The following is a 57,671-nucleotide window of genomic DNA, read 5'->3' on the forward strand; positions in this document are numbered from 1 at the left end:
AGAGCCGGGGTGCCGTTGTCAGTCACCCGGATAGTAACCGGGTAAACTCCCGGTCCCTGGTCCTCGGCCGGCGTCCAGGTAAAGACGCCGTCCTCAGTAATGGCGGCACCAGCAGGGGCGCCATCGTCCAGTGAGAAAATCAAAGTATCCGTCGGCACATCGACGTCAGCAGCGGTGGCGGTGAAGGTGATCTCCACCAGTTCATCGCCTGATTTAGCCCCGATCGCGGCCAGCACCGGGGCGTCGTTGGCGTCAGGTTCAGCAAGTGTCTCAGGCAAATACAACCGCCCATGGCCGTGCGTGTCGTCATTCCCCGCAGCCCCCATGTCAACGGCATTAGATTCCAGATAATCCCTGACCTGAGCCGGAGTCCAGTCCGGGTGAACCTGAATTATGAGCGCCGCCGCCCCCGCCGCTACCGGTGTCGCCATCGAGGTGCCCTGCATCACGTAGTATTCAGAATTATCAATCCAATACAAACTGGCCGAGGTATAAATATCACCATCCCGGGCCGAAATTACGACACTCCCCGGAGCCACAATTTCAGGTTTAAGGGGCGCTCCGGTGTCAACCCTGGGCCCCCGGCTGCTGAAGGGGGCGATTTCATCGAGCTCGTAGCCGTAGCTGTGCCCGGCACCTGAATAATCCAGCCAGGAGGCGCGAGTAACATAAGCCCCTATCGCGATGGCGCTATCGGCTTCAGCCGGAGAATTGAGAGTATAGGCCGGATCGGGATCAGCAAAAGTGACGTACCCGTTCCCGACATAGTACAAATGGAACAACTGAGCCGAGGATGAGTTGTTTTTAACCTTCAGATAATACGTCCCCGCCGGTTGCGAGGCTACGTTTGAATACTGGCTCTCAGTGCCTCTGAAGCTTTCATTCTGAAGGAACTGGGTCGAGCCGATCAGGTGCCGGCTGGAATTATAATACTCGAGTTCAAGATCATCGCTTATGCCGGGTCCGTCGAACCAAACCATATTGAAATATAGAGAAGCGGGGGTATTGCCGGCGGTGATGGCGATAAAATCCGTTGAATCGTTGCCGGGGACGGTCCCGGAGTAGTGATCCGCGTCATTTCCGGAATTCCCGGCGGCAATCAAGACGACCGCCCCCTGACTCACCGCATAATCCACCGCCTGACTCATGGCATCGGAGCCATCGTGGTGATCACTCCAGCCGCCGTAGCTCATGGTGATGATGTCCGCGTGATAAACATCGACGGCATCTTGAATGGCATTCACCATGGCTTCACTCGTCGCGGAAGCATTGGAGTCGTTCCCTATCTTAAGAAACACCAGGTCCGCTCCCGGAGCCATTCCGGCGTAAAGTCCGCTGGAAGCTGAACCATCGCCCAGAACGCTGCCCGTAACATGGGTGCCGTGGCCGGTATAATGGTTGGCAACGGTCTCGTCCAACGACGGCCAGTTCGAATAATCCTTAACGATCGTTCCGGATGCCAGCGACGGGATGTCAGGATGACTCAAATCCAAACCGGAATCCAGCACCGCGATGGTAACCCCCGTGCCGTCAAGACCGTAAGAACCGCCTCTCAGCGCAGCCACATTAGTCGCCAGAGCCGCTTCATCATTTTGAGCCTGAAAAACCCGTTCGGCGGTATCCAGGTGTCGGACGTAGCTCTTGGCCGAGATATCGGACAGCCGGTCAACGGGCATATCGGCAATCAAAAATCCGTCAGGGTGCGCCCCGACAGGCGGGATCCAGGAATCAAGATAAACAATTACCCCCAGCGCTTCCAGTTCCGCAACCTGGGCGGCATCTGGCATCCGGCTGGAATACAGGAATATTTTTTGCCGGTCGACGCTCTCTACCTGCAATCCCGCAGACTGCAGAATGCCCGCTACACCATCCGCCGATTGGCTTGCCTGGGCCGCCGCCAATCCGCCCAGGCTTTTGATCTGCTTTTTGGCCTCTATCTGCGCGCTGAGCAGTCCGCTGATCTTCTGGCCGAGGACTTGATCCCGGGCCTGAAGGGAGTGGGTTTCAGAGGAATCCCCAGCGAACATGCCACTGATGAGTACAATCAGCACCAGCAGGGCAAGACAAATCTGTTTCATTGCGTATTTTTTCATCAATCAGGATTGCGGACCGGCTTGCGGCTGGATAATGCCCTCCGCGGTATCGAGTTTCACCACCCAGGCTTTGGCGGCCAGTTCTTCAAGCGCGTCCACGGGGGCATCGGCAATAAGAAAGCCGTATGGGTGAGCGCCCACCGGAGGTATCCATGAATTCATATATAAAGTAATGCCCAGTTCATGGAGATCTGTTATTTGAGACGGATCCAGGGGTCCCGTCAAATAAATATACAGCCTTTGCAGCCGTAAATCGTCCACGTTCATCCCTTGAGCAAGCATCTCATCCAGCCTGGTTTCCGTAGGCTGCTCAAGTTGAGACAACCTCAGATTCATCTGTGAAATCAATTCAAGGCTGGCTTTTTCCGTTAATTGCTGATCCGGGCCGGTTGAAAAACACGAGGCAAGAGCAAGCAGGAAAACACCCGCAATCAACAAGGATAAAGTACGAAAAGTATATCCAGGGAATTTTCGCATCGTCATCTCATTGTAAACAGCGACCAGTACGTGTCCAAACGAAAATGAAAGGAAACCGCAGCTAACACAATCCGGCCTTCAAAGCCAATGTGTTTCCATAATATACTGATAAGCCCATAAACTCAACTAATAACTAAGAAATCTCTGATCAACCCATTGTTGTTCCCTGTGGCAGATACGCCGCCAACAGGTACCGGGCGTTTGCCCGCGTTCAATTACATAATGTTGGATGGTGTGAATGAGGCGCTACGGCGCAGTGGTTACATCAACTTTAAGGTACTGAGGGTCGGAATTACTATTGTGACATCTTTCATTGAGTAATTCCTTCCGTTATTCGCCCGGCGACCGCGATACCCCAGGAATCATAGTCCCGGTACTCCAATCGCGCCAGCGATTCAAGCAGATCCGGCTGCGCTTGCCTGTGCCCGTTATAGCTTATGACGTTGCACATTTTACACTTTCTTTCAACATCCCCTCCCTCATAAGTAGACGTGGATATACTATTCAACGGTAACGCTCTTGGCCAGGTTGCGCGGCATGTCGATAGGACATCCTCGCTCCAGGGCGGTGTAATAGGCAAGAAGTTGCAGCGCAACCGCGTTTAACATTGGCGATACGAGGTTTTCTACTTCCGGTATATGGATCACTCGGTCAACCAGATTGTCGATATCGCTCTCCCTCGCCGGAGTGATGGCTATTACGGGGGCGCCTCGCACCTTGATCTCTCGGATAGTGTTCAACATGGCCTCGTATGTTGCATCACGGCTCAGGATCACGACTACGGGTGTTTCCGCCGACAAGAGAGCCAATGGTCCGTGTTTCAGCTCACCCCCGGCGCAGCCTTCGGCGTGAATATATGAGATTTCCTTGAGCTTGAGTGCGCCCTCGAGAGCGATTGGATAATTGAGACCCCGCCCGATGAAGATGACGTTGTTATATCCGGCCAGGTACTTGCCGCATGATTGTATGTCCTGGTGATTATCGATAATCTGCTGGATATTACTGGGCAGGTGCCGGAAGGCACCCGTTAATCTGTCCCGGTCCCGCCGATCCAACCGAGAGGAAGAGAGCAAAAGACCATAGATCACTTTCAATTGGGCAGTAAAACTCTTTGTTGCGGCAACGCTGATTTCCGGGCCGGCTCTGGTATACCATGTCTCATCCGCAAGGCGGCTTGCTGAACATCCCGGAACGTTGGTGATCACAAGGAGTTTCATACCCTCTTTTCGAAGGGAGCGCATGGCTATGAGAGCGTCTGCGGTCTCGCCGGATTGGGTGATGATAATTCCAAGGTCTTCTGATATGCGATGACGCTGGTAATTGAATTCCGAAGCGATTTCAATGTGGACTGATAAGCCTAACAATTCCTGTATGAGGTACTTGGCGATCAGCCCGGCGTGGTAGGATGTCCCACAGGCTAGCAGAAGGATGGTTGGCGGCGGGTTGGAAGACAGGATTTCTATAAGTCCCGGATCACTTCCGCCGGAGTGGGCTAGGACGCTGTTTGACTCCCGTATTATCCGTGGTTGCTCCCGGATTTCTTTGATCATGAAATGCTCGTGGCCGCCTTTTTGGGCCTGGATGGCGGTCCATTCCACCTCTTTGATCTCGGGAGAAATTTCGCGGCCGTCACGCCACAGTCTTACTCCCTGGCGCGTGATCACCGCGAGTTCATTTTCCTCCATGAAGATGACCTTTTTGGTGTAATCGAGGATGGCCGGCACATCTGAAGCCACCCAGTTTTCACCTTCGCCCAGACCGATTATCAGCGGGCTGCCGCAACGGGCGACGACCAGCTTGTCCTGCTCCTTGTGATGAATCACGGCGATGGCGTAGGAGCCATCGATCTGGTTCAAGGTGGCGCGGACCGCGGAAGCCAGATCGCCCTGATAGTTTTCCTCGATGAGGTGAGAGATAACCTCGGTGTCGGTGTCCGAAGAAAACGTGTGGCCGCCGGCAAGAAGGCGTGCTTTTATTTGCTGGTGATTGTTGATGGTTCCGTTGTGAACGACGGCGATGTTTCGGGTGCAGTCATAATGCGGGTGAGCGTTGGCCTGATTCGGCTCCCCGCAGGTGGCCCACCGGGTGTGGCCGATGCCGGAGGTACCTTCAAGCGGCTCAGAAGTCGCCGCCAGGTCAGCCACCCGGACAACGTCCTTCAGTACCCTGATGCTGCCATCAAGGACGGCAATACCGCAGGAATCATAGCCCCGATACTCCAGTCGCGCCAGCGACTCAAGCAGGTTGGCCTGCGCCTGCCTGTGCCCGATATAACCCACAACGCCACACATTTTATACCATCAGTCTTGATCCGATTTAATTACCCTAAAGTATACACATCGGCTCTTACCAGATACTTACCAAACGCTCAGGATCTCATACCACCTGGCTTCCGTCCTTGATCCACCCCGAGACGGTCTTCCCGGTCTTGACCTGACACCCGTTGCCGATGATAGCGCCGGCGAGAGCGGTAACCTGCCCGCCAATCTGGCAGTTCATGCCCATCATGACACCGGCCGGCACTTCATGAAATTCCCGGTCGATCACAATACCAGCCGTTTCACTGATCGCTGAAAAATGAGGCGCGATGTGATTACCGTCATCGATGACTGAATTTTGCAGGATGCTGCCTGAACCGATGGTCACGTCATTGCCGATGACGCTGTTCTGGATGTGACAGAACGGGCCGATCGAGACGTTATCACCGATGGTGCAGGCCCCGGTGATGACGGTATTGGGGCTGATATCGCAGCCTTTGCCGATAAGAACCGGGCCATCGATATAGCATCCGGAGCAAAGCCTGGTGTCCTGGCCGGAAGACACCGTGTGGAGAATGGACACGCCCGCCTCCACGGTGCCGCTTAGCATTGGTTGCAGATTTTTCAAGGTCAGGTCGTTCAGGTGCAACAGGTCCCAGGGATATACCGCGTCCAACCATGGCCCATGGGTCTTGACAGCTTTAAAGTTGATCCCGCTGTTCGTCATCCGGTTGATCACGGCCGGTATTCCGGTGTCGGTGCCGATGTGGTCGAATATTTCGCGCCTGAGGTGATAAATGCCGGTGCTTATCAAGCCATCACACGGTTGTCTGGGTTTCTCAAGTATCGCCTGGACTTCATCTTCATCATTCACCACGGCCACGCCATACTGGGTCGTACTGCTCACGGGCACACTTTTCAGAAGCACCGTCCATGGCGGGGTTGAGACGAAATCCCGGATGGTCTCCCGGGTGATAAGGTTATCGCCCGGCAGCACAAAGAAGTCATCCCGGGCTACCGATTTGGCCAGGTGAAGGGCGTGAGCCGTGCCCAGTTGAGGCTGTTGCTCGATATACCGGATGTTTACCTTGAAGGATTTGCCGGAACCCAGTGAATCGTAGATCTGTTCCTTCCGGTAACCGGTGACAATTACGATATCACGGATGTTGAAGGCGGCGAGGGATTCGATGACGTGATGGAGGATGGGTTTGCCGGCGATGGAGATCATGACTTTGGGCCGGGTATTGGTGAACGGTCGCAGTCTCTGCCCCTCACCCGCCGCCAGAATTATCGCTTGCTCCATGGCGGCATTATAAACCTAACTGAGCAATCATTCAATCTATATCAGGTATGTTTTAAATGGCTGTTGGAATCCATGAATAATACCTCATAGCCCTTGCGCCGCCAGGGATCCAGCGCCCAGGTAGTTGCCTCCGCGTCATCGCCCGGCGCCGAGGCGATGATGATCAGCGCCGGGGGACTCAGCCTTGAGCTTAGAGACGCCAGGGCGGCGGTGATCGGGTGGGACCCAGAGGCCGTGCCGATGGCGGCATTTTCGAAATCCAGCAGTGCCAGCAAGCCCTGCGACTCCGGCGAGGCAAATCGCTCAAGCAGGTTAATATTGCGCCGGAGCGAAGCCACCTCAGCGGGCTGAAGCCGCCGTTTGACGGCGGGAACGATCCGGATATCTGTGAGGCGGCCTAATAAATGGCGAAGGGTATTTTCCGGGTTCTCCGGCGTGGTTACCAGAAGCAGGCCGTCTCGGTTGTAAAGGGTTAAAGCTAACGGCACTGCTTCCCGGGCCATGGTCAGCGCGGCTGATATCAGGTTAAAGGCGAGGATGTCCGCGCCTTCAGCGTCCGGGGCATCCAGACTGGCCAGGATAACCGCTACATGGTTAGGAAGGATTGGTAATGGATTAACTGTTCCTCGAGGATTTTAGTCGTTTGTGGGGGTGATTGCAAAAGTAATAATCTTCTGAACAGGGACCCAAACCGGATTAAGCTACCTCATCTACGAAACAACCCAGTAGCCCATTCCAAAAAGGCAGCACCATGCCAGTCGAACGACAACCGGTCATCATCGAGCAGTCTTTTTAAAAGGCCACTTTGATGAGTCTTCCGGATCAGATTGTCCAGGTGGCGATCACCATGTTCCAGAATGAAATTCCTGGCCAGCTTCCCCAAGAACATGTCACGACGTAAACGGCGATGCCATGCTTTCTCATAACTTTTAAGATACCCGGCCTGCAACGTGTCCCGGAGGAGGGCTTCATGCAGTGTATTGGCGGCGAGATCGGCACAAAGGAGTCCGTAATATAATCCACCGCCGGTGGTGGTCTTGACCTGGCCGGCCGCGTCGCCCACGACGAGCAAGCGCTCACCGAAGGTTTTTTCCAGCCGCGCCAAGGGTATGGGCCGGCAGACCGGTCTCCCGACGGGGGCGATAGTGCCGGAAACTTTGTTGAGCAGATCGGTGAAAGCCTGCATATGTTCTACGGGGTGGTCACGGACGATCATACCTAATTTAGCCTGCCCTGGTGAGGTCGGGACCTTCCAGGCGAAGAAGCCGGGGGCTACGGACGCACCGAGGAATACCTCCAGTTCGGTGATGCCTGCTCCTTCGACATCAAGCTGGACGCCAACGGCGAAGTCTTTTACTGCGCCGACCCCGAGCTGGGTTGTAAGCTTTTGGGTGAGTCCGGCGGCGATGACCACGGATCTGGCAGTGAATTGACACGGTTCCTGATTCCGAAGAGCGTGAACGACGACGCGGTCGGGCAGTATCTCTATGCAATTCACCGTTGACCCCAGTTCAAGCCGGGCGCCGGCGGCGCAGGCTTTTTCAGTCATCTCCCGGTCAAAAGCCGCCCGGTCGATGATAATCGCCTGAGTTGTGGAACGCTTGATATGAATCGTCTCCCCTGAGGGGGAATGGACGCGGGCGCCGCTGAAGCGCCGCAATATCAATCCGGTATCTATTTTAAATTCTGCAAGACACTCGGGACTGACAATGCCGGTGCAGCATACCGGCTCACCGAGTGTCCGGCGTTTTTCAAGCAGGATGACATCATGGTTCCGGGACCCAAGTTGAAACGCTACCCGGCTGCCGGCGGGGCCAGCACCCACGATGATGACATCGGCCATACTGTTCTGCATCATAATTTCCGAGTATCAAAAACGACACCGTGGGCGATGCCGGCGAGATCGCAAAGCAATCCTTCCAATTAAAGTGACATACTCAAGCTAAGAAATCAGACGCTCGTCTCTGATTCGTCAGTTATATACCTTATGGCCAGAATTATCAATTGACGGTAATCGTTATACGGTCAATAAAAAAAGCAGACGCACCGCGCAGTACTGGCTCGGTTTCCAAGGTGATCAAATTGAATCCCAGATTGGAATTGAAGGAAATTATGCCCTGGGGATAGGTATCTGTGGTGAAGGCGCCTCTTGCTGTCGCGGTGCCAACAAGTGAGCTTGTCGCTGAATCGACATAGGCGTTCAATCTGATTTCCGTTGGTGTTTCAACGTTACCTGGGCCATGAGAATCAACTGTGGCGAAAGAAATCGTAATACTATTGATACGCTGGCTGAATTTAAGCTGTAATGAACTCTTTGATACATCGTTATCGTAAAGATATTTCCCTGAGAATTGTGACAGAATGAAATCAGTGCTTGCCTGGTTTTGAATTGAATAAGCGGCACCGAAGGTTGAACTGAATTCGGTAACGACTCCGCCTACGGTCTGGGAAAAGGGGATGCTTTGGCCAACGCCTAAAACTGGAGAACCTGTATCAAAGTCAAATGTAAAAGTGCCATTGACTACTGGCGGTGTGGTGGTCGTAATTGGGGGCGTTGTTGCTGGCGGTGTGGTCGCTGGGGTTGTGGGCACCTGAGTCGTTCCAGGATTTGTTGTTGGATTTCCGCTTCCGGCACAGGCTGGCATGACCATTAAGACCGTCGTAGCGACGAAGAGTAAAATATTCCGATTGAATGGTGTCTTAACTCGTGTCATGGTGCCGCCCCATTTCTCAACCCGCTGAAACTGGCTTTGCGGGTTTCCAGTTCTTTTAAGGTTCCATTGATCATCTCGAACGCCCGGCTGGCGTAAGGTAACAATTCCAGCGAGTGGGTCACAATTATGAACGTGACACCTTCGGAGTTAATTTTTCGGAGCATTTCCATGATCTGGGCTTCTGTTTCTTCATCGAGATCGCTCGTGGGTTCATCGGCAAGAACAAGTTGGGGACTATTGAAGAGAGCTCGCGCAATTACGGCTCTTTTTTGCTCACCGGCAGATAATTGAAGAGGAAAAACATCAGCTTTTGAAGCAAGGCCGACCTTTTCCAGGAGTTCAATCGCAACCTTGCTATCGCTCTTCGACCCGCCGGACCTGGTGAAAACACCCGGCAAACTGACATTGTCAACGACCCGAAGAGATTGCAGCAGGCTCGGGAATTGAAATATGAAACCCATTCGCTCAGCTCTGACATTAGATAACTCCCTGTCACTCAGCTTCGCGAGATCGTGATCGTCCAGCATGATCTGGCCAGCGCTTGGTCTGACAAGTCCGGCCGCCAGGTTGAGCAAGGTTGATTTGCCGCTGCCTGAGCGCCCAACAATCATGATTAATTCACCCCGGGCGATATCCAGGTTCACCTGATCAACCGGGGTGATCGTCGTGTGTTCATCGAGGGTGAACGTCTTTGTAACCTGTTTCAAACTCAACATCGCTAGGCCCTCATCGCAATCGCAAGTTCTTGCCGGCTAAGCCTGAAAGCGGGAATGAATGCTGCCAATGTTACCGTCACCAAGGCAAGGCCAATTCCGGCGCTGAACATTCCGATGAATGTCGGCACAGACGGGAATAAAAACGGCATGCGCAGAGAACCGGCTATCAAGTCTTTTAGGATATACAGTCCGCCGGCGGCTATGATGATGCCAATAAAAGAACCAGCCAACGCCAGAACGGCCGCTTCCGACACAAGCGTTTTAAATATGAAACCGCGTGTCGCTCCAATGGCCCTTAATACAGCCATCTCACGCTTTCGTTCGTTGGCCGCCATGGAAAACACCAGGCCGATCAAAAACATCGAAAGGGTCCAGATGATGAGTGAAATAACGAAGAACCCCCAGAGCAGGCCGTTCATCTGGGCACGAAAAGTGCCGAACAGATCAGGGCTTTCGATAGGTACCATACCCCGGGTCTGGGCCAGGATGTCCAGGGCGACCTTGTGAACATCAGCCTGGGACTCCGTTCTCACCATAATGGTTGAAATCCGCTTTGGGTCGACGGAAAGTGGTTGAACCGCTGTGGTAATTGAACTGTTCGCCATTTCGATCGCGGTTTCCATGGTCATGAACAAAGTCTGGTCCAAGCCGGTGCCTGTCGGCGTAAGGTTGCCCACCAGGTCCATGCCATAACCGTAGAGAATGATGTTATCAGTTTCCGGTGGTACCGAAATGTAGTGCCCGCCAACTACTTCACCTTTCTTCAAGTCCCTGCCCAGGTTTTCCTTCAGCCAGGGTGAGACGGTAAAATCCGTTGCCGGGTCGTAGACCACCATAAACATCTCCCACACGGCACAGCAGGCGGCACCATATAGTGAAGCGAGGTACACCTGGGGCGAAACAGCATCCACGCCCGGTACCGCCGCAACCGCCTCCACGTTCTCCCTCGGCATCCAGATATCGATAGGTTTACCCATAAGTAGCGCGGTTTCCAGCTTGTGTTCACCGCCGGCTGGTACCACGAGGATGTCAGCACCCATGCGCTCCAAACCTGCGTCAAGACTATATTCGGCGCCCTTAATAATAAGCGTCGTCGACAGTAAAAATCCGGCTACGCCTACGACTCCCAGTAATATAACCAGGCTGCGAAAGCCGTTCCAGCTGATATTTTTAAGCGCCAGTTTCATCGTGTTCATATTAAGCTTGTTACCTTAAAATAGCCCAAATTAAGTCAGCAGGGAGGCAGTCCGCCACCCTCCCCCTCTTCGAATAAAATCAAGATGTAGGGTGCCAACCCCGCGGCGTCCTTTGTCCAGTCTGTCGAGACAAGCACGGTGTTTGTTACCAACTGTCCGTTGCTGTAGGATTTTTCGATGTAACTTACTTTTTCCACATGTTTAAGAATATCGGAACCAATTTCGTTGGCGGTGATCAACTCATTTTCGAAAGAGGAAATGGGAACATTTTTAAGAGTGACTTCATAAAAAACGCCATCATCGGGTGAAGTGTGCGTTATCCTTCGGGTGAAAACCAGAGACGTCATCCACTGTCCGTCCGGGGTTATGGTGCCATGAACCTGATCGGTTACTGTCTGAGTCGGCGTTTTCTCTTCTCTGAAACCCCGGAACGAATCAAGCATCCAGCCGATGGGAACAGTCAGAACCTCCAGAGTTGTCGGGTGGCGAAATACGATGCCGAAGGTCTCGAATTCCATGATACCATAGAGCCTGACCGACATGTTGGTGGTTTTTTTTAACAAATCAGCCTTGGTGGTGTCCGGTTCTGACGCATCCAAGTCAGGCGCGCATCCAAAAGGCAGAACCAGGAGAAGCGCGATTAGCGGCATCAACCATCTACGCGATCGGGTATATAATTTGTTCACTTCATCCCTAACCCATCAGTTATCAATCTCTGGAGAACTGGGCCTTATTCCAGTTTATTCGATCTAGCGGCGAGCACCAATCCAACGAGGCTTGCCGCAATTACCAGAGAGCCGGCTGTGATCAAGCCTGGCCGTTCAAGGGTTACGCAGGTCATAGTAGGATTTTGGCAGACTCCTATCAGAAATGTCGGCAGAGCAATTATCACCGCGCCGAGAACCACGCCGAGTCCGCTCAGTTGCATTAGTGTAGTTTTCCGCCGGTTGAGGGTCATCATGACGCCTACGACAGCCAGCGGGGCAGCGGCGGCTATTTCAGCAATACCGCTCCAATGACATTTCATGGCAATTGTTTTGCCGTTTGCCAGGGTTATCGCCAAACCCTGAGACTGGCAATCGGAAAACATTGGAAAAACCGCTGCAAAAGCAGCCAGAGCTACCAAACCGATGCCTAGAACCTTGTACATCTTCCGTCCTCGCTTTTCATGTGTATTATTTAGGTTAATTACCTATAAGTATACTATGGAACCCGTGGTACTCCAAATGGGATTTAAAGGTCACTACCTTTGGTTAATGAAAGTCGGTTAGGGAACAATTGAATTGACCCCTCCTATTTTATCCCGGTAGCCGCCGTTTCTGACTTGTTGCCTTTAGACCAGAGAATATACCGTTGTCTCCAATACACCACGAGGTTTTCCGATGGGAGTTCCCTCCAAGATCGTACAGAAAAGAACAGAAGAATCGCAGTTTTTATGATTATGATGAACCAAAAACCCATTCCCAACGGGGAAAGTGTGGAGGTAACCGAAGCCGGAAGTCCTGACACGGAGGATACCAAATCAGGAGATGTATATGCTAGGTGTAAACCATAGAACAACGGGTATTCAAGTAGGATTACCAGCCTGAAAGCAACTGGAATCACAATCGGGAACAGTATTAAAAGAAATGGAGCGATCCAGAAAAAGAAATTGGGTGACCACCCGTAAAACACGGCAAAATAGATGCTAAGGCAAAACAGACACCCCCAGATAAACTCTTTTTCAGTCTGTATCTTTTTAAACAGCATAAAAGCGCCGATAGCCGTGGATAAAAACAGCATAAACACCATACTGTACCAATGGTTATAATCAGGAACCGGAGTCGTCATCATCGAATGTACCGGCGTAATCCCCGTCCAACCCCAGTTCCTTTGGACTATTCCTGAGAAATCCTGAAAAAACGGGTCCATTGGTACAGGGTTTCCGGAAAAAGTCATGGCCAAGGCATAGATTGTTTCCCATGGGGGACGTCCGCTTTGCCAGTTGAATGCACTTATAAATATGTCGAAATTTCCGATTATGAAAGGGAGCATTAAGATGCTAAAAGTTGAAACTGATACCGCGGTAAATAATATTTTTTGGTTTTTTGTATAAGTATCGCTCTTGAGAATTACCGGGAGGATGAATAACCCAATCGGTTTCAGACTTGCGCCCAAGCCCAGGAGAAATCCCCCCCTCCGAACTGATCCCTTCAAACCATAATAAATAGCGCCGAGCAATACTGCGATTGGCAATGAATCTATGACCTTGAACCATTCGAAAGTCATGAAAATTATGATATATATCAGACCCAGTATAACTGCTTTTTGTTCACCGGAGATATGCTCAACGATTTTGTAGAAGAAATACACGCTTAAAAACAGTGCACTGATGCTTACGAAATACCATAACAGTGAGAAAAGCCCACCTAAGTACCATGCGTCTCCAACTAGCGCCTGGGATGGCTTCCAAAGCAAATAGTATAGATAATGAGTACCCGGGTTTTGTCCGGACCAAACGTTAAGAAAACCATGTTCGTCCATCAGAGAAAAAACTTCCCCCAACCAGTTGGTAAACCAGTTGGAGGGAAGTTGAGTCAGCAGGTCTCCGCTGAGAAAATACACCCCAGTATACAATACTGCAACAAGAAACAGCAGACCCTTGAAAGTGATCTTGATGTTACCTTGTTCCAAAAATTTCGTCAGGTTCATCGACATATCATGTGTCAGTAACACCCCATTCTCAGTGTGAATACAAATCGTCTTTAGGCAGCGGGTTAAACTTTTCGAGCATTCAGAGCCAGTTGAGGCCAATGCTCATTCCTGTGATTGTTGCTTTGAAATCTGTTTTGTTTCGGTTATTTCAATCAGGTTAGTATTTTTGCACGGTCCAAAGCCAATTTAGACCGAAACAAAGGCTGCGAATATGGCCGTCGTATCCCGTTTCTCGCCATAAATCGGAAATCTGTTCCTTTGTGAAATTGCGGTGGAACGGTTCATTCCCAGCGCACGTCATGCTCAAGTGCTGACGCATTTTCCAAATACTGTTGGTGCTGGGCACTGATCCAACCAGCCACCCCCCGGGTTTGCACGCCCGAATCATTTCGTTCAGAGTTTCAATTGGATTCTCAAGGTGTTCGATAACTTCGGTTGCGATCACTAGGTCGACTGAATCATCCTGGACAGGCAACAATTCTGCATCGGCTTGGGCTTTAACAATATATGGTTTGCCGTTCATACGGTTTAAGGCCCACAGGTTCATATCCAGAGCGACCGCTCTTTGTCGCATAGTAGCTATCTTGTTGGTTATCAAGCCGGTACCGCAACCAATATCTAGGACAACCCCATCTTTCTTGATGAGGTTTTCGATATGATTCCAGGTTTCGATTCTTCTGGTATGGTGATAAATATACTCAAGACCCTTGGGATCCTTTGTCCAGTCATATCGTTCGAATAAATAAAACTCTTTGACTGGCAAATGACCTGCATCCATTTCAGAATTGGTTTCAGGACTTATAAGGGAGGGTATTCCGTTTTTAACAGTATATCGAATTTGGCATTCGGAACACCAGAGATCATCGGATCGCTGTTCTAAACTAGATTTACACGTTGGACAACCTAGCACCTCAAGGTGCCAATCTTCAAATGCATGAGAGCTATTGGATGGCGCTGTTTGAATCATGTTTTTCCATTTTCTACTGAGGACTTCGGCTTTGGGCCGAAGTCCTCAGGTAACAATTTCTATTACGGAGTCACAGTGATGCGACACTGAGTTGGCTGGAACGACCACCCTGCTGGACTCTGGTAGCCGCCGAAGCTGGCTGATACGACACCGGCTGCTCCTGTGAGAGCGACAGCCACATCTCCGCTTGCCGAAGTTAACCCGTTCCCTGACGAGAGCGATCCTGCAGTGGTAAGGAATGAAACGTTCTGACCGACGACAGGATTGCCGTATTGGTCAGCTAAATGGAAGGTAACCAAACCGCCAACGGTTGTTCCCGTAAGCACCGTCTGGATGAAAGGTACAACAGCCACGATGCTCATGTGAGACGACGCTAGTCGGTTTGCATCGCCGAAGTAGACTGCATCTATAACAACGGAAGCCTTTTCATTTGGTGCCACAACGCTGAATGAGGCGATACCTGATGCATTTGTATTAACTATTATTGATCCGCTTTCGTTCGTGCCTGTCTCCAATTTGTAGAACACATAGTTGAAGGTGACAGGCAGGCTGGCGATAGTCACCGTGGCTTGGCTTGGCAGTGTCTGAATCAGCGCTGTCAGATTTATGTTTTGTCCGGGACTAACGGAATCTGCGGCGTCGGTAACGATTCGGGTTACCGCAAGGCCGGAAGGAACCACCTCGGCGGTGATTCGCACCTGTGATGGCTGGTACGACCAGCCACTGCCGTTAACAAAACCTCCGAAACTAGCTGACACGACGCCTGAGTTAACGTCGCTCAACGTTACTGAAGCGTTTCCACTTGCGTCGGTCGTCGCAAGACCAGCCGAAAGTGTCCCTGCAGTTGTGAGGAAGGATAGATCTTGGCTGGCGATAGGGTTGCCGTATGAGTCCGCCAAATGGAAAATTATAGTACCCGCGGTGTTGGATGCAGTCAAAACTGTTTGGATGAATGGTACTACCGCAATGGTGCTCATATTAGATGATGGCTGTAGGTTGGCATCGCCATTGAAGATGGCGTCGATAACCACTGTAGCCTTCTCGTTGGGAGCGGGGATTGCCAATACAGCGTTGCCCGAAGCATCCGTGGTAACGGTTACGGAGCCAGATTCTGTAGTGCTGGACTCAAGTTTGTGGAATACATAGTTAAACAGAACAGGTAGGTCTGCCCTAACAATTGGTGCTAAACCGGGCAATTCTCTAAGAGATGCCGTCACGTTGATTGGTTTGGCAGGGCTGACCGATGTCGGGCCTAAGGTGACTGTCCTTGTCTGTCCTACGCCGGTACTCTGGGCGCCAGCAACCGTTGGCACTGATTCTGCAGTAGCGGTGGGGAATCCGGGTATTGTGCTGCCCACTGTATTCAAGGCTGAAATCCGGTAGTAGTAAGTGATGGCGTTTTCAATTTCTGTATCATCGAAATTGGTCACCATTCCAACGTTCCTAGTCAATAAGTTAGCTGTGAAGCCAGCATCCGTAGCTCTATCGATTTTGAAGCCGGTGGCGTTGACTGCCGGGTTAGTCCATGACAAACTAACGCGTTTTGGATCCTCCAGGATAACTGCGCTCACATTTTCTGGCGCATCCGGCGCGACGGCAAAACACACACCGTGCATCATGTCCATTTCCTCGTGGCCGAGGATGTGACAGTGGATGACATATTCCCAGCCGAAGTTGACCATTTGATTGACGATGGTGATTGGATTACCGTTGGGATCGAAGAAACCTCCGGGAGGACCTATCAATACCTCACCAAGAGGCATCGTCGCATCTATCGGGCGGATGGAGTTCGGTACTTTGAAAGGTAACTGGGGAGCCACAGGGCGCAGGGCGACGATGGTATCTTCCAGCGGGCTGACCCTCAAAGTTTCCTTCCAGCCAAGTTCAGTGGCATGTGGGAATGAGATACTGCCATCCCAGGAAACCCGGTTGATCAATTGTATGTTGAACAGATGGAAATGTATGGGGTGAGTATCCACGCCATTATGTGTGATTTTCCATAGCTGAGTGCCATCACCGGGCGCGGGTTCGCTCAAAGGGATCATGGAGTCACGTAACACTTCGACGGGCGGCGACGCATACGGGTAGAGCATGAAGTTGGCGGCGCCCACCTGGGTGTTGGGCAGTTCCAGCCCCAGCATACCGCTCATGCGACCGTAGATGGGATCAAACGCTTCGCCCATCTCATCCTGGATGGCCTTGGGCTGAAGCGGCATTGTCATTTGTAGGCCGCTTATGGTCCTGAAAGTATGAGAGTTCTGGAAAATGCGGACGTAGGTATCGGACGGAGTCGGGAATGAGGTTAGTCCGCCCCTTGGTGAAAAGGTTCCGTCTCCATTGTCCACGCGATATGCGCTGTTATAACGGCTGTTGGGTACGATGGTCTTGGGCTGGGTTCTCTCGAACACGCCCTGATGCGCCGCGTTAGATTCCCATGCCTCATTAAGGGCAGTCAGACTGAAGGTCGGAGCGGGGGCAATATCACGCACTCTGATTTGCATCACAGTGCGGGTGTTCGGGCCGTGGCCCTGCAGGGTGGTGTTGCCATTGGCAGGGTAGGTGTATCCACCCGCGTCACGCATATCCGGTGAGCCTGTGTAATAATCCAGGCGTGGGTCTGGGGCGGGGAAGGGAGCGGGGGCATCGTTATAGACGATAAGCGTCTTGCCGGCGAAAGCGGAGAAATCGACGATCACATCAGAGCGCTCGGCGGGGCCAAGGAGGAGGGAGAAGGAGTTGACAAGGCCTGCGTTGAATGTAGTGACGTCAACGTTCCAGTCAATGGGGCGTTGGCGCACGACGGCGGGCGCCGGCAGGAAGCCGCCTTCAGAGCCGATCACAATCCAATCAGGACCGGCTGTATTCCAGTCCGGCACACCGCCCTCCCTGCCGTCCACCGGCCAGGTTCCGTTGCCTTCCTCAAAATCCTGAGGCCAGGTCAGGTCGGCTGGATACGGTGAGGCTACAACCGTCTTGACCTCGGTGCCGAATCCGGTACCCGGAGTTACGGGATCACCGTTGGCGTCGATGGCATAACCGGCAGGATCAGCCTCATACATTTGGAGGTTTACGAAGCGATCATTGCAGGCGTTAAGGACACGAAGCCTGTAGGCTTTGGGATCAACTTCCACATATGGGAAGGCGGTGCCGTTGACGATCATGGTATCCTGGAAGGATTCCATCTGCATCGCCGGGTGAGGGGTGCCTGGGATAACAGGGGCTTCCCACGGCTCATTGATCGGATCGTAGTATGGGTTAGGTTGTGGTCCTACTACCAAATTGGTAGCCGGCGGCCAGAACCAGGGGGCGTACAGCCAGCGGCCCATCGGGTTGACACCCGAGCCATCGGGAGCCCAGGGATTGGCTGCCGGGTTGTAAACGCTGCCCATCCACAAGTCGCCGGTGTGTGGTGTGCCTGGGGTGATGCCCCAGTTCCAGGTCGGGTCAGTCGAGGGAATCATGGGAGCATCTACATAAGTCTTGTCCTGAACGACGAGAGGAATCTCATCGGCGGGGATGATTCCGTTGCCAATCAGTTCGGCTTCCACCGCATCTCTGATAATGTAGCCGGCGGCCATACCGACGTAAACATTGAGCCTGGTGATGCCGAGGGCATGGTCATGATAGAACATAAGTCGGGCGCTTATCTGGTTAGGATAATAGTAGTTGTACTGGCCGGGACCAGGATCAGGCATGTCAGGGACGCCGGAATAAAGGACGCTGGCACCGTCTGGATACGATGTGGTTTCGCCGGCCGGAGTGACCCACTGGTGCGGCGTACCATCGCTGATCCAAGGGGCGTCAGCACCGTGGAGGTGGATGACCGCCCGGTTTTGGGTGTACTTTTCGGTGCCGCCCATCGGGCCGAGGCCGGCGCCCATCATCTCCTCATCGACTGGGATAAACAGGTCGCCGCCGGCGCCGGTAGGCAGTTCATTGGTGAACCTGATGCGGACAGCGCGATCTTTCTGAGCCACAATAAGCGGACCCATATAGTGGATCGGGTCCGGTGAAACATCGTTGGCGGTGCCGCCCGCATTGGTGCCCATATTCGTCTGAACATAGCCGCGCAGACGGGTGGGTTGTAAGTCCGAATGCATTTTTTCGTCGAATTCACGCAGAGATATTTCATAATAATCAGAGCCGGGGTAGGTTAACCTATCAGGCTTGGCAACTGACATATACTGGCCGAGGAGATTGGCGTTTTCCGGGCCAAGGCCCGGCAACCGGTCGACAAACTTCCTGATGGGGGGGCTGTAAGCCCAGTTCGGGATGGTAATGCTAAAGTAGTCCGGTATATCTCCCGGACCGACAGTCACTGCCGACGGAAGAGCTGAGGTGATGAAATTATCACCCTCAGGCACCAGCAAACCGGCTTCGGCAGCAAGTTCTTTGATTCGCTTAGCTGCAGCCATGCGCTCCTCATGGGTGATCCTGTTGCGGTAGACCGGGTTTTTCACCGGTTCTGCTGCTTGTACTAACTTGCGGCTGGCAACAGTATAACCCAGCATGCCAGCGGTTCCCGCCGCCAGTTGCAGATATTGCCTCCGAGAAATGCCCCGCGGCGCCGGCTGAGATATGGCTGTCGACATTGAAATGGGGGGGGATTGACTGCTTCCTCCAGCTTCCCTCAGCTTCCTATTGAAAATATTGGTAGCCTTCCGACGCCTTTGTGCAGACATTTCCCTCTCCTTCGGCATTTTTAAATTTTGGTATACCCTGAGCGGCCACGATCCTATTGTTTATCAGGATAACACGTCTTTATAATCTTAACAATACGTAGTTTTACGTAATTTTTGGAATATACCTATTTAGTTTAGCATTAATTCCAAACTCCCACTAATAGGTATGGAAAAGGTTCGCAAAGCAACTGAGCGCCCATAATCGTGACAAACAAACACGCTTGCTAGTGATGGCGCGACGTAGTTCAAAAATTAATAAAATAATCTTCGCCTGGTATTCACGGGAACAACCATCATTCACATAGGAGAGTCATCTTTAGCTCGTCCAGCCATACCGCGCTCTTGATCTCGTGTTCCAGCAAAAAGCGCAAATAGGACTGGGTGATCCTGCGGATCTCCTGATTCAGCGCCGGGCGATACTTAAGTCGCATGGCAGAATCGTAACCGTTTTCCATGAGAAAGCGCATGACTTTGAGGCCGCTGGATGATATGGGATAGGCTATCGGCGCGGCGGCGGCGCAATCGGGGCATAATGTGCCACCGGCCAGTGCCGAGAAGTAATTGGTTACCGGCTGGAGATCAGAGCCGCAATTCAGGCAGCGGTACAGCGACGGCTGGTAGCCCAGGTTAGTCAGATGATTCAGCTCGAAGAAACGGCTCAAGAGCTCAAGGTTGGCGGTTTGCCCCAGGTTGCCAAGGGTTTCGGTCAACAGGTCGAATAAGGGAAGATTTGGTTGGCCTTCCGGCGCGAAGTGATAAACCAGTTCGGTAAAATACAGGGCATAAGACGTGCGCTCCAGTGAATTGCGGATATCCAGGTGCGCGTTCAGTGTCTGGCTGCCGATAATGATATCCATGTTCTTGCCGCGGGCTAAGGTCACATCGGTGTATGTCAGCGTTTCCAGGTGTCCGGCGAGCTTGCTTTTTGCTTTGCGGACACCGCGGGCGATGGCGGAGATCTTTCCCAGTTCCCTGGTGAAAAGGGTGATCACCCGGTCCGCTTCCTTGAGACGGGCTCGCTTGATGACTACGGCCGGGGTTTTCAGCTCATGAGACGCGGTCATATGCTCTTAGCCTTGAGCCGTTCCTGCACCGCAGCGCTCTGAAGCTCACGCAGGGCATCCGCGGCGATCCAATGGGCGGCGGGGTTATCCAGGCGGGCGATTTCCGTGGCTGCCGCGATCGCCAGAGCGTTCAATCCCGTAGATCGTTTCCCGATCTGCCGCAGCGCCCAATTGACCGCTTTCTTGACGAAGTTACGCGCATCGTTGGAACCGCGGACGATCTCGGGTAAGAATGCCTTAATTTGCTCATCGGGGATCTTTTTGTCACCCACCGCCAGACGAGCCATGAGTACGAAACCGGCACGTTTAACGAAAACCTCCTGGCGGTGGCTCCATTCGATCGCTTTATCGTAAGCGTATGGTGTTTTCTCCCAGAGATTGGAGCAGACCTGGTCGCAGACGTCCCAGGAATCGAAATCCGCTATCCATGCCTCCATCTGGGCGATGGTGACCTGCTTTGGATCATCGACCAGCGACGCAAGAATCCGGGCTTCATGGATGCCGGAGTTCCAAAGGCCGATGGCTAACTCATGATTGCGGCGATGCAGCTTTGCCATAGCTCGTAGCGCGGGGATCGATACGCCGAGCGTGTTGTCAGGGTTGATGCCGAAGCGCGCCATGCCCACTATGTTGGCGGGATTAGACATCGATCGGAGTTCCGTGAGGATATCGTCGCAGAGGCTCATTGGACGCGGGTTCCAACCGGTACTTCACAGTCAGGCGCCACCAGCACGACATCATCATCACCGTTGACAGCTCCCAGCACCAGCACCTCAGAGATGAAATCAGCGATCTGTTTGGGCGGGAAATTGACCACCGCCAGGACCATGCGACCGACAAGTTTTTCGCAGGAATAGCGCCTGGTGATTTGGGCGCTGGACTGCTTTATACCCAGTTCACCGAAATCCAGCCAGAGACGGAAGGCCTTTTTTCGGGCTTTGGGGGAAGGCTCGGCCCGGATAACGCGGCCGGCTCGAATGTCGATCTTCTCGAATTCGGCGAAAGTGACCGTGGACACACTTAGAGCCATTTCTTGCGTCGGAAGTACAATAGAAGGAGCAGTCCCACCAGCCCCATGACCGCCAGCACGGCAAAATAGCCCCAGCGCCACCCCAGCTCCGGCATGAAATCAAAATTCATGCCGTAAACCCCCGCGATGAAAGTCAGGGGTATGAAGATGGTGGCGATGATGGTCAGCACCTTCATAACCTCGTTCAGCCGATTGGAAACGCTGGAAAGGTAGATGTCCAGCAGGTCCGAGAGCATTTCGCGGGAGTTATCGATGCTGTCCATGACCTGGATGGTGTGGTCATACACGTCCAGAAAGTACGGACGGGTGACGTCGGCGATTAGCGGCGAATCAGAATGGCGTAAACCGCTGACCACTTCCCGCAGCGGCCAGATGCCGCGGCGCATGAAAAGGAGTTCCCTTTTGAGGGTTTTGATGGTGGACAGGGTCTCGGCGGTGGGGGACAGCAACAGGTTTTCTTCCAGATCGTCGATGACATCGCCGAAGCCTTCCAGGACCACGAAATAGTTATCGACGATGGCGTCGATCAGGGCATAAGCGAGCGTGTCGGCGCCCTGTTTGCGCAGCAGGCCTTTGTTTTTGCGCAATCGCTCCCGAACGTGTCCGAAGGCGTCACCGGTGCCTTCCTGAAAAGAGATGACATAATTACTGCCCAGTACTAGGGAGACTTGTTCGGCGACGGTCTCGTTCTCGATCTCGTCGCGGTACAGCATCTTGAGGACGATGAACAGGTACTGGTCGTGATCTTCAAGTTTGGGACGCTGCTGGGTATTGGCGATATCCTCCTGGATGAGCGGATGTAATCCGAAGTGGCGGCCTAATTCTTCGATGATCGCCGGTTCATGCAGGCCGTCGATGTTAATCCAGGTGACGGTGGCGGTATCGCGGAAGACACAAGCCTCGGCGGCGGTTGAAAGGACTCTTTCCTGAAATTGCCCGGCATCGTAGTCCAGGACGGTAATCCTGGTTTTATCTGCCCGGCGTTTACCGACATGGATGACCGTTCCGGGCGGCATGCCGGCCTTGTGCGACTGGCTGACAACCTGTTTGGTCATGATATGGTCACCTGGTTAAAACTCCTGGCGGTTTTCCATGGCGCGCGACAGGGTGACATCATCGGCGTACTCAATCTCACCACCGAAGGGCAGGCCACGGGCGAGGCGGGTGACCCTGACACCGAGAGGGGTGATCAGGCGCTGCAGGTACATGGCCGTGGTCTCACCTTCCACGTTGGCATTGGTGGCCAGGATCACCTCGACGACGCCGCCACACTCGAGGCGAGTCAGGAGCTCGGCCATGCGGATGTCGGCGGTGCCGATGCCCTCGGTGGGGGAGATGGCGCCGTGAAGCACATGGTAGGCACCCTTGTAGGCGCCGGTGTGCTCCAGCGTCAGCATGTCCTGGGGTTGTTCCACCACACAGACGCGGGTCTGGTCACGCACCGGGTTGGCGCAGATGCCGCAGGTCTCGGCGTCGGCGATGTTGCAGCAGATGCGGCATAAGCGGGTCTTCTGCTTGACGCTGACCAGGGCGTCGGCCAGGTCCCGCACCTGCTCCTCGCTGGCTTTCAGGATGTGATAAGAAAGGCGCTGGGCGCTCTTGGGCCCGATGCCGGGCAACCGGCTCAGAACTTCCGTAAGCCGGTTGACCGCGGCGGCTGTTGATTTAGGGGCTTCTTTCATTGGGAAAAATTGTCCTTAGCTCAGTCCGGAAATGTTCATGCCGCCCATCATGCCGGCCATTTCCTTGCTGGAGGCCTTCTTGGCTTTTTCCAGGGCGTCGTTGACCACTTTGAGGACGTTGTCCTCGAGCTGCTTGGCTTTTTCCGGCTTCAGGGCGTCCGGGGCAATGGTGATTGACAGCACCTTCTGCTGGCCGTTGGCGGTCACCTTGACCGGGCCTTTTTCGGCTTCGACGATTACCTTGGCCAGTTCTTTCTGGATCTTATCCAACTGTGATTTGAGTTCCATAGCCTGTTTTACCCTTGAGAAGTCCATTTTTCCTCCACACTTATTATCTCGGCGCCGCGTCGCTGCGCCTCTTTGACCAGGTGATTGTTGGGCGGCTCGTGAATGCAGGTCACCTGGCACGGCGTGCCCAGGCAGGCCGACAGAATGTCGGCGGTGACCCGTTTGTTCTCCGGCTCGTTGATCTTGTTCATATGGATGGGGAATTTGAAAGACAGAGTGACCATGCCGTTATCAAAGGCCACCGGCTGGACGCCGGCGCTGCGCAGTATGGCCAAGGCGGGTGAACGCCGCAGTTGCGGCGGCGCCGCGGTCAGTATCTGCGGCCATTGGGCGGCCAATTCTTCCAAGTTGCCTATTATTCCGGCTTCAGATTTTGACACCGGCACAGAGGTATCCGCCGCAATCGATGGTTCTCTAACCGGCGAACGTGGCACCGGCTGAGCGGCAGGTGCGGCTGCAAGCGGCGCGGGCGGCTGTACCGGCGCCGGTTTTGGCTCTACTGCCGGGGGTTTGATTTCCGTGGGTCTGGCCGCGGTTTTCGGGGGTGCGACAGGCGCGGGCGTCGCGGCCGCCACCGGTTTCAAAGTGACATCGATCAGCGCCATTTCCATCGCCAGGGGACTGGTCATGTCGGCGACGGAGGATAGCACGGCAAAGCTCTTAAGGGCTTTGAGTATTTGTTCCAGTTCCGTCGATTCGGCCACGGCCAGCGTCCCGGCCAGTTCCTCGGCGGTCAGGCCCAATGAATCAGCGGAGCCCGCTTTGACCATCAGAAGCTGCCGCAGCTTTTCCACCAGTTCCCGGTTGAACTGTTTCAGGTCCACGCCGTCGGCGGCTACTCCGGACAGGAGCCTCATGCCCGCGGCGGGGTCATTCGCGGCGATATGCCGGACCAGTTGGCTGGAGCGGTCGTCGCCGGTGAGACCCAGGCCGGACTGGACCTGGCGCAGGCCGATACGACCGTCGTTGACCGTGGCGATCTGCTGCAGTAGGTTCTCCGCGTCCCGCAGGCTGCCGCCGGAAGCTCGGGCGAGGAGAGCCAGCCCGTCGGGGTCTATCTCGACACCCTCGGCGACGGCGATCTCGGCCAGCTTGTTAGCGATATCCGTCGCCGATAGACGCCGGAAGTCGAAGCGCTGGCAGCGGGACATGATCGTCGGTAATATTTTATGGAGTTCCGTCGTCGCCAAAATAAAAATGACTCTCGGCGGCGGTTCTTCCAGCGTCTTCAGCAGGGCATTAGAGGCGCTGGTGGAGAGCATGTGGACTTCATCAATGATATAGACCTTGTAGCGGGCCTCGGACGGGGCGTAGTTGACGCGTTCCTTGAGTTCCCGGATATCGTCCACGCCGGTATTGGAGGCGGCGTCGATCTCTATGACATCCATGGCGCTACCCGAGGTGATGGCGCGGCACATGGAGCAGGTGTTGCACGGCTCGCCCAAGCCCTCATTGGTCAGGCAGTTGACCGCCTTGGCCAGGATGCGGCCGGTGGAAGTCTTGCCGGTGCCCCGCGGTCCGCAGAACAGGTATGCCTGAGCCATGCGCCGCTGCCGGAGAGCGGAGAGCAGGGTGCTGGTTATCGGCGTTTGTCCCACCACCTCGGCGAGGCTCTGGGGGCGCCATTTGCGGTAATATACCTGACAAGACATAAGCGCCGTAATTATACCTTATGCCGGGGTATTTCTAAAGACAATAATAGCGCCGAAAAATGAGCCGGTTGTGGTTGCTTTACGGTACAGGGAGTGGCGAGAGGCGGCTCACTGAGCCGCCTCTCGTTTTATCTTACTCCAGGTAGTCTTTGAGCTTGCGGCTGCGGGTGGGGTGGCGAAGTTTGCGCAGGGCTTTGGCTTCTATCTGGCGGATACGCTCTCGGGTGACGTTGAATTCCTTGCCTACTTCCTCCAGCGTCCGGCTGCGGCCGTCTTCCAGGCCGAAGCGGAGTTGCAGGACGCGGCGTTCGCGGGGGGTCAGGCTGCCCAGGACGGTATCGATCTGCTCCTTGAGAAGCTGGCGGGAGGCGGCGTCGGGGGGCGGCAGAGCGTTCTGGTCCTCGATGAAGTCTCCCAGGTGGGAATCCTCTTCCTCACCGATGGGGGATTCCAGCGAGACCGGAAGTTGGGACACCTTGGCGATCTCCCGAACTTTCTCTGGCGGCAGTTCCATCTCCACGGCGATCTCGTCCGGGGTCGGCTCGCGGCCCAGTTTCTGGGAAAGAGATCGGGAAATGGAAAGCAGTTTGTTGATCGTTTCCACCATATGCACCGGGATGCGGATGGTGCGCGCCTGGTCGGCGATGGCGCGGGTGATGGCCTGGCGGATCCACCAGGTGGCGTAGGTGGAGAACTTGAAGCCGCGGTGGAAATCAAACTTCTCCACGGCGCGGATAAGACCAATGTTGCCTTCCTGGATGAGGTCGAGTAGCGGCATGCCGCGGCCGATGTGCTTCTTGGCGACACTGACCACCAGGCGCAGGTTAGCCTGGATCAGATGACGTTCAGCCTTCCGGGATTCGATCTCGACGGTATCGAGGTAGTTCTTGAACTGGTGCTCGAAGTGTTCCAACCGGGCGATGAAGGCCGGATCGGCCACCAGCTCATCAATTTCGTCGATCTCCATCTCGGCGGGGATGCCATCGAGAACTTTTTTGGGCAGGAGGTCGGAGTTGAGCGACAGGTCGATAAGCGCCTGCTCGATCTGCGATACAGGCACGTCCTGTTCCTCGGCGATGCTCTTGGTCAGTTCCTGATCGATCTCCTGGTCGATGCTGGCCCGCAGCTTGGGGGCGAAGACCGCTTCCTTGAAATTAGTGGAGACCTCAAGGCCGAGCTGCTTCTGCAGCAGGGTGACCGTCTCAGCTGCCTTTTTGAGTTCCTGGAGCATGCAGACCATGATCTCGACGGAGTTGGGGTTATGGCCGTCCGTCTCCCGGCAGACCTGACGTATCTCCCGGATGCGCTTGCCGGCTTCCATCTTCTTGGCCAGCATTTTTTCGGTCTCGGCGTTCAAAAGCGGCACCCGGCCGATCTCGTGGAGGTACATCCGCACCGGGTCATCGACGATGCCGTGCTCCAGCTGTTCCAGCGGGGCTTCCATCTCCGGGAGCATGTGCTCGGCTTCTTCCGGTATCGACTCCGAATCCGAATCGGAATCCTCGTCCGAAATATCCCCGGGACCGATGTCTGAGGGACTCTCCGGCTCTTCCTCTTCTTCCTCGATCACGACCGGGGGTTTACCGGATATCTCTTCATCGTCAGCGGGTTGTTCAGCCATGTCTTTTTCCATTCTCTTTTTACCTTCCCGGGCCGCGGTGCCGGTCCTCTTTGCGCTTAAAAAGCTCGGCAAGGCGGCTGTCTAGAGCCAGGCCCTGCTCCTGAAATTTGAGGATCTCGGCGGAACTGCCCTTGTCAATTTCAGCGTTGAGTACATCTTTTATTTTGATGGCGGTAGCTTTAAGGTGTTTTTCTTCCAGGCGCAAGGCGCACTCGGACAGCCTCTCTGCCAGGCGGTTGTCCGGCGCCGGAGCGCCCAATAGGCGGTCAAAACCGTCCCGGATGGCGGCGTCCAGCCGCTGCCGGATGACCGCGAGGTCGTCGGAAGCCAGGCAGGCGGCATAGATCTCCCGGTTCTCCACGCTCTCGAAATACTCCGGCTTGACCGCTTTGCATTGCGGCTTGAGCTCAGGATGCTTCAGCAGGAGCGCCAGGAAGTAGTCTTCGATCGGACTGGCCAACGCCGGGGGCGGCGCCACAGTCGCCGGAGCGCCCGGTTCCAAGCGGTGCGGGGCCGGAGGTTGTTTCAGACGGTTCAGGCTGTACTGCAGGTCCGCGGTGGTGGCGCCGACCCGTCCGGCCAGCTCCGCCAGGTAATGACCGCGCCGTACCGGGTCCTTGATGCCGGCGACGACGGGCAACAGCTTTTCCGCCAGTCCCGATTTGCCGGCGGCTGTGCGCAGGTCGAAGCCGATGGCGGCGTGGTTGAAGACGAAATCCACCAACGGCCCGGCCAAGGCGATAAGATTGGTCCAATCGACGGAGTCGTGCCGGATGACATCGTCCGGATCCTGTCCCGCCGGGGCGACGGCCACCTTGATCTCTGATTCGAGCAGATTCTCGAACGGCACGCAGCGGGTCATGGCTTCCTCACCGGCGACATCGGCATCCAGCGCCAGTACCAGCTGGCGCGACAGTTTTTTGAGGATGCCGATCTGCTTCTCGGTGATGGCGGTCCCCATGCTGGCCACGGTATTTTTGAAGCCGTACTGGTGGCTGATGATGACGTCCAGATAACCCTCGACGATGATAGCCGTGTCAGCCTGGCGGATGGCGGAAGCGGCCAGGTTGATGCCGAAGAGGGTGGCGCTCTTGGAGAAGAGGGGGGTCTCCGGAGAGTTGAGATACTTGGGCTGGGAGTCGTTGAGGACCCTGGCGCCGAAGCCGGTGATGCGGCCGCGGACATCGGCGATGGGGATGATCACCTGGTCGCGGAAGCGGTCATAGAGGCGGCCGGTATCGGCGCGGCCCAGGAGCCCCGCCTCCAGCAGCATGTCATCGGGGTAACCCGCCTGGTTCAGGTGGTCTTTAAGCGCCTGCCATTCCGGCAGGGCGTAACCCAATTGGAAATCGGCGATGGAGCCCGCATTGACGCCGCGCTTGTCAAGGTAAGCCCGGGCTTTGTCCGCCGCCGGAGAAGTCAGCAGCAGGTCATGAAAATATTGGGCCGCGGCGGCGTTTAAGCGGAAGAGGTCATCCAGGCGGTCGTGCTCCGGAGTCGGCTGGTAGCGGGAGGGGAGTTGAATGCCGTATTTTTCGGCCAGGCGTTCCAGCGCTTCGCCGAAGGTCAACCCCTCTTTTTTCATGATGAACGAAAAGATATCGCCGCCGGTGGCGCAGGCGCCGAAGCAGTGCCAGGTCTGGTTATCCGGGTACACGAAGAAGCTGCCGTGCTTTTCCGAATGGAACGGGCACAGCCCTTTGAGCGTTTTTCCGGAACGCGACAACGGAGTGTACTGACTGATCAGTTCCACTATGTCGGCGCGGTTTTTTATTTCTGTAACGGTATCCATTGATGATTAAATCCGAAGCACGAAATACGAAATACGAAACTTGCCGATAAATTTAACCCTGAGATCCCGGCTCAATAGAGTATCCGGCCTCTTTTCGGATTTCGACATTAGGATTTCGTATTTACTTTCTATTATATCAATCCGAAGGACATCGACATGCTGGTGGCGAAGAGGTCGGTCATACCGGCGATGTAATCCACTACGCCGCGTTCCGGGTCTTCCTCGTTAACGTACTCACCCGGCATCCGGTGCGGGAACCGCAGCAGGAAACCATACATGTTCCTGACGATTCTCCGGGCGTCCTCGGCGTCCTGGTCCCGGCGATAATAAACCCGCTCAAAAAGGAAATCCCGCAGCAGGTTGGTAACCTCCAGCACTTCCTCGCTCATGCCGATCACCGCCGGGCGGTCCGGCGCCTGTCCGGAGATGCCCCACGAAAATGAAATCACGTCGTGGATCATGGTGTCGATGCGGCGCGAATGGCTGGCGCCCAGGACTTCCACCGCCCGGGCCGGCAGGTCTGCTTCTTTTAATATCCCGGCCCGCACCGCATCCCCGATGTCGTGGTTGATGTAGGCCAGGGCGTCGGCCAGGCGGCAGATATCACCCTCCGGCGTGGCCGGGCGGCCGCTGGTGTTGGACATGATACCGGTCCGGGACTTGGAGTGGTTCAGGATGCCGTCCCGAACCTCCCAGGTGAGGTTGAGTCCCCGGCCGCCTTTCTCCAGCTTATCTACCACCCGCAGGCTCTGTTCGTTATGCCGGAATCCGCCGGGGTAGAGCTCAGCCAGCACTTCCTCACCGACATGGCCGAAGGGCGTATGCCCCAGGTCATGCCCCAGGCTGATGGCTTCGGCCAGGTCCTCGTTCAGCCGCAGAGCCCGGGCGATGGTGCGCGCCAGTTGCGATACTTCCAGCGTATGGGTGAGGCGGGTGACGTAATGATCGCCGCTGGGGGCGATGAAGACCTGGGTCTTGTGCTTCAGCCGCCGGAAAGCCTTGGAATGGATGATGCGGTCGCGGTCCCGCTGAAAGGCGGTGCGCACCGCGCAGGGCTCCTCGGCGACGGCACGGCCGCGGCTATCGGCGGAGAACGTCGCGAAAGGCGACAGCCATTGCCTTTCGCGTTCTTCCAGGGAAATGCGGACTCCGGACAGATCGTTCATCGGGGGCTTCGTTCCTCAGCGGGGACTCCGGCCTTGCGCCGAATGGCGCCGAAACCCCGTCCGCATGATGCGTTTTGATGCATATTAATGCTCGAATTCGATAGCTCCTCCGTTACTGGAGGTGCCCCCTCACCTAACCTCTCCCCGTTGGGGGAGAGGGATTATAATCTGTCCTGATAGACTCTTCGTTGCTGGAGGTGCCCCGTCACCTTAATCCTCTCCCCGCAGGGGAGAGGAAATTACCCGATACGCTTTTTTTATACCTTCAGCTTGGCTTCCGCCCGGGCGATGATCTCGCGGGTGGTGCCGATCATATCAGGGCTGACCGAGACCGAGGTGATGCCCCAGGAGACCAGTTTTTCGGTCAGTTCCGGGTATACCGACGGCGCCTGGCCGCAGATGGAAGCGGTGATGCCTCTCCGCTTTGCTGTGGTGACGGCGATCTCCAGGGCAGCCATGACCGCCTCATTGCGCTCGTCGAAAGTATCCTGCAGCTTCTCGGAATCACGGTCGACGCCCAGCACCAGCTGGGTCAGGTCGTTGGAGCCGATGGAGATGCCGTCGATACCAACGTCGATGAATTTGTCCATCAGGAAGATGTTGGCCGGAATCTCGGTCATCATCCACAGTTTGAAGTCAGGCCCGCGCTTCAGGCCCTCGGCTTCCAGAATCTCCTTGGTCCGGATCAGTTCATCGACGGTGCGCACGAATGGAATCATCACCCAGAGATTGGGGTAATCCTTGCGCACCCGTTTGATGGCTTCTATCTCCATCTTGAAGCTTTCGATGTCACGGATGTAACGTGAGGCGCCACGGTAGCCCAGCATCGGATTTTCTTCCGGCTGCTCGTATTTGTCGCCGCCCTCAAGCTCGCGGTATTCGTTGGTCTTGAAGTCGGTGGTGCGGTAAACGACCGGGCGGGGGTGGAAAGCCTTAGCGAACGGCAGGATACCATCGTAGAGCTTCTGGATGAATTCTTCCTGCCGGCCAGTTTCCACCATGAAGTTGGGGTGCTTGCCGATGGCGCTGACGATGAATTCGGCTCGGAGGAGACCGACACCGTCGACGTTGCGGGCGGCGACCAGGTCAGCCAGTTCCGGCTGTGCCAGGTTGACATAAACTCTGGTCTTAGTCTTGATGGCGTCGCGGACCATGCTGACGACCGAGGAGGTCTGGATGCGGCGGGTCACCTTGCCGTCGTAAACCTTGCCGTGGGCGCCGTCGACGGTGATGATCTGGCCGGTTTTAAGCAGGGAGGTGGCCTCGCCGGTGCCGACGACACAGGGGATTCCCAGTTCGCGGCTGACGATGGCGGCGTGGGAGGTGCGGCCGCCGCGGTTGGTGACGATAGCTGCCGCCCGTTTCATGGCGGGTACGAAATCCGGGGTGGTCATCTCCGCCACCAGGATATCGCCGGTGAAGACCTGGTCGATGTTGGCGGGGTCCAGGATGATCTTGACCGGACCGGAAGCCAAGCCGGGGGAAGCGGCGGCGCCGGACAGCAGGATCGGGCGCTTGATCTCCGGTTCCATCTCGGTGCTTTCCTTGATGGCGGTGACGGGGCGGGACTGGACGATGAAAATATCGCCGTTCTCCTTGGCCCACTCGATGTCCTGCGGTACGCCGTAATGTTTCTCGATATGAATGGCCAGTTCCGCCAGCTTGATGACGTCATCGTCCGAAAGCTTCTGCTGCTCCTGTCTGGCGGCGGGAACGCCCTGCCAGTAGTTGGAGCCCTCGGCGCCGGCCTCAATATTACCGGTGTTACGCACCAGCCGCCGGTCCTGGTGGCTGATTCGGCGCGAAACAATGGAAGGACCTTCTTTGTCGATGATGAAAAGATCGGGCGTGATTTCACCCGATACCAGCCCTTCACCCAGACCGTAGATGGCCTCGATGACGATCTTGGAGGGGTCGTTGGTGATGGGTTCGATGGTGAAGACGACGCCGGAAGTCACCGATTGCACCATGCGCTGCACGGGCACGGCGATGCCGACCTGGAAATGATCGAAGCGCTGTTCAACGCGGTAATATACGGCGCGGGGCTCGAAAAGCGAGGCCCAGCATTTCTGGACCGCCGCCACCACGGCGTCTCCGCCTTCTATGTTCAAATAGGTGCTCTGCTGGCCGGCAAAGGAGGCTTCCGGCAGATCTTCCGCCGTGGCCGAGGATCTGACCGCCACCAGTCCCTCACCGAGGGTGGCATAAGCTTCCTTGATCTTCCCCGCCAGGTCCGGCGGCAGGGGCGTGTCCATGATAAGCTGTTTGACCGCGCCGGCGGCGGCGGTCAGGGCTTTGGAGTCTTCCACGTCCAGGTTTTCCAGCGCTGATTTGATCCGGGGTTGCAACTCGGAAGCAGCGATAAAATCATAATACGCGTTGGCTGTTACGATAAAGCCAGGAGGAACCGGAATCTTTGCGGCGGTCATTTCGCCCAGATTGGCGCCTTTACCACCGACTATGGGAATGTCATTCTTGGTTACCTGGTTGAACCAGACAATCGCCTCCGGCGTCTTCTGCATTCCTCTTGTCTCCTTCCAGACAGCTAGATGTTTTCTGGGTACGCACCTGAATCAGGGTATGACGCTTTTCTTGGAAACTCCGGTAGACCTTTTATCGGCAAAGGCTAACTATTCTACTATAAACCGGACTCATTGTGAAGAGCCTTGCTAATCCCCGCGGAAATATTCTACCACGGCTGGGCGTCAACACGTGTTTACTTCATTGACACCCCATGACCATAAAGGTAGAATTGGGCAGGTTTAACAAGGCTAACCGCGCATTGGAGGCTCCCGAAAATAATGATAGAAATGACCATTGAGAGCATACGTGTCAGCCTGGTGAATTATCAGCGGGTGGTCATGCTCAAAGAAAAAAATACCCTGCGTTATCTGCCGATCTGGATCGGTTCCGCCGAGGCGCAGGCCATCGCCATCCGGCTGCAGGAAGGCATTCAGGTGCAGCGGCCGATGACCCACGACCTCCTGGCGACGACCATCGAGGTGCTGGGCGCCAAGGTGGAGCACGTTATCGTCAACGACCTCAAGAACGATACCTTCTACGCCAAGATACTGCTCAACTTCGGCGGCAACCAGCTTGAGATAGATTCCCGGCCCTCCGACGCGCTGGCGCTGGCGGTCAGGGTGGACGTGCCCATCTACGCCGACGAATCGGTGCTGGACAAGGCAGGCATCGTCCTGGAACGCGAGAGCGAAGGCGGCGCCGATGCGCTGGAAGCTATCGATGGCACCGCCGACGTTTCCGAAAAGCGCAAAAAAGCCAGCGAGGACGAGATCAAGAAGATGAGCGCCTTCCGCGATTTCATCGACAACCTCGACCTTGAGGATTTCGACAAGCGGAAATCGTAGGGGTTAAAACGGCAGACCGAAGAGGGCGCTTTCAAGCGCCCTCTTTTTTTACGGTATTCACGGGGAAACTGGCAAGCAGATTATGGCGGCTTTGAGATCGTTTCGCCGGAGGCTCACGATGACGGTTTGTTTTATCGTTGATTCCGTCATGGAACCAGGGCTGGTGGCTATGAGATTGCCACGTCGCTTCGCTCCTCGCAGTGACGGTTAAATAATGTCTGTTTGAATTTGACTTCGCTCTACGTCTATGGCAAAATCTGGTACTATATCGGGCAGTACTAATCGGCATCGACCGAAAATTAACAATTTTATAATCTCCGAATTTGCACTGACCTAAAACAGATGTCACGGGGTGCAAACGGTGTCCTGACTCCGTCAGGACCGAGGGTACAGATGGAAACGCCTGTGCCTCCCATTATTGGAAAGGGGAAATTATGTTTAAATAATATATATTTTAGAGTGCTCTCTTTTTGGGGCACTCTTTTTTTATTTTCTCCGGTACCGTTTACCCCTGAAGAATCGAACGAAAATAATAACGATGCGAGGACGTTGATGAAAACCAGAATGGTATTGCTGCTGATGGCAGCCTTAATGACTTTGAGCGTTGCCGGGTGCGGCGATGCGGAAGCGATTACTCCGCCTCAGACAACCGCGCCGGCGCAAACAACAGCGCCGCCACTGACCACCCAGGAGCCCCAGGTACAATGGAGCGTAAACGTCCAGGTGATCGGTAAAACACCGGTTACGATCACCCATGAGGACGCCGCAAAGATCGGTCCGGTAGATATCGTCGCCGCCATCAAAGATGGGAATAATGTCCTGCCGGCACACACCTTCAAATGTATCCTGCTCGTCGACCTGCTGGAATACATCGGGTTGAAAACGTTCACAGTTATTACCATCGAGAGTGCCGGCGTCACTGTGGAAATTACTCCGGACAGGATCGATGCCGCTGCCGCAGGGTTTGCCTGGATGGTTGACGGGGAAGCGTTGAATGCCAGCACCGGATTGGTCAAGTGGGTGAATCACAACCGAGGGCCGAAACACTGGGCTGACAATGTGACGCTGATCACCGTCATTGAGTAAATTCAACTTCAAAAAGCCGGGTTTATTCGCCCTGCTGATTATCGGGCCGCTTTTGATTATGCTGGTATCGCTTTTTATCGGCCGGTACCCTTTGTCGGTGTCAGAAGTGCTTCAAGCTCTGGCTTTCCAACTGGGTCTGGGGAATGCCGATGTCCCGGCCACGCATATCAACGTGGTCTGGGACATCCGGCTGCCCCGAGCAATTTTAGGGGCGGCGGTAGGCGCCAGCCTGGCGGTCAGCGGCGCGTCCTTCCAAGGCATGTTCCGCAATCCGCTGGTAAGCTCCAACATCCTGGGGGTATCTTCAGGCGCGGGTTTCGGCGCCGCCCTGGCTATAATCTTGTTTCAGGGTCAGGCGGTATATATTTATTTGTTTGCCTTCGCCTTCGGCCTGCTGGCGGTCGTGCTCAGTTACATGATCGGTGTGACCTATAAAATCGCACCCACCATAATGCTGGTACTCGGCGGCGTGGTGGTGTCATCCATATTTGCTTCCCTGATTTCGCTCCTGAAATATCTGGCTGATCCCTATGACCAACTGCCGAGTATCGTTTTTTGGTTGATGGGCAGTCTGGCAACCGCACAATTCTCGGATATTCTGATCTCTGCCATACCGATGGCGGTCGGGGTTTTAGGGTTGCTTCTAATGAGATGGCGGCTGAATGTCCTGTCCATGGGGGATGTGGAAGCCAGGGCGCTGGGGGTTAATGTCATGATTTCCAAGAGCCTGGCCATTTTTTTCGCCACTATTGCTACAGCGGGAGCAGTCAGCGTCAGCGGGATTATCGGCTGGGTGGGACTGGTGATTCCCCATATCGGCAGAATGCTGGTCGGCACCAATCACAACCTGTTGATTCCCGTTTCCCTGTCGCTAGGCGCCATGTACCTGGTGCTGATAGATAATATCGCCCGGACACTTACCGGGGCGGAAATCCCCCTGGGAATTTTAACTTCTCTCATCGGCGGTCCGTTTTTCATCTATTTGATCAAGCGAACCAAGGCAAGGGGATGGTAACCATCCGTCATGATTAACGTCACCAATGCTTCATTTTCATACGGTAAGGGTGACGTGTTCCGGGACGTCAATCTACAGGTCAACCGCGGTGAGATCTATTGCCTTCTGGGGCCGAACGGCTGCGGCAAATCCACGCTGATATTATGCATACTCGGCGTCCTGAAAACAGCCAACGGCAGCGTTTCACTGGATGGTCAGGACATCCGCGATCTAAAGCCCCGGGATATCGCACGGTTGGCGGCCTATATACCCCAGGTACACGAGAAACCGTTCCCATATAAGGTTATCGATGTCGTCCTCATGGGTAGAACAGCCTACAGCGGCACTTTTTCGCCGCCGTCAGCCCAGGACCGGATAATCGCTGAAGAAGCGTTGGCAAAGGCCGGTATCGCCCAATTCGCCGAACGCCCTTACACCCAACTTAGCGGCGGCGAGACGCAATTGGTGATAGTAGCAAGGGCGCTGGCCCAGCAGACACCAATACTGGTCCTGGACGAGCCGACCTCCCACCTTGATTTCCACAATGAATTATATTTTCTGCAGTCCATTGTCAGACTGGTTCAGGAGTCCAACCTGACAGTGGTCATGGCCACCCACTCGCCCAACCATGCTTTTTACTTTGAGGGCTCCGGGATCAACACCAGGGTTGGGTTGATGAATCATCAAATAATCGCAGTTCAGGGCAGCCCGTCCGCCGCTCTTACTGAAGAAAATATGGCAAAAACCTTCAACATCCGATCCAAAGTCGTTTGTTACCAATGGGAAGGTGTTGATTTGAAACAGATCATACCTCTTGAAATCACTGATACGGTTCCTGAAAGGAAGTTTTAACATGAAGCTGAAATCATCTTTCATCGTCGTCTCGCTGTTATTGCTGGGTTCGTTACTACCTGGCTGCAACAACCAGCAACCACCGGAAAACCAGGAAGATACCGTTACCGTGGTGGACAGCGCCGGCAGGACCGTTGAAGTTCCTGCCAATGTCCGAAGGATCGCCGCTCTGTATTCATTCGCCGCATATACCGTCTGCCTGCTGGGACGTGGTAATGACCTGGTGGGAGTACCGGGTGGCCTCCAGCGAGATATTCTGCTGATTGAAATTTTTCCGGAGATCGCAAACGCCTCGGTACCCCGGGAAGGCGGAGCCATCAACATGGAAGAACTGCTGCGGATTGATCCGGATGTGGTCATCGTCAGAAATGAGTTCGTTGCCGACCAGAAAGAGGTTGAGAAGCTGGATAACAGCGGCATTCCATATGTTGTGGTTGATTACAACAGCATGGAGGAACAGCGGGAGGCTGTGCTGATCGTCGGCCGGACCATCGGCAGAGAAGCGGAAGCTGTGGCTTTCAACAACTACTACCTGGATATAATCGACCGGGTCGATCAGGTGGTAGGTGACCTGGCCGAAGACGACAAGGTCAGATTGCATCACTCCGAGAATCAGGCTACCCGGGCGACCCACGCCGACTCCCTGGTCGCGGACTGGACCCGGGCTGCTGGGGTGATCAATGTTTCCGTTGGCGGCGACCTTGAACTCATCGGTAATGACTACTATGCCAGTATCGAACAGATCCTGCTCTGGAATCCGGAAGTGATCATCGTCAATGAACCTTCGGCCTATGCCATCATCACCAAGCACCCTCAATGGTCCGGAATCACCGCTGTTCAACAGGGACAAGTGTACCAACTGCCGAACGGTATCTCCCGCTGGGGACACCCGGGGTCGGTGGAAACGCCCCTGGCCTTGTTATGGACGGCTGTAACCGTTTACCCCGACCTGTTTCCCGATGTGGATATGCCTGCGGAAGTGCACCAATTTTACAAGACATTTTTTAATATGGAACTGGATGCCGCGATGATTGCTACAATACTTGAAGGCGGTGACTTAAGAGCGCCCAAGTGAAACCCAGGTAGCCAACCGCGCCATGCCCAGCGTGCTTTTTCTTGGGTGCTGGTGTTATATTTGTAGCTGTCTGTGGATAAAAACGGTGCAAGGAGTTGGTTATGGGTCGGCTTGTTTTTATCGGTATCGATGACACCGACGTCCTGGACGGTCCGGGCACGGGCAGGGTGGCCAGAGGGCTGGTCCAGTACCTGGAATCACGTGGTTTGGGAAGGCACAAGGGGGTCATCCGCCATCAGCTTCTGGTTGACCCCAGGATCCCCTATACATCTCACAACAGCGCCAAATGCATCCTGTTCCAAACCGCAGAATCAATCGAGAGCCTCCGGCAGCCGTGCGTTAAATACATGGCGGAGAATTTCCAACCCGGGTCCGACCCCGGCCTGTGTATTTGCGAAGACCGTCAGTTTGATGATGAGTTTTACGGTTACGGCGTCCTGGCTCAAACAGATTATATCCCCAAATCGCAGACCATCAGCCTGGCGGAAAAGTGGGATATTTACCTTGAGGCCCTGGGTGGTACGGGGGATGGTATTATCGGGGCGCTGGCAGGGGTTTCTTTAAGCGCCGGCGGCAACGACGGGCGGTATATCCACCTGAGAGGGATCAAGGAGGTGGGGAGGTTATTGATTGTCAGCGAGGTAAAGGAACAGACCGATACCCTTTCCGTGATCGATGAACAGGGGAACATTGTCCCTGACAGCGCTTTGGTTGACAATCTGGGCTGGCTGCGGCCTACTCGCATCGACGGCCAGCCGAAACTGAAAGTCCGGCTGGAAAGTAGCGCTGACGGGAATCCGGTGTGGCAGCCGGTGGAACGTAAGAAAATATGCCATGAAAAGGGCTAGTGTGTCCGCCAGGTCCTACATTTCCCCCAGTTAAGATCATTAGCCACTATGCTGAGATCCGGCGGAGAAAATCAGTCTCGAATGATCGCAATTGGGGGGTTCCGCAAGGGGGAACGAAAAATGGATCGGTCTCAGAAGAAAATGGCGGAGAGGGTGGGATTCGAACCCACGGTCGGGTTGCCCCGACTCACACTTTCCAGGCGTGCCTGATAGGCCACTCCAGCACCTCTCCATGTGAGCCACTCTTCTGGAAGCCTGCCAATGATAATAAAAGTAAGCCAGTTAGTCAAACCGGATGGGCGTACCGGGAGAAAACCTGGCTGTGATACGATTCATTGCATGTCATGCGGAACCTGGAGGCATTGCGACGTTCTTAAAGTTATTCAACTCGTTGACCGAGTCGGTTCATTCTCTCCCATGATCAACCGTTCTTTTCTTGCCTTCGGCCAAGTTTTGACCTGGGATTCCCTTTTTTTCGCGGCCGAGACGTCGGCATGTTTTTCAAAGTATACCAGCGTAACCGGCCCGCGGCCGCGAGTGTACTTGGCGCCCGTACCCCGGTTATGCTGTTCGATGCGTTGATCGAGGCCGGTGGTGACCCCGGAATAGATGGAGCCATCGCGGCATCTGAGTATATAGAAAAACCATTCTTGGTCCAAGATCGACTCGATTTGGGTTTCAAAGGACTATTTGCCAGAGTTCAGATGGCGGAGAGGGCGGGATTCGAACCCGCGCTCCGCATAAACGGAGATCGCTTTTCGAGAGCGACACCATCAGCCACTCGGACACCTCTCCCCGACGGGTATTTTAGCGGAACGGTGGCGGAAAGTGAAACTAACTTTGCGCGGGTGGCTGCGTTATAATTTGCATATGAAGACTTTATTGATCGCCGCTCTTGTTATCGGACTACTAGTACCCGCTACCGGCTGCCAGAGGTTTGAAAGAGAACTGGCGCCCATCGAAGGTGTTTCTATCGAACTGACCGAATCCGGCGATCAATTCCGGGCTCAGGTTGAGATCACTTACGGGTTGCCGAACGGTTGCTACGAACCGGATGAGATCAAGAAAACAGCTATCACCGGCGGTTTCGATATCGCCGTCTGGATCAAGCTGCCCGCGACCGCGGAGGCTTGCAATGAGATTTATCGCCTGGAAACGGCCATTGTGGACCTGGGCAGCGATTTTAAGGCCGGGGAAACCTACACCGCCCGGGTCAACGGTGTCGAGCACCGATTCACCGTATCTGGGGCGACAGGGGATGAAGACCTGATCATCAAGACCGCGCCCATTGTATCGGTGGACGTACGGATAGCCGAGTCGTTCCAGCCCCAGGTATTTATCGATATCAGGGGGCTGCTCACTGACGGGTGTACCGTTCTTAACGATGTCGATATTCAGCGCCAGGGAACTACAATTGACATAACAGTGACCACCCAGCGCCCGAAGGACGCCGTCTGCATCCAGGTGGTCAGTTTCTTCACCCATGCCGTGCCCCTCGGTTCGGATTTCGTTGCCGGGCAGACTTATACACTTCGGGTGAACGGTCAGGCGAGTCAATTCACCGTTGGTTCTTCTGGGGGGTCCTCGGGTGGGGAAGTGCCGCCGGTGACGGATCCGGCGCCCGCACCGGCGCCGATGCCGGGGGTGCCGCCGGATAGATAAAGATAACGAGACAAATCCGAAATCCGAGTATCGAAATCCGAAACAATTTCAAAATACCAAATACCAAAGTTTGAACCCCGAAACCCGCAACTCGCGACTCATGACTTGCACGACTAGCGAAAAAACTTAGAATCTGCTAAAGTTTCCAGCCATATGGAAACTGAGCATTTAATATTTAGTTTGATCCTGACCTTCGGTCTGGTGCTCCTGGCGGCACGCCTTGGTGGGGAGATCGCCGAACGTTATCTGAAGCAGCCGGCGGTGATCGGCGAACTGGCGGCCGGTATTATTATCTCTCCCTTCCTGCTTGGCGGTCTGCTGGGCGACCCGGTGATACTGAATTTCGGTACCATCAGCGGCCACCTGGTCGAAGGTGGACTCGAGATCGAGAATTTCAACCCGTTGCAAGTCGTTTCTGAGATCGCAGTGATCGCTTTACTCTTCGTGGCCGGTATGGAAACCGACGTCCGTTCGTTCGTGAAAAATGCCTTCACCGGTGCCCTGGTAGCCGTCGGCGGCGTTATTGTGCCCTTTATCCTGGGGTATTTTGCGGCCATGTACTTTTTTCCCGACATCGGCGTTGTAGGTTGGCTGTTCACCGGCGCGGTGCTAACCGCTACCAGTATCGGTATCACGGTGCGCATCCTCATGGATATGGGCAAGCTGGGAACCCGGGAGGGGACCATAATCCTGGTCGCCGCGGTTATCGACGATATCATCGGTTTGGTAATTCTTTCGGTGGTTATCTCCATGGCTAAGACCGGCGAATTGTCAGCGGGCAGTGCCCTGGTTACCGGCGCCATCGGCTTCGCCGTCTGGCTGGGCATACTGTTCCTCGGTTACTACGGGCATAAATATATCTCACGCTTTTTACTCCAACCCTTTAAAGAGTCCGGTCTGATGCCGATCACGGCGCTTATCGTGGGTGTGCTGATTTCCTGGGGAGTGACCCTCGTCGGGCTGCATCCGGTGGTCGGCGCTTACGTGGCTGGTCTGATGTTCGCCGCCACCGCGGAACGCGAGGAGATTATTCACCAGACCCGGCCGATTATGCTTTTCCTGGCGCCGTTCTTTTTCGCTTACCTCGGCATGCAGGTGGACCTGGGAGAGATCGCCGTGGTCATCGTACCTGCCGCGGTCATAATCGTCCTGGCAGTATTCGGCAAGATCATCGGTTGTTACCTCCCGGCCAAGCTGATCGGAAAGTGTGACAATCGCGGTGCGCTGATCGTCGGCATGGGCATGGTTCCCCGCGGTGAGGTCGGCCTTATCGTCGCCGGTGCCGGTCTTTTGGTCGGCGCTATCAGCCGGGATATTTTCGGTGTGGCCGTGGCGGTCAGCCTGGTCACCACACTTATCGCCCCTTCGCTGCTCAAGCCGTTCTTTAAAAAGATGGCAGCCACACCCCCGGTTACCCCGCATTTGCCCCATTAATACTGCGTATTCCTTGTCAAGATTACTTTAAATACGCTAAAATGTAATCCTACCCCTTCGCCCCTGTAGCTCAGGCGGATAGAGCACCAGCCTCCGAAGCTGGTTGCGAGCGTTCGAGTCGCTCCAGGGGCACTTTCATTCAGTAAACCGGTCAGGGAGGAGCTACTATCAAAAGCGAACTTACTGAACTCAGGTGGCACGGCCGCGGCGGACAAGGCGCCGTAACCTCAGCCGAACTCGTGGCCCAGGCGGCCATCGCCGAAGGCAAATACGCCCAGGGATTTCCCAGTTTTGGACCCGAACGCCGAGGCGCCCCGGTCATGGCCTTTAATCGAGTCAGCGCCACTAACCCCATCCGCAATCGCGCCGGCATCGCCCAGCCGGATGTTGTGGTGGTGCTGGATCCCAGCCTCGTCGAGATCGGCAACGTTACCGCCGGACTCAAAGGCGGCGGAACCATCATCATCAACACCACCAAAGCCATGGACGCTTTCCCAAAACTCGGTGAAAAATGGCAGGTGGCTATTATCGACGCCAACCGCATCGCCCGCGAGGAACTCGGCGTACCTATCGTCAATACCACCATGCTCGGTGCTTTGATAAAAGCCACCGGCGTGGTCGAGCTCGAATCCATGATCGAACCGCTGAAAGCCCGTTTCGGGCGGATAGCGGAAAAGAACATCAAGGCTATGAGACGCGCTTTCGAAGAGACCCAGGTAAAGGAGCTTGAAGCAATTGGCTAAACCTGAGAACGAACTCACCTGGAAAGATATCGAGACCGGTGCCGCCGTTACCGAGCCGGGCAGCGCTGCCGGTTACCGCACCGGTGACTGGCGCTCCCAGCGGCCGGACTATGATTTTTCCCGCTGCCTTAAGTGCGGCATCTGTTTTGTCTTCTGCCCCGAAGGCTGCATCCGGCAGAACCAACGCGGTTTTTACGAGGCTGACCTTTATTACTGCAAAGGCTGCGGTATCTGCGCCTACGAATGCCCGACCCGGGTGATCAAGATGCGGGATGAGGAGGAGAAATAATGGGTCAACGAGTTGGCATCGAAGTTTCCATTGCCCTGGCCGACGCCGTAAAACTGGCCAATGTCGATGTTATTGCCGCCTACCCCATCACTCCCCAGACCCACATCGTGGAGCACCTAGCTGAACTGGTGGCCGAGGGCGAACTGGACGCGGAGTATATCCCCGTCGAATCTGAACATTCGGCGATGAGCGCCTGCCTTGGTTCATCCGCGGCCGGCGCCCGCACCTTCACCGCCACCGCTGGTCAGGGCCTGGAGCTGATGCATGAAGTGCTGTACGTCGCTTCCGGCATGCGGTTGCCCATGGTTATGGCGGTGGCCAATCGGGCATTGTCTGCCCCTCTTTCCGTCTGGGGCGACCACTCCGACGCCATGGCGGTCAGGGATACCGGCTGGATCCAGATTTTTACCGAGAACGGCCAGGAAGTGGTAGATCAGACCATTTGCGCCTTCAAGATCACCGAACACCACAAGGTGCTCCTCCCGGTGATGGTGCACCTGGACGGATTCAACCTGTCCCACGTTATCGAACCCATCGAGATGCCGGATGAAAAGGACGTCTGTGAGTTCCTGCCGTTCAACCGCAGCCCTCTGACACTTCACCCGTTGCGGCCGGTGGCCATGGGCGACTTCGCACCGCCGGTGGTCTTCACCGAGGCAAAATGGGCCCAGGAACAGGCCATGCTGAACGTCAAAGACACGATATTGGAAATATGGGAGGAATTTGCGCAGAAGTTCGGCCGGAGTTACAAGCCGGTCGAATGCTACAAATGTGAAGGCGCCAAAACCCTGCTGTTCACCATGGGCAGCTTTTCTGAAACCGCCATGACGGCGGTGGACAAGCTCCGCGACGCCGGCGTGAACGTCGGGCTGATCCGTTTGAGGCTGTGGCGTCCGTTCCCGTTCGAGGAGTTCCGCGCCGCGATGAAAGGTGTCGAGACCCTGTTGGTCCTTGATCGTGCCATCTCCTCCGGTGGTCCCGGCGGCCCAGTGGCCTCTGAAATCAAGGCGGCCCTGTATAACGAAGTTGAAAAACCCCGGATCGTCAGTTTCATCGGCGGCCTGGGCGGACGCGATATCACCGTCACTGCTTTTGAGAAGATAATCGTCGACGGCATAGAGCTGGCGGCGTCGGGCAGCGGGCGGGAATACGAGATGGTTGGGGTGAGGGAATAATGCAGAATTTAGGTATATACGCATCCCGTCTGGTCACCAAAGAAGAAAATTTCGTACCTGGCCACCGCGCCTGCATCGGCTGCGGCGAAGCCCTGGCGGTGCGCCTGGCGGCTAAGGCTTTCGGCCACAATACCATCGTGGTCAACGCTACCGGCTGCATGGAGATCGTGGCTTCCCAGTTGCCCTACACCTCATGGAAGTTGCCCTGGATACACACACTGTTTGAGAACTCCGCGGCTGTTGCTTCCGGCGTCGAGGCAGGCCTCCGCGCCCAGATGCGCAAAGGCAAGCTGCCGCAGGAGGACATCAATGTCGTGGCCATCGCCGGTGACGGCGCGACGCTCGATATCGGCCTTCAGGCATTGTCCGGGGCTATGGAACGGGGCCATAATTTCCTCTATCTTTGCTTCGACAACGAAGCCTACATGAACACCGGCATTCAGCGTTCGTCGGCGACGCCTTTCGGCGCCTCCACCACCACCTCACCGGCGGGTAAGGTACATTCAGGCCAGACGTCACAGAAGAAGAACATGCCGGAGATCGCCGTAGCCCATAACATTCCCTATGTGGCCACCGCCTGTCCCAGCTATCCTTTCGACCTGATCGAAAAAGTGAAAAAAGGCCTGGCCACTAAAGGTCCCGCCTACATCCACATCATGTCGGTGTGCCCCACCGGCTGGCGTTGCGATACGGAGATAACCATCAAGCTGGGCCGGCTGGCGGTAGAAACCGGTATCTTTCCGCTGTACGAGGTCGAGAACGGACAGTACAAGATGAGCCTGGTGCCCGAGAAACTGAAACCCATCGACGAATATATGAAACTGCAACGGCGGTTCCGCCACCTGAAACCGGACGCTTTGGCAGGCATCCAGACCCGGGTAGTCGAAGAATACGAGAAATTATTGGAGAAAGCGGTATGACCCTGGAAACTAAATCCCCGGCTGCCGTGGTCAACAACGTTTTAGCCAAATACGAACGGGACGCCAGCATGCTGGTGGGCATCCTGCAGGATATCCAGGTGGAGATGAACTATCTGCCCAAGGAATGCCTGGTCATGGTCAGCGAGGGACTGGACATCCCCCTTACACGGGTATACAGCGTTGCCACGTTCTTCAAGGCTTTCAGTCTTAAACCGCGCGGCCGCCACAGCGTCCAATGCTGTATGGGCACCGCCTGCCATGTCCGGGGCGCCGAAAAGGTGCTGGACAAACTGCAAACGGAGATGTGCCTGTGCGCCGGTGAAACATCCGCGGACATGAAATTTACCTTGGAGACGGTCAACTGCGTCGGCGCTTGCGCTCTGGGACCGGTGGTGGTGGTGGACGGCGAATACGTCGGCCAGGTGACCACAGACAAAGTGAAATCGATACTGGAGAGCTGTAAGTAGTATGGCTGTACAAACGACCAAACAGGGACGGCTCAACTCCGCGGCGGAATTGGAAACGCTGCGGCAGGAAATAAAATCCGCGACGGGGGAAAATCCCCGCCTGATCACCATCTGCTGCGGCACCGGCTGCCTGGCTTACGGCGGCGCCAAACTCGCGCAAGCCTTCAGGGATGAAATAGAGACCCGGGGACTTCAGGACAAAGTTGGAGTCAAGACAACCGGCTGCCACGGTTTCTGCGAGCGCGGCCCCCTGGTGGTCATCCGGCCGGAGAACATCTTGTACCAGCGGGTAAAGCCTGAAGACGTCGGGGATGTCATCAGCGACACCATCGAGCAGGGCAAGGTCGTCGAGCGCCTGCTGTACACACTGCCCGGCACCAAAGAGCGCGTCACTTATGAACATGACGTGCCTTTTTATAAGAAACAGATGCGACTGGTTTTCGGCGCCAACGGCTATATCGATCCGACGCTGATCGAAGATTATATCGGCGTTGGCGGCTACACGGCCATGGTCAAGGCTCTTTTCAGCATGACCCCGGACGAGGTCGTCAGCGAGGTCAAACGCTCCGGGTTGCGCGGGCGCGGCGGCGGCGGCTTCTCCGCAGGGGCCAAGTGGGAGAGCACCCGTGAAGCTCACGGCGGTCTCAAATATCTCATCTGCAACTGCGACGAAGGAGACCCCGGCGCTTTCATGGACAGGTCTTTGATGGAAGGCAACCCCTTCGGCATCCTGGAGGGTATGGTCATCGCCGCTTACGCCATTGGCTGTCACGAGGGCTACATCTATATCCGCCACGAATACCCGGTGGCAGTGAAACACGCCGAGATGGCTATCGCCAAAGCGGAAGCCATGGGACTCCTTGGCGACAACATTCTAGGTTCCGGATTCAGCTTCAAGATCAAGATCAACCGCGGTGGCGGTGCCTTCGTCTGCGGCGAGTCCACCGCCCTCATGGCCTCCGTGGAAGGACGCATCGGCGAACCGCGCGCCAAGTACATTCACACTTCGGAAAAAGGCCTGTGGGACCGGCCGACGGTGCTCAACAATGTGGAAACCCTGGCCAACGTGCCGCTCATCATCAATCGCGGCGCACAGTGGTACAGTTCCATCGGTACCGCCAACAGCAAGGGCACCAAGATCTTCTCATTGGTGGGCAAGGTGAACAACACCGGGCTCATCGAGGTGCCCATGGGCATCACCCTTCGGGAGATCATCTACGATATCGGCGGCGGCATTCTCAAAAACAAGAAATTCAAAGCCGTCCAGACCGGCGGCCCTTCCGGCGGTTGTCTGCCCGCCGAGATGCTAGATCTGGCTGTCGATTTTGACGAACTGTCCCGCGCCGGCTCTATGATGGGTTCAGGCGCCATGATCGTTATGGACGAAGACAACTGCATGGTGGACATCGCCCGCTATTTTGTGTCCTTCCTGGAGGGCGAATCCTGTGGTAAGTGCGTGCCCTGCCGTGAAGGCTTGAAGCGCATGAACCAGATACTCGAACGGATCACCAATGGCAACGGCCGGGACGGCGACATCGAGCTGCTGGAAGATCTTTCGGAGACCCTCACCTGGGGCGCCCTCTGCGGCCTGGGCGGCGGAGCGGCCAATCCGGTCATGTCTACCATCCGCTACTTTCGGGACGAGTACGAGGCGCACATCAAGGAGAAACGCTGCCCTGCCGGCGTCTGCAAGCCGCTCATCACTTACAACATCGTGGAGGCCAACTGCCCCGGCTGCAATCTGTGCATCAAAGCCTGCCCGGTGAACGCCATCACCTCGCCGGGTAAGAAGATGCCGGTGATCCTGGACCAGAGCAAGTGCACCAAGTGCGGCGCCTGTTATGATGTCTGTCGCTTGAACGCCGTGGAGGTTAGATAACAATGGTCAAACTGACGATAAACGGCCGTGAGTTTCAGGCCGAACCCTGTGACACGGTTCTGACGGTGGCGACGCGGGGCGGTATCAACATCCCCACCCTGTGCCATTCTGAATCCATACACGACTACGGCGCCTGCCGGGTATGCCTGGTGGAAGTGGAGCGGCGGGGTCGCAAACGCTTGGTCACTTCCTGCCTGTACCCCGTGGAAGAAGGTCTTAAGGTCACCACCGACTCGGATAAGGTCAAGCGCGTCCGCAGTACCGTCATGGAACTCCTTATAGCCCGCTGCCCTGAATCCATCGACGTCAAAGAAATGGCTAAAAAGCTCGGGGTCACGGAATCCCGGTTCGTAGCGGAAGATGAGAAATCATCTAAGGATAACTGTGTCCTGTGCGGCATGTGCGCACGGGTCTGTTCCGAAGTGGTCGGCGCCAGCGCCATCAGTCTGGTCAACCGTGGCACGGAGCGGGAAGTGGCACTGCCTTTCTACGACGATACCGGCGCCTGTATCGCTTGTGGCTCCTGCGCTTATATCTGCCCCACCGGCGCCATCACCCTGGTGGACACCGCCACCAAACGGATCATAAGCTGGCCCAAGGGCACCGCTGATTTCCCGTTGAAAGCCTGCACCAGCTGCGGTATCCACTTCGCACCGGTGAAACAACTGGAATACATGGCTGCCACCGCCCACCTTTCGCCAAGTGAATTCGAACTATGCCCTGACTGCCGCAAGATGGAGTAACTTCCCACGGTTGGTGCTATAATACCTGGTCCTGGAAGTTAGAATATTTAGAATCAGGAATGATATAACATCGCTCGTGGCCATGGCGAACCGTTCCGAATTTCGGATTTTCATAATTAGCGGGGTGTGGCGCAGTTGGCAGCGCGCAGCGTTTGGGACGCTGAGGCCGGAGGTTCAAATCCTCTCACCCCGACCAAAGATGCATTTACCCTTCGACCGGCAAGATGTGGACATACTTGCGCCCCTGAAAGCCACGGTAAATATCTAAAAGACTCCTATCTTAATTACGGCTCAACTCCATTGCTATCGCCGTTTGACCGAATGCCCGGGGAATATTTGACTTAGAAGCCCGTTCATGACGACAATAGTAAAACGATATAGGAGGTCCCATGAGTTCAAAGGTTGTCACCCTCGATGTTAACGGTAATGATGTTCTCCTATCCTTTTTCGTGCAGACGTTTTTCGATAAGGTGCTGGACGGCATGGTCGGTGCTCTTGAAAGCGCCTGCCAGGTGGAAACCCTGGAGCTAAAGGCCGGCGCAGGAGATACTACACTGACGGTCAACGGCACCTCCATAAGTATGAACGAGTTCGTCCGGACCGCCTTCAGGAACACGACGCGAGGTATGATCTCCAGTCTCAGAGGCATCGACAAGATCGATACTTTCATTATCCGCATCGGCGGCGGCAAATAAGGCCGCTTTTCATGCCTGATGCCGTTATAGTGCTAAAGAGGACAATTATGTTGCGATGACGGTACAGGTTATCCGAAGATTCCTGACAAACGCGGTCTTCTTAACAATACTCCTGATGGCAGTCACGGCCTGCGACCTGCCACCCTCCTCTTCCACCATTTTCACGCCTACCCAACTCAGATACCGCCTGCTGGATGCCTTCCCCGACTTCTTCTGGTGCGACCCGGATTTCTTTCCCATCGGCAGCTCGGAACGGGAATTACAGAATGCCCTCGACCAGTTCGACGGCATCCGAGCCAACGATGATGAGTTCAATGCCATCGTGAAACGCATCGGTCTGGATCACAAGCTCAATTACACCACCGAGGAGCAATTGCTGGTTTATCGGCAGCACAAGCTTCTGACCCGGGCGATAAGTGAATTCCTGTCCTCCGGCGACGGTTTCAGTTTCGTCATCCGCGTCGGACAGGACGGGCAGCAGGGTGAACGCATCCAGGGCAATATCGCCACGGACGGGCGGATCAGGGTGGCCGATCGCGAACCCAGCTTCAATAGCTGCCCCATCTGCCTGGCAAAGGGAACTTTGATCGACACCCCGCAGGGTCCGGTGGCCGTCGAAGACTTGGTAGTAGGTATATTGGTTTGGACACTCGATGAGAGCGGACAGCAGGTGGCGGCACCGGTTATCAAGACATCGAGGACGCCGGAGCCAGCCATGTTCCAATTGCTCTGTATCACCATGGAAGATGGCAGAATCTTGACGGCTTCACCCGGTCACCCGGCGGCGGACGGACGGCTGCTGGCCGTGCTCGATCCCGGAGACACCCTCGACGGTGCGGCCATCGAGTCCATAGAAATCGTCGACTATACCGGCCGTACGTACGACATTCTCCCCGGCGGAGATACCGGGTGGTATTGGGCGGACGGTATTTTGCTGGCCAGCACGCTTGCCGAGAAACCCTAAGCACTAGCTTGACAACCGCTCGTCAGCCTCATACGATTAGCTGCATATGAAACAACTTCGTATCGCGCTCGCTCAGGTCAACCCTACGGTCGGGGATTTCAGGGGCAATGTCCGTCTTATCACCGAAAATATCGAAAAAGCCAGGGCGGCCGGGGCGGATATCATCGCTTTTCCGGAACTGGTCATCACCGGCTACCCGCCGGAAGACTTGTTGTTGAAATCCAGTTTTATCGATGCTAACCTGAAGGCGTTAGATAAGGTCATCGAAGCAACCCGCGAGATCACCGCCGTCGTCGGGTTCGTTGACCGTAAAAGCGGCCTGCGCAATGCCGCAGCCATCATCCACGACGGCAGGCTGTCGGCCGTGTATCACAAGGTATATCTGCCCAATTATGGCGTTTTCGACGAGAAACGTTATTTCCACGCCGGGAATGTTTGCCCGGTCTTTGGTATCGCCGGTGTCGGTGTCGGGTTCAGCGTTTGTGAGGATATCTGGTATGAAGCTGGCCCGGTTACGGTGCAGGCCAGCGCCGGCGCCGAGCTGGTGCTGAATATCAGCGCCTCGCCTTATCATCACGGCAAGCATATGGTGCGGGAACGCATGCTGGGGGCGCGCGCCACGGACAACGTCGCCGCCGTGGCATTTTGCAATATGGTCGGTGGGCAGGATGAATTGGTATTCGACGGCGCATCCGTCATCTTCGATGAACGGGGCAAAATCGTCGCTCGCGCTGGACAGTTCGAGGCAGAACTGCTGATAGCCGATATCGACATCAAAAGCGTATCTCAGGCCCGCCTTCAGGATACACGCTGGCGTAAAGGACAGACCCAACTGGAATGTGATTGCCCCAGTCAACAGATATCCGTTAGTGATGCACGGTTCACCAATTCCCTCCTCCGCCTCGAAACACGAGTCGCCCCTTTACTCGAACCCGAAGCTGAAGTATATGAAGCGCTGGTGACGGGGACCCGGGATTACATACATAAGAACGGTTTTAAAGGCGTCATCATCGGGCTTTCAGGCGGCGTCGATTCTTCCATCGTGGCTGCTGTCGCCGTGGACGCGCTGGGACCGGACGCGGTTCACGGTCTCATCATGCCTTCACGTTTCTCCTCACCACAGAGTGCTGAATACGCGGGTCAACTCGCCGCCAACCTGGGTATCAGGACCTTCACCATCCCTATTGAAAAAGCCTACCAAGCATACCTTGACAGCCTGTCGGACGTTTTCAAGGACGTCAAACCGGACGTGACCGAAGAGAACGTCCAGGCGCGTATCCGCGGTAACCTGCTGATGGCACTTTCCAACAAGTTCGGCTGGCTGGTCATGAACACCGGTAACAAGAGCGAGGTCGCCACCGGCTACACTACCCTTTACGGCGACATGGCCGGCGGCTTTGCCATCATCAAGGACGTGTCTAAGACGCTGGTCTACAAGCTCTGCCGCTACCGGAACACCAAAGCCGGTCGTAAATTGATACCGGAAGAGGTTATCACCCGCGTCCCATCGGCGGAACTGCGGCCGGAACAGAAGGACTCGGACAGCCTTCCTGAATATGACCTGCTCGATCCCATCCTCCTGGCCTATGTCGAAGAGGATAAGGGCGTCGAACAGATCGTCGCCCAGGGCTACGATGAAGCAATAGTCAGGAAGGTGGCAAGGCTTGTCGATTCGTCCGAGTATAAAAGGCGCCAGGCGCCCCCTGGGGTGAAGATATCCCCCAAGGCCTTCGGCCGCGACAGGCGATTGCCGATTACCAGCAAGTTCCGGGATGGAGCATAGCCATCATCAAGAAGGCACTATTACAAAGTGTGGCGGTAGTGGGTGTCGGTGTTGTACTGGTGGTTGTAGCCAGCATGGTTCCATTTCTGTTTTTCCTGGGTGTTGCGGGGATCATAATGATTATCTGGGGCGTGATCAGCTCTTTGAAATGGATGTGGCAGCATGACATCGATGATTCTGCCGCCAAGAACTAGCCACCTATCTGTTTCCGGTTGAAGGAGGAGATATGACACAGTGGCAATCCATGCTCAAAGGTGATTCTCTTTCCTGGCTGCTCGAACCGGACACTGAAAACCCCGCCGTTCGCTATCTGGCCCTCCGCGATATCGTTGGCTTGCCGCAGGATTCCTCCGAACTACTCGAAGCCAAAACGAAGGCTATGACCACGGGTACGATAACGGCTGTGTTGGATAACCAGAGACCAACTGGCTATTGGGTAAAACCCGGCGGCGGTTACGGGCCGAAGTATACAGGCTCGGTGTGGTCGCTCGTGACGCTGGCGCAGATGGGCGCCGACAAGTCTGAGCCGAGGGTGCGGCAGGCGGCAGCGTACCTGTTAGATCATACTGTATCACCGGTCGGTTGGTTCAGCTACAACGGCACCAATTCCGGATTCCTTCATTGTCACGCCGGGTATCTGGGTGCGGCGATGTTTGCCCTGGGTTTTGGAGACGACTTACGGGTGACCGCGGCTATCGATTGGCAAGCCAGAATGATAACTGGTGAGGGCATAGCGGAAGCGGGAAGTGAGGAATCGGCCAGGTATTACCACTATACCACGGGACCGGGATTTATCTGCAGCGCCAACGCTAATAAACCCTGTGCGTGGGGCGCTGTCAAGGCGATGCGGGCTCTTGGAAGCGTACCTGGTGGTCAGCGTACATTGGCGATGGATTCTGCCATAGATCGAGGCCGGCAGTTCTTGTTGAACACCGATCTGACTGTTTGCGACTTTCCTACACGTGATAAAACTAAAGCCAGCGGCAATTGGTTCAAATTCGGCTTCCCACTGCTGTACGTCGCGGATCTGTTGGAGCTTATTGAAGTTTTGACGGTGTTGGGTGGCGGTGGGGACCTCCGGCTGGAAAAAACCTGGAAGCTGGTCCTCGACAAGCAGGATGATCAGGGACGCTGGGCGATGGATTACAGCTACAATGGAAAGCTATGGTCAGGCATCGAAGTTAAAGGTGAACCGAGCAAGTGGGTTACGCTCAGGGTATTACGGGTGTTGAAGAGGGCGTTTCCAAACTAACCGCACTGCCATTTCTTACAATCCGGGCAATCGCCGTCAGGTCGCCAGTTCGACGATAGCGCCGGGTGGACGCCGATTGTTAAGAGCAGGTCCAGCATCAGGCAAGGCGGCAAGCCTACCACGTTCGAGTAACAGCCTTTGATACGGGCGACGGGATTGAATTCTTTATCCTGGATGCCGTAAGCCCCGGCTTTATCCAGCGGGCTGTCGCTGTTGACATAAACCTCGATTTCCTGGTCGGTGTAATGCCGCATAGTGACCTGGCTGGCGAGGTGGTCCGAGACCGTTTCGCCGGTGGCGGCGTCGGTGACGGCTATCGCGGTGATGACGCGGTGGGACTTGCCGCGGAGTTTCTTCAGCATGTCGGTTGCCGCTTCCGGCGATCCTGGTTTGCCCAATATTTCGTCACCCATGACCACGATGGTGTCGGCGGCAATGACAGTGCCGCTTTCGCAGTTTACCGCCACTGCCGCCGCCTTGGCGCGAGCATGAGCGACAGCTTGTTCCTCCGGTGACAGACCTTCGGTCGGTGTTTCGGGGACGTTGGACGCCACGGTCTCGAACTTCAACCCCATGGCGGTGAGTATTTCGCTGCGGCGGGGTGAGGCGGAGGCCAGAATGAGATTTTGACGATTCAGAAAAGCTTGTTCTTTTTCGGGGGTCGATCTCAATGTGGCCACTGTCTCTACATGGTAGGTCTGCGGAAAAAGGTCTACCGGTGTGATGTCCTCTATCTCGTAAGGACCGTGGGTCAATACCCGCAGATCGCGGGCCAAGGCTTCGGGATTGCAGGAAACATAAACTAGACGTTTCGGCGGATAAAAATTCAGGGTTTTCAGCGCAGCCGGATGGCAACCGGTGCGTGAAGGGTCGATTATTATGGCGTCGGCCAGCCTGCCCAGGTGAGGCAGCACCGATTCCGTCTTTGCTTCGAGTAGTTCGACGTTGTGGAGGCCGCGGACGTTCTCCCGGGCGTCTTTTATCGCCGCGCCGGATTCTTCGATGGCGATGGCCTTTTTGACGTACGGCGCCAGCAGAACGGCAAAGGTCCCGACACCGGCGTAAGCGTCGATAAGGGTCTCACCGCCCGTTAGGCTCAACCGGTTCCGGATGAGATCGGCCAGGCGTTCGGCTTGGGATGTGTTCACCTGGAAAAAAGCCGGTGAAGACACCCGGAACCGGTGTCCGGAAAGGATCTCGTGGTAATAGGTTTGCCCGGTGATGACGGTGACATCCGGGTTTTTCAGCTTGGGTTGGATGAGGTAGGAATCGGTGTTTACCCCATAGCGGATGGAGAACTGGGTCGTCTCGGCGCAGCGGCCTTCCAAAGCGGCCATGAGGCTATTTACGCCCTCGGCCATGATGGGGCATTGGTCCACGGGAACGAAACGTCGTGTGACGCGGTTGATGAAGCCGAACCGGTTCATGCGGCGGCGCACCGTGAGACGCGCGTGATTGCGGTAACCGAATTCAACCGGCGAGGATAAAGCCGGCTGAATAACCGTATCGATGTCTTTAGCCCTGAGCGCCCGTTCGACTAGTGCGTGTTTGAGTTCAAGCTGGTGCCGGTAGTCTATATGCTGCCATTGGCAGCCGGAGCATTCGCCGAAATGTTGGCAGACCGGGGAGCGGCGGTGAGGAGAAGGTTCGATGACGCTCTCGACGACAGCATCAATGCCGTCGTCATTGCTTCGGATGACCCGCGCCGTCACCGTCTCGCCGGGGATACCGCCGAAAACGTTGACCCTTTTGTCGTCGTACTCGCCAATGACGTCACCGAACTCGCCGAAGCCTGTAATCCGTACGGTGATGATCTCGAACGACTCATTCATCGGCTGGCAAAATCCTGCTATTCGGCTCGTCTGCGGTCGTGGGCGGAAAGCAGCTTCTTGCGCAGCCGGATGTTCTTGGGGGTTACTTCCACCAACTCATCGTCCTCGATGAAATCGAGGGATTCTTCGAGCGATAGTTTCATAGGAGTGGTCAGCTTGACGGAAATATCGGAAGTCGAAGACCGGATGTTGGTCATCTTCTTTTCTTTTGTAACGTTGACCGCCAGGTCGGAGCCGCGGGCGTGTAATCCGACGATCATACCTTCATAAACTTCAGTCATCGGTTCGGTGAAAAGTATGCCGCGTTCCTGGGCATTGTTCAGGCCATAGGTGACCGCGGTTCCAGCCTGGGAAGCGATCAGCACGCCGCTGCGGGTACTGCCGACCTCGCCCTGCCATGGTTCGTAATCCAGGAAGAGAGTGTTCATCACGCCGCGGCCGCGAGTGGAAGTTAAAAAGCTGCTCCTGAAGCCGATAAGACCCCGGGTGGGTATGTGATATTCCATGCGTACGTTGCCCAATCCGTCATGATGCAGGTTGGTCATACGGCCTTTGCGCTTGGCCAGCATCTCGGTCAGTTCCCCGATGCATTCTTCGGCGGTATCGATGGTAAGGGCTTCCATTGGTTCCATAACCTTGCCGTCGACGGTTTTGGTAATAGCCTCCGGCTTGGAAAGCTCCAACTCGTAGCCCTCGCGCCTCAGGGTCTCGATCAAAATGGACAGGTGCAGTTCGCCGCGGCCGGACACCATCAGGACGTCGGGTGAATCGGTATCTTCTACACGCAGGCTGATATTTGTTTCCAGTTCGCGGTAAAGGCGTGATCGAAGCTGGCGGGAGGTGCAGTACTTGCCCTCACGGCCGCCGAACGGCGAGGTATTTACGCCGAAGGTCATCTTAACCGTGGGTTCGCCGATGACGATTCCGGGCAGGGCTTCGGGGCGTTCCGGATTAGCCACGGTGTCGCCGATGTTGACTTCTTCCAGTCCGGTGATGGCAACGATGTCCCCGGCCTCGGCCAGGTTGGTTTCCACGCGGGCCAGTCCCATATGGGTGAAGACCTCATTGACCTGATAACGCCGAGTCTCGCCATTCTTGTCAATGACCACTACCGGGTCCCTGGGGGCTATGGTGCCGCGGTGGATACGACCGATGGCTATACGGCCTTTATGGGTGGAATAATCCAGGTTGGAGATGAGCATCTGCAGCGGGCCTTCGTCGATCTCCGGCGGCGGTATGTTCTTTAAAATGCATTCGAAGAGCGGCACCAGGTCCTTACCTTCCGCTTCCGGATCGGTCACAGCGAAACCGCCGCGGGAACTGGAGTAGATCACCGGGAAATCAAGCTGTGCATCCTCCGTCGCCAGTTCTAGGAACAGGTCCTGCGTCATGGACAGGACTTCCTTGATACGGCGCGTCGGCCGGTCCATCTTGGTGATGACGACGATGGGCTTCAGCTTCTTTTCCATCGCCTGCTTCAGCACGAAGCGAGTCTGCGGCATCGGGCCGTCGACGGAATCGACCAGAAGAAGGCAGCCTTCTGCCATATTGAGTACCCGTTCCACTTCACCGGAGAAGTCGGCGTGACCGGGAGTATCGATGATATTGATCTTATGGCCGCGATATTCCACCGCGGTGTTCTTGGCCAGGATGGTGATGCCCTTTTCACGCTCCAGTGCGTTGCGGTCGAGGATCAACTCACCCATCTCCTGGTTTTCACGGAAAACATGGCTTTGTTTTAACAGTACGTCCACCAGGCTGGTCTTGCCATGGTCGACGTGGGCGATAATGGCGATATTACGAATGTCATCACGAAACTTGGGCACAATAGTCTCCTTAAAAAAGCGCGGTCGATTAATCGGGGGAATACAACAAAACGACGCCTGAATTAGGCGTCTGGTCGGAAGCGGCGTCGCCGCCGCAACGAAGTGATAAACCGAGGCATATACATCTACATAATATTGTATCTTTTATAACGGAAATTAGCAATATTCCCGGATTCAGACCGGTTCCTGAGCCGGAGCGGGCTCTTCCGGGAACCGTCGCGTTCTTTCATGGCTTGATTGTAACGCCATCTCCGCGTGCCACCAAATTTGTGCCTTGACTCAGCGATAATCGACAGCTACACTTCTTCGGAAATCGGAGAAAAACTCATGAAAAACAATTCAGTACTTGCCGTCGAGGCATCGGGTCTGGTCAAGATGTTCGGTAAAACAAAAGCCGTCGATGGTGTCGACCTGGCCGTGGCGGCTGGGGGTGTCTACGGATTCCTGGGGCCGAACGGTGCCGGCAAGACCACTACCATCCGCATGCTCGCTACGCTGCTGCGGCCAGACGCCGGCGTCGCCAGGGTCTTCGGGCATGACGTGGTTAAAGAGGCCGATGAGGTGCGGCGGCGAGTCAGCCTGACCGGGCAGTTCGCTTCTGTCGACGAAGATCTTACCGGCCACGAAAACCTGGTTCTGCTGGCGCGGCTGCAGGGCTACGGATGGCCTCAGGCAAAAGCGAGGGCGGCCGACCTGCTGGGGGCTTTCGGATTGGCCGAAGCCGCCGGGCGCCAGGTCAAGACTTACTCCGGAGGCATGCGCCGCCGAATCGATATCGCAGCCAGCATCGTGGTCACACCCGATTTGTTATTTCTCGACGAGCCCACCACCGGACTGGACCCGCGCAACCGTAACCAAGTCTGGGACATCATCCGGTCGCTGGTCGGATACGGCAGCACTATTTTCCTGACGACCCAGTATTTGGACGAGGCTGACGAATTGGCCGACCGCATTGCCGTCATCGATAACGGCAAGATCATCGCGGAGGGCACCAGCGGACAGCTTAAAGCCGCGGTGGGCTCCGGGGCAGTGCATATCCGCCTGCATACTCCCGAGAGCCGGCCGGAGGCCGAACGAATCCTGTCGCTGAGCTTGGGCCTCCCGGTCCACCTGGAGTCGGACCCGGCAGAATTGTCGGTGCGACTACTCGCGGCGGAACACGCGACGGGCGCGCTTTACGAACTGTCCCGGGCTGGAATAGGGGTCAGTAGTTTTTCCTACGGACAACCCAGTCTGGATGAGGTATTTCTCACACTCACCGGCCACTCCGCCGATGTCATTCATAACGAGGTGCCTGCGCAATGATTACTGAACAACCTATCGCTCCGGAGAGCCTTCATTTGGTCCTGTCTGCCCGGGAACGGCCGTCGCGGTTGTCCCCGCTTTCTACCGCTTTGACCTTCGGCTGGCGGGCGCTACTGAAGATCAAGCACGTCCCCGAGCAGTTATTCGATGTGACCGCCTCCCCGATAATTTTCCTATTGATGTTTACCTACCTTTTTGGCGGCGCTTTAGCCGGATCAACCGGGGAGTATCTGCAATTCGTTTTACCGGGTATCCTGGTGATGACGGTGACCATGATTACCATTTACACCGGGTTGGGTATCAACAACGACATCAAAAAGGGTGTTTTCGACCGGTTCCGCTCGTTGCCGATCTGGCGGCCGGCGGTGGTCATCGGGCCGCTGCTGGCTGATACCGGCCGGTACACCATGGCTTCAGCGGTTATGATACTGCTGGGAGTTATACTTGGCTACCGGCCTGAGGCGGGGGTGTTCGGTGTGCTGCTGGCGGTGGCTCTGCTTCTGGTCTTTTCCTTCAGCCTGTCATGGATCTGGATCGCCCTCGGCCTCAAGATGCGGACTCCGGAGTCGCTGATGGGGGTGAGCATGATGATACTGTTCCCGCTGACCTTCGCCAGCAATGTCTTTGTTTCGCCCCAAACCATGCCCGGCTGGCTGGAGGCGTTCGTCAACGTGAATCCCATAACTCACCTGGTGACGGCGGTACGCGGTCTGATGTCAGGCGCAGCGGATGCCGAAGAGATCGTGATCGTTCTTCTGGTCAGCGTGGCGTTGTTTGGTGTCTTCAGCCCGCTGGCAATGCGTCTTTATAAAAATAAGCAGTGATCCAGGGTTTTGATATCAGTATTCAGCTCTGTTTTTTACGGGGATTCTTCGGATACAACTGATCGTAGTATTCCGGGTAGAGTTTTTTAGTGCAATCTGGACAAATGCTGTGTGTAAAATCGGCGTCGGTGTGCTCGGCGACATACGTTTCCACGGATTTCCAAAACCCCTTATCATCCCGGATTTGTTTGCAGTTGGCGCAGATCGGAATGAGGCCTTTCAACACCCTGACGTTATCCAGGGCTTCCTGAAGCTTGCGG

General features: G+C 55.5%; 51 protein-coding genes, 4 tRNA genes and 1 riboswitch (2 of these 56 only partly in view). Of the genes, 24 read left to right on the forward strand and 31 right to left on the reverse strand.

Annotated elements, in window-relative coordinates; genetic code table 11:
• From ABFB09_RS03895 to ppsA, 25 genes are all read right to left on the reverse strand, one after another.
• Positions 1–2,078, reverse strand: the 5' portion of a protein-coding gene (locus ABFB09_RS03895) for a S8 family serine peptidase (protein ID WP_347000046.1). It extends 1,108 nt beyond the left edge of the window; only the first 2,078 of its 3,186 coding nucleotides appear in the window; it begins with the start codon at positions 2,076–2,078; its stop codon lies off the left edge, out of view.
• Positions 2,079–2,096: 18 nt separating this feature from the next.
• Positions 2,097–2,570: a hypothetical protein gene (locus ABFB09_RS03900; protein WP_347000047.1), complete on the reverse strand. Its 474-nt coding sequence runs from the start codon at positions 2,568–2,570 to the stop codon at positions 2,097–2,099.
• A 500-nt stretch (positions 2,571–3,070) separates the two neighbouring features.
• Complete coding sequence (gene glmS, locus ABFB09_RS03905) at positions 3,071–4,861, reverse strand: glutamine--fructose-6-phosphate transaminase (isomerizing) (protein ID WP_347000049.1); 1,791 nt, start codon at positions 4,859–4,861, stop codon at positions 3,071–3,073.
• 85 nt (positions 4,862–4,946) lie between these two features.
• Entirely contained in the window at positions 4,947–6,131 is a 1,185-nt protein-coding gene (locus ABFB09_RS03910) for a sugar phosphate nucleotidyltransferase (RefSeq protein WP_347000051.1), read from the reverse strand.
• 41 nt (positions 6,132–6,172) lie between these two features.
• Positions 6,173–6,634, reverse strand: a complete 462-nt coding sequence (locus tag ABFB09_RS03915) for a hypothetical protein (protein ID WP_347000053.1) — start codon at positions 6,632–6,634, stop codon at positions 6,173–6,175.
• Positions 6,635–6,837: 203 nt separating this feature from the next.
• Positions 6,838–7,989 carry an NAD(P)/FAD-dependent oxidoreductase gene (locus tag ABFB09_RS03920; protein WP_347000055.1) on the reverse strand — a complete coding sequence of 384 codons (1,152 nt, stop codon included), beginning with the start codon at positions 7,987–7,989 and terminating at the stop codon, positions 6,838–6,840.
• A gap of 142 nt (positions 7,990–8,131) precedes the next feature.
• Positions 8,132–8,845, reverse strand: a complete 714-nt coding sequence (locus tag ABFB09_RS03925; RefSeq protein WP_347000057.1) for a hypothetical protein — start codon at positions 8,843–8,845, stop codon at positions 8,132–8,134.
• Positions 8,842–9,561: an ABC transporter ATP-binding protein gene (locus tag ABFB09_RS03930; RefSeq protein ID WP_347000059.1), complete on the reverse strand. Its 720-nt coding sequence runs from the start codon at positions 9,559–9,561 to the stop codon at positions 8,842–8,844. Before ABFB09_RS03930 ends, ABFB09_RS03925 begins: the two co-directional genes overlap by 4 nt.
• A gap of 2 nt (positions 9,562–9,563) precedes the next feature.
• Positions 9,564–10,757 carry an ABC transporter permease gene (locus tag ABFB09_RS03935; protein WP_347000060.1) on the reverse strand — a complete coding sequence of 398 codons (1,194 nt, stop codon included), beginning with the start codon at positions 10,755–10,757 and terminating at the stop codon, positions 9,564–9,566.
• A gap of 35 nt (positions 10,758–10,792) precedes the next feature.
• Entirely contained in the window at positions 10,793–11,407 is a 615-nt protein-coding gene (locus ABFB09_RS03940) for a hypothetical protein (RefSeq protein WP_347000061.1), read from the reverse strand.
• Positions 11,408–11,487: 80 nt separating this feature from the next.
• Complete coding sequence (locus ABFB09_RS03945) at positions 11,488–11,907, reverse strand: DUF4418 family protein (RefSeq protein WP_347000062.1); 420 nt, start codon at positions 11,905–11,907, stop codon at positions 11,488–11,490.
• Between the two features lie 143 nt (positions 11,908–12,050).
• Complete coding sequence (locus ABFB09_RS03950) at positions 12,051–13,448, reverse strand: hypothetical protein (protein WP_347000064.1); 1,398 nt, start codon at positions 13,446–13,448, stop codon at positions 12,051–12,053.
• Between the two features lie 160 nt (positions 13,449–13,608).
• The gene (locus ABFB09_RS03955; protein WP_347000065.1) at positions 13,609–14,418 is read right to left on the reverse strand and encodes a methyltransferase domain-containing protein; all 810 of its coding nucleotides are present in this window, start codon (positions 14,416–14,418) and stop codon (positions 13,609–13,611) included.
• 62 nt (positions 14,419–14,480) lie between these two features.
• Positions 14,481–19,010, reverse strand: a complete 4,530-nt coding sequence (locus ABFB09_RS03960) for an Ig-like domain-containing protein (protein ID WP_347000067.1) — start codon at positions 19,008–19,010, stop codon at positions 14,481–14,483.
• 383 nt (positions 19,011–19,393) lie between these two features.
• Complete coding sequence (gene recO, locus ABFB09_RS03965) at positions 19,394–20,164, reverse strand: DNA repair protein RecO (protein WP_347000068.1); 771 nt, start codon at positions 20,162–20,164, stop codon at positions 19,394–19,396.
• Positions 20,161–20,850 (reverse strand): DNA alkylation repair protein, encoded by a 690-nt coding sequence (locus tag ABFB09_RS03970; protein ID WP_347000070.1) that lies wholly within the window; start codon positions 20,848–20,850, stop codon positions 20,161–20,163. Before ABFB09_RS03970 ends, recO begins: the two co-directional genes overlap by 4 nt.
• Positions 20,847–21,194: a tRNA-binding protein gene (locus tag ABFB09_RS03975; protein ID WP_347000072.1), complete on the reverse strand. Its 348-nt coding sequence runs from the start codon at positions 21,192–21,194 to the stop codon at positions 20,847–20,849. The genes ABFB09_RS03970 and ABFB09_RS03975 overlap by 4 nt, the downstream gene beginning before the upstream one ends.
• Complete coding sequence (gene corA, locus ABFB09_RS03980; RefSeq protein WP_347000073.1) at positions 21,185–22,249, reverse strand: magnesium/cobalt transporter CorA; 1,065 nt, start codon at positions 22,247–22,249, stop codon at positions 21,185–21,187. Before corA ends, ABFB09_RS03975 begins: the two co-directional genes overlap by 10 nt.
• Before the next feature lie 15 nt (positions 22,250–22,264).
• The gene (gene recR / locus ABFB09_RS03985) at positions 22,265–22,876 is read right to left on the reverse strand and encodes a recombination mediator RecR (RefSeq protein ID WP_347000075.1); all 612 of its coding nucleotides are present in this window, start codon (positions 22,874–22,876) and stop codon (positions 22,265–22,267) included.
• Between the two features lie 15 nt (positions 22,877–22,891).
• Positions 22,892–23,191 (reverse strand): YbaB/EbfC family nucleoid-associated protein, encoded by a 300-nt coding sequence (locus tag ABFB09_RS03990; protein ID WP_347000077.1) that lies wholly within the window; start codon positions 23,189–23,191, stop codon positions 22,892–22,894.
• Positions 23,173–24,816, reverse strand: a complete 1,644-nt coding sequence (gene dnaX / locus ABFB09_RS03995) for a DNA polymerase III subunit gamma/tau (RefSeq protein ID WP_347000078.1) — start codon at positions 24,814–24,816, stop codon at positions 23,173–23,175. Before dnaX ends, ABFB09_RS03990 begins: the two co-directional genes overlap by 19 nt.
• A gap of 133 nt (positions 24,817–24,949) precedes the next feature.
• Complete coding sequence (rpoD, locus tag ABFB09_RS04000) at positions 24,950–26,449, reverse strand: RNA polymerase sigma factor RpoD (protein ID WP_347000080.1); 1,500 nt, start codon at positions 26,447–26,449, stop codon at positions 24,950–24,952.
• 7 nt (positions 26,450–26,456) lie between these two features.
• A complete protein-coding gene (gene dnaG / locus ABFB09_RS04005) occupies positions 26,457–28,229 on the reverse strand; it encodes a DNA primase (protein WP_347000081.1) in 1,773 nt (590 codons plus the stop codon).
• A gap of 131 nt (positions 28,230–28,360) precedes the next feature.
• The gene (locus ABFB09_RS04010) at positions 28,361–29,395 is read right to left on the reverse strand and encodes a deoxyguanosinetriphosphate triphosphohydrolase (RefSeq protein WP_347000082.1); all 1,035 of its coding nucleotides are present in this window, start codon (positions 29,393–29,395) and stop codon (positions 28,361–28,363) included.
• 257 nt (positions 29,396–29,652) lie between these two features.
• Complete coding sequence (ppsA, locus tag ABFB09_RS04015) at positions 29,653–31,917, reverse strand: phosphoenolpyruvate synthase (protein WP_347000084.1); 2,265 nt, start codon at positions 31,915–31,917, stop codon at positions 29,653–29,655.
• 279 nt (positions 31,918–32,196) lie between these two features.
• Between ppsA and ABFB09_RS04020 the strand changes: the two genes are divergently transcribed.
• The 6 genes from ABFB09_RS04020 (at position 32,197) to ABFB09_RS04045 (ending at position 37,618) form a co-directional block, all read left to right on the forward strand.
• On the forward strand, positions 32,197–32,763 hold the full coding sequence (locus ABFB09_RS04020) for a bifunctional nuclease family protein (protein ID WP_347000085.1): 567 nt from the start codon (positions 32,197–32,199) through the stop codon (positions 32,761–32,763).
• Positions 32,764–33,066: 303 nt separating this feature from the next.
• A riboswitch (molybdenum cofactor riboswitch) is annotated at positions 33,067–33,208 on the forward strand.
• 107 nt (positions 33,209–33,315) lie between these two features.
• Positions 33,316–33,849, forward strand: coding sequence for a hypothetical protein (locus ABFB09_RS04025; protein WP_347000086.1), 534 nt, complete (start codon positions 33,316–33,318; stop codon positions 33,847–33,849).
• 58 nt (positions 33,850–33,907) lie between these two features.
• The gene (locus tag ABFB09_RS04030; protein WP_347000156.1) at positions 33,908–34,864 is read left to right on the forward strand and encodes an iron ABC transporter permease; all 957 of its coding nucleotides are present in this window, start codon (positions 33,908–33,910) and stop codon (positions 34,862–34,864) included.
• Between the two features lie 9 nt (positions 34,865–34,873).
• Positions 34,874–35,695 carry an ABC transporter ATP-binding protein gene (locus ABFB09_RS04035; protein ID WP_347000087.1) on the forward strand — a complete coding sequence of 274 codons (822 nt, stop codon included), beginning with the start codon at positions 34,874–34,876 and terminating at the stop codon, positions 35,693–35,695.
• A gap of 1 nt (position 35,696) precedes the next feature.
• A complete protein-coding gene (locus ABFB09_RS04040; RefSeq protein WP_347000089.1) occupies positions 35,697–36,770 on the forward strand; it encodes an ABC transporter substrate-binding protein in 1,074 nt (357 codons plus the stop codon).
• A 101-nt stretch (positions 36,771–36,871) separates the two neighbouring features.
• Positions 36,872–37,618 carry a hypothetical protein gene (locus tag ABFB09_RS04045; RefSeq protein ID WP_347000091.1) on the forward strand — a complete coding sequence of 249 codons (747 nt, stop codon included), beginning with the start codon at positions 36,872–36,874 and terminating at the stop codon, positions 37,616–37,618.
• A 142-nt stretch (positions 37,619–37,760) separates the two neighbouring features.
• On the opposite strand, the gene ABFB09_RS04050 is transcribed toward ABFB09_RS04045, so the two are convergent.
• The 3 genes from ABFB09_RS04050 to ABFB09_RS04060 form a co-directional block, all read right to left on the reverse strand.
• Positions 37,761–37,850, reverse strand: a tRNA-Ser gene (locus ABFB09_RS04050).
• 151 nt (positions 37,851–38,001) lie between these two features.
• Positions 38,002–38,277 (reverse strand): GIY-YIG nuclease family protein, encoded by a 276-nt coding sequence (locus ABFB09_RS04055; protein WP_347000092.1) that lies wholly within the window; start codon positions 38,275–38,277, stop codon positions 38,002–38,004.
• 46 nt (positions 38,278–38,323) lie between these two features.
• Positions 38,324–38,413 (reverse strand) — tRNA-Ser (locus ABFB09_RS04060).
• Between the two features lie 75 nt (positions 38,414–38,488).
• Here ABFB09_RS04060 and ABFB09_RS04065 point away from each other — a divergent pair.
• The 16 genes from ABFB09_RS04065 to ABFB09_RS04140 all read left to right on the forward strand — a co-directional run bounded on the left by ABFB09_RS04065 (position 38,489) and on the right by ABFB09_RS04140 (position 51,624).
• Positions 38,489–39,280, forward strand: coding sequence for a hypothetical protein (locus tag ABFB09_RS04065; protein WP_347000093.1), 792 nt, complete (start codon positions 38,489–38,491; stop codon positions 39,278–39,280).
• Between the two features lie 180 nt (positions 39,281–39,460).
• Positions 39,461–40,714 carry a cation:proton antiporter gene (locus ABFB09_RS04070; protein WP_347000094.1) on the forward strand — a complete coding sequence of 418 codons (1,254 nt, stop codon included), beginning with the start codon at positions 39,461–39,463 and terminating at the stop codon, positions 40,712–40,714.
• A gap of 59 nt (positions 40,715–40,773) precedes the next feature.
• Positions 40,774–40,846, forward strand: a tRNA-Arg gene (locus tag ABFB09_RS04075).
• Between the two features lie 35 nt (positions 40,847–40,881).
• On the forward strand, positions 40,882–41,457 hold the full coding sequence (locus tag ABFB09_RS04080; RefSeq protein WP_347000158.1) for a 2-oxoacid:acceptor oxidoreductase family protein: 576 nt from the start codon (positions 40,882–40,884) through the stop codon (positions 41,455–41,457).
• On the forward strand, positions 41,450–41,746 hold the full coding sequence (locus ABFB09_RS04085) for a 4Fe-4S dicluster domain-containing protein (protein WP_347000095.1): 297 nt from the start codon (positions 41,450–41,452) through the stop codon (positions 41,744–41,746). The genes ABFB09_RS04080 and ABFB09_RS04085 overlap by 8 nt, the downstream gene beginning before the upstream one ends.
• Positions 41,746–42,921 (forward strand): transketolase C-terminal domain-containing protein, encoded by a 1,176-nt coding sequence (locus ABFB09_RS04090; protein WP_347000096.1) that lies wholly within the window; start codon positions 41,746–41,748, stop codon positions 42,919–42,921. Before ABFB09_RS04085 ends, ABFB09_RS04090 begins: the two co-directional genes overlap by 1 nt.
• A complete protein-coding gene (gene porB, locus ABFB09_RS04095) occupies positions 42,921–43,841 on the forward strand; it encodes a pyruvate synthase subunit PorB (RefSeq protein ID WP_347000097.1) in 921 nt (306 codons plus the stop codon). The genes ABFB09_RS04090 and porB overlap by 1 nt, the downstream gene beginning before the upstream one ends.
• Positions 43,838–44,308 carry an NAD(P)H-dependent oxidoreductase subunit E gene (locus tag ABFB09_RS04100; protein ID WP_347000099.1) on the forward strand — a complete coding sequence of 157 codons (471 nt, stop codon included), beginning with the start codon at positions 43,838–43,840 and terminating at the stop codon, positions 44,306–44,308. Before porB ends, ABFB09_RS04100 begins: the two co-directional genes overlap by 4 nt.
• A 1-nt stretch (position 44,309) precedes the next feature.
• The gene (locus ABFB09_RS04105; RefSeq protein WP_347000100.1) at positions 44,310–46,187 is read left to right on the forward strand and encodes an NADH-ubiquinone oxidoreductase-F iron-sulfur binding region domain-containing protein; all 1,878 of its coding nucleotides are present in this window, start codon (positions 44,310–44,312) and stop codon (positions 46,185–46,187) included.
• Between the two features lie 2 nt (positions 46,188–46,189).
• Positions 46,190–46,930 carry a 2Fe-2S iron-sulfur cluster-binding protein gene (locus ABFB09_RS04110; protein ID WP_347000102.1) on the forward strand — a complete coding sequence of 247 codons (741 nt, stop codon included), beginning with the start codon at positions 46,190–46,192 and terminating at the stop codon, positions 46,928–46,930.
• A 120-nt stretch (positions 46,931–47,050) separates the two neighbouring features.
• Positions 47,051–47,126: transfer RNA gene (locus ABFB09_RS04115), tRNA-Pro, on the forward strand.
• Between the two features lie 193 nt (positions 47,127–47,319).
• Positions 47,320–47,625 (forward strand): hypothetical protein, encoded by a 306-nt coding sequence (locus ABFB09_RS04120; RefSeq protein WP_347000103.1) that lies wholly within the window; start codon positions 47,320–47,322, stop codon positions 47,623–47,625.
• 115 nt (positions 47,626–47,740) lie between these two features.
• A complete protein-coding gene (locus ABFB09_RS04125) occupies positions 47,741–48,589 on the forward strand; it encodes a Hint domain-containing protein (protein ID WP_347000104.1) in 849 nt (282 codons plus the stop codon).
• Positions 48,590–48,635: 46 nt separating this feature from the next.
• Positions 48,636–50,372, forward strand: coding sequence for an NAD+ synthase (locus ABFB09_RS04130; protein ID WP_347000106.1), 1,737 nt, complete (start codon positions 48,636–48,638; stop codon positions 50,370–50,372).
• Between the two features lie 29 nt (positions 50,373–50,401).
• Entirely contained in the window at positions 50,402–50,566 is a 165-nt protein-coding gene (locus ABFB09_RS04135; RefSeq protein ID WP_347000107.1) for a hypothetical protein, read from the forward strand.
• A gap of 32 nt (positions 50,567–50,598) precedes the next feature.
• Entirely contained in the window at positions 50,599–51,624 is a 1,026-nt protein-coding gene (locus ABFB09_RS04140; RefSeq protein WP_347000109.1) for a nitrogen fixation protein NifH, read from the forward strand.
• Here the strand turns inward: ABFB09_RS04140 and ABFB09_RS04145 are convergent.
• On the reverse strand, positions 51,621–53,456 hold the full coding sequence (locus tag ABFB09_RS04145; protein ID WP_347000110.1) for a Maf family nucleotide pyrophosphatase: 1,836 nt from the start codon (positions 53,454–53,456) through the stop codon (positions 51,621–51,623). The genes ABFB09_RS04140 and ABFB09_RS04145 overlap by 4 nt on opposite strands.
• 17 nt (positions 53,457–53,473) lie before the next feature.
• The gene (gene typA, locus ABFB09_RS04150; protein WP_347000111.1) at positions 53,474–55,282 is read right to left on the reverse strand and encodes a translational GTPase TypA; all 1,809 of its coding nucleotides are present in this window, start codon (positions 55,280–55,282) and stop codon (positions 53,474–53,476) included.
• Between the two features lie 327 nt (positions 55,283–55,609).
• Between typA and ABFB09_RS04155 the strand changes: the two genes are divergently transcribed.
• Together ABFB09_RS04155 and ABFB09_RS04160 are read left to right on the forward strand one after the other, a co-directional pair.
• On the forward strand, positions 55,610–56,587 hold the full coding sequence (locus tag ABFB09_RS04155; RefSeq protein ID WP_347000112.1) for an ATP-binding cassette domain-containing protein: 978 nt from the start codon (positions 55,610–55,612) through the stop codon (positions 56,585–56,587).
• Complete coding sequence (locus ABFB09_RS04160; protein WP_347000114.1) at positions 56,584–57,411, forward strand: ABC transporter permease; 828 nt, start codon at positions 56,584–56,586, stop codon at positions 57,409–57,411. Before ABFB09_RS04155 ends, ABFB09_RS04160 begins: the two co-directional genes overlap by 4 nt.
• Positions 57,412–57,433: 22 nt before the next feature.
• On the opposite strand, the gene ABFB09_RS04165 is transcribed toward ABFB09_RS04160, so the two are convergent.
• A protein-coding gene (locus ABFB09_RS04165) for a response regulator (protein WP_347000116.1) crosses the window boundary here: on the reverse strand, positions 57,434–57,671 show its 3' end. 398 nt of this gene lie beyond the right edge of the window; the window shows 238 of its 636 coding nt (coding positions 399–636); the start codon falls outside the window, past its right edge; the stop codon is at positions 57,434–57,436.

It is taken from the genome of Dehalogenimonas sp. THU2 (assembly GCF_039749495.1).
GTDB lineage: Bacteria > Chloroflexota > Dehalococcoidia > Dehalococcoidales > Dehalococcoidaceae > Dehalogenimonas.

What these genes read in the sequence shown, in the direction of transcription:
- ABFB09_RS03900 (WP_347000047.1), bottom strand. Translation starts at nt 2,570, where the DNA reads ATGCGAAAATTCCCTGGATATACTTTTCGTACTTTATCCTTGTTGATT.
- glmS (WP_347000049.1), bottom strand. Translation starts at nt 4,861, where the DNA reads ATGTGTGGCGTTGTGGGTTATATCGGGCACAGGCAGGCGCAGGCCAAC.
- ABFB09_RS03910 (WP_347000051.1), bottom strand. Translation starts at nt 6,131, where the DNA reads ATGGAGCAAGCGATAATTCTGGCGGCGGGTGAGGGGCAGAGACTGCGA.
- ABFB09_RS03915 (WP_347000053.1), bottom strand. Translation starts at nt 6,634, where the DNA reads ATGGCCCGGGAAGCAGTGCCGTTAGCTTTAACCCTTTACAACCGAGAC.
- ABFB09_RS03920 (WP_347000055.1), bottom strand. Translation starts at nt 7,989, where the DNA reads ATGATGCAGAACAGTATGGCCGATGTCATCATCGTGGGTGCTGGCCCC.
- ABFB09_RS03925 (WP_347000057.1), bottom strand. Translation starts at nt 8,845, where the DNA reads ATGACACGAGTTAAGACACCATTCAATCGGAATATTTTACTCTTCGTC.
- ABFB09_RS03930 (WP_347000059.1), bottom strand. Translation starts at nt 9,561, where the DNA reads ATGTTGAGTTTGAAACAGGTTACAAAGACGTTCACCCTCGATGAACAC.
- ABFB09_RS03935 (WP_347000060.1), bottom strand. Translation starts at nt 10,757, where the DNA reads ATGAACACGATGAAACTGGCGCTTAAAAATATCAGCTGGAACGGCTTT.
- ABFB09_RS03940 (WP_347000061.1), bottom strand. Translation starts at nt 11,407, where the DNA reads ATGCCGCTAATCGCGCTTCTCCTGGTTCTGCCTTTTGGATGCGCGCCT.
- ABFB09_RS03945 (WP_347000062.1), bottom strand. Translation starts at nt 11,907, where the DNA reads ATGTACAAGGTTCTAGGCATCGGTTTGGTAGCTCTGGCTGCTTTTGCA.
- ABFB09_RS03950 (WP_347000064.1), bottom strand. Translation starts at nt 13,448, where the DNA reads ATGAACCTGACGAAATTTTTGGAACAAGGTAACATCAAGATCACTTTC.
- ABFB09_RS03955 (WP_347000065.1), bottom strand. Translation starts at nt 14,418, where the DNA reads ATGATTCAAACAGCGCCATCCAATAGCTCTCATGCATTTGAAGATTGG.
- ABFB09_RS03960 (WP_347000067.1), bottom strand. Translation starts at nt 19,010, where the DNA reads ATGTCGACAGCCATATCTCAGCCGGCGCCGCGGGGCATTTCTCGGAGG.
- recO (WP_347000068.1), bottom strand. Translation starts at nt 20,164, where the DNA reads ATGACCGCGTCTCATGAGCTGAAAACCCCGGCCGTAGTCATCAAGCGA.
- ABFB09_RS03970 (WP_347000070.1), bottom strand. Translation starts at nt 20,850, where the DNA reads ATGAGCCTCTGCGACGATATCCTCACGGAACTCCGATCGATGTCTAAT.
- ABFB09_RS03975 (WP_347000072.1), bottom strand. Translation starts at nt 21,194, where the DNA reads ATGGCTCTAAGTGTGTCCACGGTCACTTTCGCCGAATTCGAGAAGATC.
- corA (WP_347000073.1), bottom strand. Translation starts at nt 22,249, where the DNA reads ATGACCAAACAGGTTGTCAGCCAGTCGCACAAGGCCGGCATGCCGCCC.
- recR (WP_347000075.1), bottom strand. Translation starts at nt 22,876, where the DNA reads ATGAAAGAAGCCCCTAAATCAACAGCCGCCGCGGTCAACCGGCTTACG.
- ABFB09_RS03990 (WP_347000077.1), bottom strand. Translation starts at nt 23,191, where the DNA reads ATGGACTTCTCAAGGGTAAAACAGGCTATGGAACTCAAATCACAGTTG.
- dnaX (WP_347000078.1), bottom strand. Translation starts at nt 24,816, where the DNA reads ATGTCTTGTCAGGTATATTACCGCAAATGGCGCCCCCAGAGCCTCGCC.
- rpoD (WP_347000080.1), bottom strand. Translation starts at nt 26,449, where the DNA reads ATGGAAAAAGACATGGCTGAACAACCCGCTGACGATGAAGAGATATCC.
- dnaG (WP_347000081.1), bottom strand. Translation starts at nt 28,229, where the DNA reads ATGGATACCGTTACAGAAATAAAAAACCGCGCCGACATAGTGGAACTG.
- ABFB09_RS04010 (WP_347000082.1), bottom strand. Translation starts at nt 29,395, where the DNA reads ATGAACGATCTGTCCGGAGTCCGCATTTCCCTGGAAGAACGCGAAAGG.
- ppsA (WP_347000084.1), bottom strand. Translation starts at nt 31,917, where the DNA reads ATGCAGAAGACGCCGGAGGCGATTGTCTGGTTCAACCAGGTAACCAAG.
- ABFB09_RS04020 (WP_347000085.1), top strand. Translation starts at nt 32,197, where the DNA reads ATGATAGAAATGACCATTGAGAGCATACGTGTCAGCCTGGTGAATTAT.
- ABFB09_RS04025 (WP_347000086.1), top strand. Translation starts at nt 33,316, where the DNA reads ATGAAAACCAGAATGGTATTGCTGCTGATGGCAGCCTTAATGACTTTG.
- ABFB09_RS04030 (WP_347000156.1), top strand. Translation starts at nt 33,908, where the DNA reads ATGCTGGTATCGCTTTTTATCGGCCGGTACCCTTTGTCGGTGTCAGAA.
- ABFB09_RS04035 (WP_347000087.1), top strand. Translation starts at nt 34,874, where the DNA reads ATGATTAACGTCACCAATGCTTCATTTTCATACGGTAAGGGTGACGTG.
- ABFB09_RS04040 (WP_347000089.1), top strand. Translation starts at nt 35,697, where the DNA reads ATGAAGCTGAAATCATCTTTCATCGTCGTCTCGCTGTTATTGCTGGGT.
- ABFB09_RS04045 (WP_347000091.1), top strand. Translation starts at nt 36,872, where the DNA reads ATGGGTCGGCTTGTTTTTATCGGTATCGATGACACCGACGTCCTGGAC.
- ABFB09_RS04065 (WP_347000093.1), top strand. Translation starts at nt 38,489, where the DNA reads ATGAAGACTTTATTGATCGCCGCTCTTGTTATCGGACTACTAGTACCC.
- ABFB09_RS04090 (WP_347000096.1), top strand. Translation starts at nt 41,746, where the DNA reads ATGGGTCAACGAGTTGGCATCGAAGTTTCCATTGCCCTGGCCGACGCC.
- porB (WP_347000097.1), top strand. Translation starts at nt 42,921, where the DNA reads ATGCAGAATTTAGGTATATACGCATCCCGTCTGGTCACCAAAGAAGAA.
- ABFB09_RS04100 (WP_347000099.1), top strand. Translation starts at nt 43,838, where the DNA reads ATGACCCTGGAAACTAAATCCCCGGCTGCCGTGGTCAACAACGTTTTA.
- ABFB09_RS04105 (WP_347000100.1), top strand. Translation starts at nt 44,310, where the DNA reads ATGGCTGTACAAACGACCAAACAGGGACGGCTCAACTCCGCGGCGGAA.
- ABFB09_RS04110 (WP_347000102.1), top strand. Translation starts at nt 46,190, where the DNA reads ATGGTCAAACTGACGATAAACGGCCGTGAGTTTCAGGCCGAACCCTGT.
- ABFB09_RS04120 (WP_347000103.1), top strand. Translation starts at nt 47,320, where the DNA reads ATGAGTTCAAAGGTTGTCACCCTCGATGTTAACGGTAATGATGTTCTC.
- ABFB09_RS04125 (WP_347000104.1), top strand. Translation starts at nt 47,741, where the DNA reads ATGGCAGTCACGGCCTGCGACCTGCCACCCTCCTCTTCCACCATTTTC.
- ABFB09_RS04130 (WP_347000106.1), top strand. Translation starts at nt 48,636, where the DNA reads ATGAAACAACTTCGTATCGCGCTCGCTCAGGTCAACCCTACGGTCGGG.
- ABFB09_RS04140 (WP_347000109.1), top strand. Translation starts at nt 50,599, where the DNA reads ATGACACAGTGGCAATCCATGCTCAAAGGTGATTCTCTTTCCTGGCTG.
- ABFB09_RS04145 (WP_347000110.1), bottom strand. Translation starts at nt 53,456, where the DNA reads ATGAATGAGTCGTTCGAGATCATCACCGTACGGATTACAGGCTTCGGC.
- ABFB09_RS04155 (WP_347000112.1), top strand. Translation starts at nt 55,610, where the DNA reads ATGAAAAACAATTCAGTACTTGCCGTCGAGGCATCGGGTCTGGTCAAG.
- ABFB09_RS04160 (WP_347000114.1), top strand. Translation starts at nt 56,584, where the DNA reads ATGATTACTGAACAACCTATCGCTCCGGAGAGCCTTCATTTGGTCCTG.